Source organism: Tahibacter sp., from assembly GCF_035481375.1.
Lineage (GTDB): Bacteria > Pseudomonadota > Gammaproteobacteria > Xanthomonadales > Rhodanobacteraceae > Tahibacter.
Genome location: NZ_DATIGT010000216.1, coordinates 1 through 41,823, shown reverse-complemented (window position 1 = coordinate 41,823; position 41,823 = coordinate 1). Strand labels below are relative to the sequence as shown.

The window sequence follows — 41,823 nt, the reverse complement described above, 5'->3', positions numbered from 1 at the left end:
GCCCAAGCCGGTGCAGATGATCCCCGACGATTTCGACGTGTTCTCGCCGCCGACGCCGCCGGCGCCCGCCTCCGCTTTCGGCATTCCGGCGAGCGACGTGTCGATCGAGGATCTCAGCGAAAAGGCCGCGGTGCGCGAGGTGTTCTCCGAACTGCAGGCGCTCGGCAGCGATGTGCTCGCCGAGCCGATGGAGGAAGCGCGCCAGCGCCAGCGGGTGCTCGAACTCAACAAGAATCCGCTCGACCCGCTCGAGATGCTCGATGTCGGCCGCGTCGAGACCAGCGCGAGCGTGTCGCTCGATCACGGCCTGGAAATCGATTCGCTGTTCGTGCTGCCGGCCGCGCTGTCGGAAGACGGCACGCCGATCCAGCCGTCCGTCGCGATGCCGCCGCCGACGCCCCCGCCGGTTGCGGCACCGGTGCCCAGCGGACCGACGAGCGCGGCCGAGCGCATGATGGCCGACCTGCTCGGCTCGGGACCGCCGCTCGATCCGACGACGGCGATCACGCGCTTCGACGACCTCGTGCTCGGCGACGTCGCGCAGCCCGGCATGACGATGCCGGCCGCACCGATACCGGCGGCACCGATGCCGCCTGCGCAGGCCGCGGCGCGCAGCGCACCGATTCCGCCGGCCGCCATGCCGCCGGCACCGCCCGTCGCTTCGACTCCGACTCCGGCCGCTATCGCGCCGCGCGCCGCAGCGCCGACGCCCGCGCCGGCGCCGATGCCGAGCGCTGCGCCGGCCGTCGCCGCCGCGCCGGTCGCAGTGACATCGGTCGATCACGACGCCGCGGCGATCCTGCGCGCCGCATTCGCGCGCGGCTGCGGCATCGACATCAACCACATCAGCGAATTCACGCCGCAGGCGATGGAGATGCTCGGCCGCATCGTCGCAGCGATGACGGCCGGCACGATCCGTCTGATGCACGGCCGCTCGTCGACGAAGCACGAGATGCGCGCGAACGTGACGATCATCGCGACCGACGGCAACAATCCACTGAAATTCGCGCCGGACGGCGCCGCGGCGCTGACGCAGCTGCTCGGCCGCGGCTCGCCGGGCTTCATGCCGCCGCTGCGCGCGATCGACGATGCGTTCGACGATCTGTCGGCGCATCAGGTCGGCCTGCTCGCGGGGTCGCGCGCGGCGATGTACGACGTCGCGGCGATGCTCGGTCCGGAACGCTTTCTCGCGCGTGCCGGCGAAAAGAGCGGCCTGGAAACGGTGATGCCGGCCAAGCACAAGGCGCGGCTGTGGGACCTGTACGAGAGCGGCTATCAGGAAATGGTCGGCGAAGCGCGCGAGGAGTTCGAGAACCTGTTCCAGCGCGCGTTCGCGCGCGCCTACGAGCAAGAGATCGACCGCATCAATACGGGGAAGAGCCGGTGAATACCTATGTCGCTGGCAGCGGTGTCCGCATCGAATTCGCGACCCTGTCGGGCCAGGGCGGCCGCGAGTACAACGAAGACGCCTGCGGCTACTGGACCTCCGACGGAGGTGCGTGCTTCATCGTCTGCGACGGCGCCGGTGGCCACGGCGGCGGCGACGTCGCCTCGGAAACGGCCGTCCGCACGGTGCTGTCGGCGTATTCGCATTCGCCCGACCTCACGCAGCAGAACATCGAACGCATCATCACGCAGACCGACGTCGCGATCCGCTACGGGCAGCAGCTGGCGGGCGGCCTGCGCAAGATGAGCGCGACGGTCGCCGCGCTGTTCTTCGACGGTCCGGCGCAGAAGGCGCAATGGTCGAATCTCGGCGACACGCGCCTGTACCTGTTCCGCAAGCGCAGCTGCCGCCAGCTCACGAAGGACCACAGCGTCGTGCAGACCTTCGTCGACGCGGGCGTCATCAGCGAAAGCGAGATCCGCAACCACGCCAAGCGCAACCTGCTGTTCGCCGCGCTCGGCATGGGCGACGGCGTGCCGCCGGCGGCGCTCGAGACCGCGTTCGACGTCGACGACGGCGATGCGTTCCTGCTCTGCACGGACGGCTTCTGGGAAGTCGTGCTCGAGGCGGAAATGGTCGAGCACCTCACGCGCGCGGATTCGGCCGAGGAATGGCTGCTGCAGATGGAGCAGCTGATCCAGTTGCGCGGCACGCCGCTGCAGGACAATTACAGCGCGCTCGCGGTCTGGGTCGGTCGCCCGAACGAGATCACGATGCCGTGGCCCGACCAGACCAGCGTCGCGAACCTCGTCGCCGAGGCGAGCCCCGATCCGGTCTGAGCGTCTGCGACTGCGGTCGCCGACGCTTTCGTTTCGCCGTTGTCATCACCGCGTTTCGCCCGACGGACAAGCTCCCCCGACTCGTCCGCCGCCCTCAAACCCACCAGTGCCGCCAACGCCATGACTGCCAACCGCTCGCCTGCGTCGTCCTCCACACCCCTGTCTGCGAGCGCGCTCGTCCGCCTCGCCGGACTGCTCTGCTGCCTGCTGCTCCTGGGCGCGCTCGGCGCCTGTTCGTCGGCACCGAAGAAGCGCAATCCGGTCACGGTCGAAGTCGTCGTGACCGCCGACAGCAAGCTCAATCCCGACATCAACCTGCGCCCGTCGCCGGCCGTCGTCACGGTGCTGAAGCTCAAGCGCGCCGCGCCGTTCATGACCGCCGACTATTTCACGCTGGCCGACGAAACCAAGGGGGATCTCGACGGCGTGGTCGTCTTGAAAGATCCGTTCCCGGTGCAGCCCGGCGCGACGGTCAAGAAAAGCTATACGTTCGACGCCGACGAGGATGCGATCGGCGTGATGGTCGGCTTCCGCGACATGGAGAACAGCGTCTGGCGCGCCGCGCTCGACCTGCCGCCGCAGCGCAAGAAGTGGATCAAGCTTCCCGAGTTCCTCAAGAGCGGCAAGCCGACGGTCGAGTACAAGGTGAACCTGCAGGAACGCAAGGTGACGCTGGAAGGCCCGCCGCTGAAGAAGAAGTGATCGCCATGAGCCGACGCCGCACTGCCAGCCAGGGAAGGTGAGATGGATCCATACAAGAAAGTCGTCTGGGCCGAGGGCATGTTCCTGCGCCCGCAGCATTTCCAGCAGCAGGAACGCTATCTCGAATTCCATGCGCACCAGCGCAGCCTTGCGGCCGAGCCGTTTTTCTGGGGTTTTCGCGAGCTGCGCCTGGACGTCGCCGCGCTTGCGGTCGGCAAGCTCGCGATCCAGAACGCGGTCGGCCTGCTGCCCGACGGCACCTCGTTCGCGTTTCCGGTGCAGAGCGCCGCTCCCGAGCCGCTGCATTTCAACGAAGGCGTCGTCAACCAGACGGTCTATCTCGCGCTGCCGCTGAAGCGGCCCGGCACCGAGCACGTCGTGTTCGAGGACCATCCGGCCTCGCTCGCGCGCTACACGGTCAGCGATTCCGTCGTGCGCGACGAGAACTCGATCGCCGGCGAACCGGCCGACCTGCAGCTCGGCACGCCGCGCCTGCGCCTCGTGCTCGAAAAGGATCTGGCCGACGGCTGGCTCGGCGTCGGCGTCGCGCGCGTCGTCGAATGCCGCAGCGACCGGCAGCTGCTGCTCGACAGCGAATATATCCCGCCAGTCGTGTCCTGCTCGGCGTTCGCCTACCTGCTGTCGCTGCTCAACGAACTCCACGGCCTCGTGAATCAGCGCGCCGACGTGCTGGCCGACCGTCTGAGCCAGCCGGGCCGCGGCGGCGTGTCGGAAGTCGGCGAGTTCCTGCTGCTGCAGATGCTCAACCGCTACCAGCCGCTGATCGCGCACCTGATCAATCCGTCGGTGCTGCACCCGGAGCGCTTCTATGCGTCGCTGGTGCAGATCGCGGGCGAACTCGCGACCTTCATGGAAGCCTCGCGCCGGCCGACGACGTGGCCGCACTACGACCACGACGATCTCTACGGCTGCATCATGCCGCTGATGTTCCTGCTGCGCCGCGGCCTGTCGAGCGTGCTCGAACAGAACGCCGTGCAGATCGACCTGCAGATCCGCAACTACGGCGTGCGCGTCGGCCATGTCAGCGACACGGAATTGCTGCGCAACGCGCAGTTCATCCTCGCCGTGCATGCGGCCACGCCGCCGGAAACGCTGCGGTCGAACTTCCCTACCCAGGTCAAGATCGGGCCGGCCGACAAGATCCGCGATCTCGTGAACCTGCACTTGCCCGGCGTCGGCCTGCGCCTGCTGCCGGTCGCACCGCGCCAGATTCCGTATCACGCCGGCTATCACTACTTCGAAATGGATACTTCGGCAGACTTGTGGAAACAGCTGCAGAACACGGGCACTCTGGCGCTCCACGTCGCCGGCGAATTTCCCGACCTCGAACTCGAATGCTGGGCGGTGCGCCGCTGAGCGGCGCCCGCAGGCGGCGCGCTCGCCACGCGCCGCGCTGACATCCGGCTGGTACTGAACCCCTGACAGAACCGACCATGTCCAACCCTTCGTTCAACGCCGGCAACAATCGCACGTTCGTGATGCCGAGCCCCGGCGGCGCCGCGGCGCCGCTGTCGGCCGGCGCGCAGCCGGCGTGGCAGTCGCACGAACCGGAGATTCCGTCCGGCAACTCGCCGCTGATCGCGCTGGCCAATCCGATCCTCAATCTCGTCTACCAGATCCGCACGCTGGTGCACAACGCCGATCCGGAGAAGCTGCGCAACTACCTGGCCGACGAGATCCGCCGCTTCGATTCGGCGGCCAAGGCGCAGGGCATTCCGGCCGAGCACATCGTCGCGGCGCGCTACTGCCTGTGCACCGTGCTCGACGAAGCCGCGGCGCAGACGCCCTGGGGCGGCTCGGGCGCCTGGTCCAAGAATTCACTCCTGGTCACTTTCCACAACGAGACCTGGGGCGGCGAGAAGTTCTACCAGCTGCTCGCCAAGCTCGCACAGACGCCGGCGCAGTACATCGACGTGCTGGAGCTGATGTACTACTGCATCGCGCTGGGCTTCGAGGGGCGCTATCGCATCGTCTCCAACGGCCAGAGCCAGCTCGAAAACCTCAAGCGCCGGCTCGCCGACATCATCAAGACATCGCGCGGCGTGCCCGACCGCCCGCTGTCGATCCACTGGCAGGGCCATGCGGCCGAGCTGCCGAAAATCTGGGGCATGATCCCGGTCTGGGTGACCGCGATCGTCGCGGTGCTGCTCGGCGTCGGCTTCTACATGCTGCTCGCGTTCTGGCTCGCGGCGCGGTCGGACAAGAGCTTCATCGCGATCAGCAGCCTGAAGCTGCCGACGCCGCCGCCGGTCGTGCGCGACGCGCCGCCGCCGCTGCGCTTCTCGAAGTTCCTCGAAAAGGAAATCCGCGAAGGACTCGTGTCGGTCCGCGAAACCTCGGAACAGAGCACCGTGACGATCCGCGGCGACGGCCTGTTCGAATCCGGCAGCGCGACGATGCGGCCGCAGTTCCGCGACATCGTCGACCGCATCGCGGCGGCGATCGGCGAAGTGAAGGGCCGCGTGCTCGTCAGCGGCCATACCGACGACCGGCCGATCCGCAGCGTGCGCTTCCCGTCGAACTGGGAGCTGTCGCAGGAGCGCGCGCGCGCGATCGCGACGCAGATCGACGCGACCGTGCGCTCGCCCAGCCGCATCACCACCGAAGGCCGCGGCGAAGCCGATCCGATCGCCGACAATGCCACGCCGGCCGGACGCGCGCAGAACCGCCGCGTCGAAATCACGGTGTTCGCGTCGCCGGCCGAGCTGAACAAGGAGGTTCGCTAGTGTTGCGCCGTCTGTTCTCGCTGATCTTCAACCGCTACGTCTTCATCACGCTCGGGCTGATCGCGCTCGCGCTCGCGATCTGGTTCCTCGGCCCGCTGTTCGCGTTCGCGAACTACCGGCCGCTCGAACCGACCGTCGTGCGCATCTGGATCATCGTCGGCATCTTCGCGCTCGTGCTGCTGCGGCTGCTGATCCGCGTCTGGAAGAAGCAGCGCATGAACGCGCGGCTCATCGACGCGGTCATGGGCCTGCGCGAGAACAAGCCGGCGGCGCCGGACGATCCGTCGCGCGCGGCGATCGACGAACTTCGCGCGAACTTCGAGCGCGCGCTCGGCCAGCTCAAGAAGACGCGCTTCGGCGGCAAGAAGGAAGGCGGACTGCTCGCGCAGTTCGGCCAGAAATACCTCTACCAGATTCCGTGGTACGTCTTCATCGGCGCGCCCGGGTCGGGCAAGACGACGGCGTTGCTCAACAGCGGACTGCGTTTCCCGCTGGCCGAGGAAATGGGCAAGGAGAGCATTCGCGGCGTCGGCGGCACGCGCAGCTGCGACTGGTGGTTCGCCGACGAGACCGTGCTGCTCGACACCGCGGGCCGCTATACCACGCAGGAAAGCGATGCGGCGGCCGACAAGGCCGAGTGGGAAGGCTTCCTCAAACTGCTCAAGCGCTTCCGCCCGCGCCAGCCGCTCAACGGCGCGATCCTGACGATTTCGGTCGCCGATCTGCTGACCTCGAGCGAGGACGAGCGCGTGCGCCACGCGGCGCGCATCCGCGCGCGCCTCAACGAGCTGACCGAGAACCTCAACATCGCGTTCCCGATCTACGTGCTCGTGAGCAAGGTCGACCTGCTCGGCGGCTTCAACGAATACTTCGCGAACCTCAGCAAGGAAGAACGCGCGCAGGTCTGGGGCTTCACGCTGCCGCTGCAGCTGAGCGGCGAGGTGAATCGCGAAAAGCTCGGCAAGGACATGGAACAGGAGATGGACGCGCTCGCGCGGCGCCTGTTCGACAAGCTGCCCGAGCTCATGCTGACCGAGAACGACACGGCGCGGCGCGCGCGCGCCTACACGCTGCCGCAGCACTTCTCGAACCTGACGCCGCTCGTGCGGCAGCTGCTGCAGAACGTGTTCGCCGATTCGAAGTTCGCGCCGACCGCGATGCTGCGCGGCGTCTATTTCACGAGCGGTACGCAGGAAGGCACGCCGTTCGACCGCCTGCTCGGCAGCCTCAATCGCAGTCTCGGCTTCGACGGCCGCGTGTCGCTGCAGCAGACGCCCAAGAGCGGCAAGAGCTTTTTCCTGCGGGACCTGCTGCACAAGGTCATCTTCCCCGAAGCGCATCTGGCCGGCCGCAACCGCCGCGCGGAACGCCGCGAGCGCTGGCTCAGCATCGCCGGCCATCTCGGCGTGATCGGCCTGCTGACGCTGGCCGTGCTCGGCTGGGCCGTGAGCTACAAGCGCAACACCGGCTACATCGATTTCGTCGACTCGAAGACGTCGCTCGTCGACGGGCATCTCAAGGGTATCCAGAAAGGCGAAGGCGGCACGCTGCTCGAACTGCTGCCCGGCCTGAACGCGCTCGCGAAACTCGCCGACGGCCCGAACTTCACGGTCGGCGATCCGCCGGTCAACCTGACCTACGGCCTCTATCAAGGCACCAAGCTCGACGCGGCCGCACAGGCCTCGTACCGCAAGGCGATCGAAAGCGCGCTGCTGCCGCGCATCGTGCGGCGCCTCGAAGAGCTGCTGCGCACGACGCCGGAAGACAACCTCGAGCTGACCTACGAGACGCTCAAGGTCTATCTGATGCTCAGCGATCCCAAGCACTACGACGCAGCGACGGTCGAAGCGTTCCTGCGCCTGGACTGGGAACGCAGCCTGCCCGCCTCGGCGACGCAGGAGCAGCGCGACCAGTTGTTCGCGCATCTCTCGCGGCTGCTGTCGGCCGACTCCGTGGCCTCGCCGTTCCCGGTCGACCAGGAACTCGTCAAGCAGAAGCGCGAGCAGCTTGCGCGCTACTCGCTCGCGCAGCGCGCCTACAGCCGCCTGAAGAACCGCCTCAACAACGGCTCGCTCAGCGACTTCACGGTCGCCGAGGCCGGTGGTCCGCAGGCGACGCTCGTGTTCCGGCGCGCGAGCGGCCAGCCGCTGACCAAAGGTATCCCGGGCCTGTTCACGTTCCACGGCTATCACAACGTGTTCCTGCCCGAAGCCGAATCGGTGCTCGGCCTGCTCGAACTCGAGGAAGCCTGGGTGCTCGACCGCGTCGCGCAGCGCCCGCAGCAGCAGCTCGAAGCGCTGACCGAGGGCGCGCTGCAGCGCGACCTCAAGCGCCTCTATCTGCACGAGTACGTCGGGCTCTGGGAGGCTTATCTCGGCGACGTGCGGCTCATCGATTCCTCGTCGATGTCGCAGAGCATCGAGACCGCGCGCATCCTCTCGGCGCCCGACTCGCCGATCGCGCAGTTCCTGCGCGCGGTTGCGCGCGAGACGACGCTGATCAAGCCCGAGAACGCGAACGACCAGTCGCTGCTGAACCAGGCCAAGCGCCAGGTCAACACGGCCGCCGACGACCTGCGCCGCACGCTCGGTCCCTCGATGGTGCCGGCCGCCGCGCGCAAGGAAGAACGCCTCGAGCGCATCGTCGACGACCGCTTCGAACCGATCCGCCGTCTCGTGCGCACCGACAGCGGCGCACCGCAGATCGACAACGTCATGAAGCTCTTCAACGAGGTCTACATGAACATGTCGGGCACGCAGGCGGCGCTGGCGACGCGCACGACGCTGAGCGTGCCTTCGACCGAAGTGCTCACGCGCATCCGCGCCGAGGCGGCGCAGCTGCCGATGCCGCTGCGCGGCATGCTGGAAAACCTCGCCGAAAGCAGCAGCCGCCAGACCGACGGCAGCATCCGCAGCACGCTCGGCGGAGAACTCGACAGCTCGCTCGGCGAGTTCTGCCGGCGCGCGATCCAGGGCCGCTATCCGTTCGAGCGCTCGGCGACGCAGGAAGTCACGCTCGCGGATTTCTCGCGCATGTTCAGCCAGGGCGGCATGATGGATCAGTTCTTCCAGAGCCGCCTCGCACCGATGGCCGACGTGTCCGGCGCGACCTGGGTACTGCGCCAGCCCGGCGGCGGACAGGCTTCGCTCGCCGCGTTCCAGAAGGCCGCGCGCATCCGCGACGTGTTCTTCCCGTCCGGCGGCAAGGCCATGGACCTGTCGTTCGAATTCAAGGTGCTCGAAATGGACGCGACGATCGAGCAGATGACGCTCGACGTCGACGGACAGGTGTTCCGCTACGCGCACGGGCCGCAGGTGCCGCAGCGCGCGACCTGGCCGGGCCCGCGCGCGACGAACCAGGTGCGCATCGTCACCGCGAGCGCGCGCGACGGCGAGAAATACATGGTCAAGACCGGACCCTGGGCGCTGTTCCGCCTGTTCGACGAGGGCGAGATCCGTCCGGGCGCAGGCCCCGAGCGCTTCGTCGCGGCGCTCCTGATCCACGGCAAGCGCATCGTCCTCGAAGTGACCGCGAGCAGCGTGCAGAACCCGTTCCGGCTGCGCGAACTCGTCAGCTTCTCGTGTCCGGGCCGCATCTGATGGGTGGCGTCAACCTCGTCGGCGAGTTTGGTTTCTACGGCAAGATTCCTGCGCTCGGCGATTTCGTCACGCGCAGCCTGCCGCGCGAGCAGGTCGGCGTCGTCGACGAGTGGATGCAGGAAGGCTTGTTCGCGCTGCGCTCGATCTCCGAGAACTGGCTCGACAGCTATCTCGTCGCGCCCGTCTGGCAGTTCGTGCTGCCGACGGGCATCTGGGCCGCCGCTCCGCTGTGCGGCCTGCTGATGCCGAGCGTCGATCGCGTCGGCCGCTATTTCCCGCTGTTCGCCTGCGCGCCGCTGGCCGCGATGACGAACGGCGACGCCGGCACGCCGTGGCGCCGGATGTCGCGGCTCGCGCAGGATCTGCCGCGCGTGCTGCACGAACAGCTCGACGCCGAGACGTCGCTGCAGCTCGTGCAGGATCCAGCGCAGAACCTCGCCGAAGACTGGCGCGGCATCATCAGCCTCGCCGACTTCAATCCCGCAGGCAGTCGCTCGATCTGGTGGTCCGAACGCACGCACTACATGCCGCTGCGCGAATACCAGCACCGCGGCAGGCCGGATACGGAGCTGTTCCTGCGGCTGTTCGGGCACTGATTGAAAGTGCGCAGGTTGGCGGTGCGCCGCAGGCGCCCCCCGACGTCGAGGTGATCGCGCACGGCGAACGTCGGGCGAAGGAATCTTTTTTGCCGCCGTCGGACCGTCTCGCGGACCTTTCCTTCGGCACGCGGTCTTCGTGGCGTCGCGATCGTGATGTCGGGATTCGCCGGAGGCTCGCCCCAACCTGCGTGGCCCGCGCGCCTATCTCAAACGCTGCAACTCGTCCTCGATGTCCGCGAGCAGCGGCTCGACGGTTTCCTGTGCTTTTTCGCGCGCGTTGAGCGCGGTGAAGTCGACCGGCTGCGGCGGCGCGCTGAACAGCAGTTCGCCATTGCTCGGCCGGTAGGCGCTCAGGCTGAATTCCGCGCTGTAGAGCGTCGAGACGTTGCCGTAGTACTCGATGTCGGTCGTGCCGATCGGATTCGCGTCGAGATAGAACACCGCGTCGGCCTTGCGCGCGTAGGCCTGCGGTTCCGATTCGCGCGAGCGGCCGTTGGCCTGGATCACCCGAAACCCCTGATCGCGCGCGAGCGCGCCGATCGCGTCGCGTGCGGGCCCGGCGATGACGCTGTCGCCGCTGACGACGATTGCGATCGTCGGAGCGCGCCGCGCCGCGGCGCGCGTGACGTCCGCAGCCTGCAGCGGCGCCGCGACGACGAACATCGCCGCCATGGCGGTCGTGAAGTACCCGAGGCCGATCGTCCTTCGCTGCATGACTCCCTCCGAAAACCGCATCGCCCCCCGGCCTGCGCATCATAGGTAGCAACCGTTCGGCGGGAACGCGACCAATTGGCACTTTTTCCTTTCGCGCACGCGCACGGACCCGGATCGACAGGTGCCCGACCACCTCGATAGACTGGTCGGCCCGGCACGAGCCTGGCATCGCCCGGCAGGCTCACCGTGACCGACGACCCGACCTTCATCCCGCCGCCCGCGCATCGCATCCTGTTCGAATGCGTCGCCGGCAGCCGCGCCTACGGCACGGCGTCGGCCGACAGCGACGTCGACATCCGCGGCATCTTCGCGCTGCCGCGCGCGAGCTATATCGACCTCGCGCCGCCGCCGAACCAGATCGCCGACGCGCGCAACAACATTGTCTACTACAGCCTGCGCCGCACGATCGAACTGCTGAGTGCGGCCAATCCGAGCCTGCTCGAATTGCTGTTCATGCCGGACGACTGCGTGCGTGTCTGCGCGCCGGAAATGCGGGCACTGCTGCAGCGGCGTGCGCTGTTCGTGAGCCGGCGCTGCGCCGACACGCATGTCGGCTACGCGCTGAGCCAGATCAGGAAGGCGCGCGGTCAGAACAAATGGATCAACCAGCCGAAGCCGGAGCAGCCCCCGCGCAAGGAAGACTATTGCCACGTGATCCGCCGCGATCGTCTGCTCGCGGTCGACGCCGCGCCGTGCCGGCCGCAGCCGCTCGCGGCGAGTGGCCTGCGGCTCGACGAATGCCACGCGGCGCGGCTCGAACATGCGCGCGATGTCTATCGCCTGTATCACTACGGCGCCGGCGCACGCGGCGTGTTTCGCGGCGACGCGCTCGCGGTCGAGTCGATTCCCGCGGACGACGAGTCCGCGCATTTCGCCGGCCTGCTGCTCTACAACGAACAGGGCTGGAAGCAGGCCCTCGTCGATCACCAGAACTACTGGACCTGGCGGCGCGAGCGCAACGAGGCGCGCTGGCGCCAGCAGGAAGCCGGCGAACTCGATTTCGATGCGAAGAACCTCATGCACACGATCCGGCTGCTGCTCTCGGGCAAGGCCATTCTCGAGCGCGGCGCGCCGCTGGTCCGCGTCGACGGCGACACGCTGCACCTGCTGCGCGACATCCGCGCCGGATGTTTCCGCTACGAAGAAATCCTCGCGATGGCCGATACGATCGTCGCCGACTGCGAACGGCTCAGGCCGCACAGCGACCTGCCGGAAGAAACCGATGCCGCCGCAGCGAACGCGCTGCTGCACGAACTGACGCACGACTGGGAAAGCCGCAGATGATGACCCCGACGATTCTCGATGCGCTCGACACGATCGAGCGCGAACGCAACGTGCGCGTGCTGTTCGCCGCCGAATCGGGCAGCCGCGCCTGGGGCTTCGCCTCGCCCGACAGCGACTACGACGTGCGCTTCGTCTACTGCCATCCGCGCGACTGGTATCTGCGCATCACCGAACCGCGCGACGTCATCGAACGCATGCTGCCGAACGACCTCGACGTCAGCGGCTGGGACCTGCGCAAGGCGCTGCGGCTGTTTCTGCGCACGAATGTCGCGCTCTACGAATGGCTCGGTTCGCCGATCGTGTATCGCGAGAATTCCGTCTTCGCCGCACGGGCGCGCGCGCTGCTGCCGCAGTATTTCCAGCCCGCATCCGCGCTGCATCACTACCTCGGCACGGCGCGCACGACGTTTGCCGATCACCTCGACAGACCGGAAGTGCGCCTGAAGAAGGTGTTCTATTTCCTGCGTCCGATCCTGGCCTGTCGCTGGATCGAGCAGACCCGCGCGCAGCCGCCGACCGAGTTCTCGAAACTCGTGGCGGCCGACTGGGTGACGGCGCATGAACGCGAGGTCATCGCGGAACTGCTGCTGCGCAAGGAGCTCGCGTCCGAGCGCGATACCGAAGCGCTCGATTCCGGCCTGCAGCGCTGGATGCGCGATCAGCTCGCGCATTTCACGCAGATCGGGCCGTCGCTCGCACGCCGGGTCGATGCCGGTCCGGAAGCACTCGATGCGCTCATGGCGGAACTCGTCGACGCCTGAGCGGTCTTCACGCCGTCTCCCGCTGCGCTGCGCACACTGCGGCGACGTCCGCTGGAGACTCGCATGCAGCACAAGGCACTGCGTTTCGGCAAAGGTTTTCGCGTCGCGTTCGATCTGCGCAAGGTGCAGGCCGCCGAAATGGTCATACCGCCCGGGGGCAGCGAAGGCGGCCCTGACAATCGCCATCGCGGCGCGGACCAATGGCTGTTCGTCGTCGCCGGCACGGGGCTCGCCATCGTCGACGGCAAGCGCCAGCGGCTGAAGGCCGGCAGTCTCGTGGCCATCGAGCGCGGCGAGCGCCACGAGATCCGCAACACCGGCCGCGGTCTGCTCAAGACATTGAATTTCTATTCGCCGCCGGCCTACGACGCCGACGGCGAACCGCGGGCGCCGGCCCGGCCGGCGGACTGAGGCGCGGCTGCGGACCCTCGACTAAAGTCGCTTGCAATTAAATAGCGCGCTATCTAATATCGCGTTCCATGAAGACCCGCACCGCCAGACCGGATGCCGCCTCGCCCCTGCTGCTCGACCAGCAGCTCTGCTTCGCGCTGTATTCGGCCAACCTCGCCATGCACAAGGTCTACCGGCCGCTGCTGCGCGGACTCGGCCTGACCTATCCGCAGTACCTCGTCATGCTCGTGCTTTGGGAGCGCGACGCGCAGACGGTCTCGGCAATCGGCGAGCGGCTCTATCTCGATTCGGCGACGCTGACGCCGCTGCTCAAGCGCCTCGAAACCGCCGGGCTGCTGACGCGCACGCGCGCCGCCAGCGACGAGCGTCAGGTCGTCATCGAACTGACGACCGACGGCCGCAAGCTGAGGCAGAAGGCCCAGGCCGTGCCGCAGTCGGTGTTCTGCGCCGCCGAATGCACGAGCGGCGAGCTGCTCGGTATCAAGGCCGAACTCGAACGGCTGCGCGACAACCTTGCAAAGAACAGTCGAGAGTGAAGAGGAGTGAGAAAAGAGATATCAAGCATCAGTTGAATAGCACGCGATCAAATCGCTCGCTATAAGCCACTCATTTCTCACCGCTCCTCACCCTTCCTCCGCTTCACCCCCAACCCCCAACGAAGGAAACGCCCCCATGTCCATCGCCAACGTTCTCTACCGCGCCCAGGCCAAAGCCACCGGCGGCCGTGACGGCCAAGCCACCTCGAACGACAACGCCCTCGACGTGAAGCTGTCGACGCCGCGCGAACTCGGCGGCGCCGGCGGCAGCGGCACGAACCCCGAACAGCTGTTCGCCGCCGGCTACTCCGCCTGCTTCATCGGCGCACTGAAGTTCGTCGCAGGCCAGCAGAAGATCGCGCTGCCCGCAGACAGCAGCATCGAAGGCGTCGTCGGCATCGGCCAGATCCCGCAGGGCTTCGGCATCGAAGTCGAACTCAAGATCTCCCTGCCCGGCCTGCCGCGCGAACAGGCGCAGGCGCTCGTCGACAAGGCCCATCAGGTGTGCCCGTATTCGAATGCGACGCGCGGCAACATCGAGGTGACGCTGACGCTGGTGTGAAAGCAGGAAAGAGCGGAGAGGAGTGAGTGATCGAGGAAGCTCTCACTCACTTCTCTTCACTCGCTACCTGTCTCACCGCTGCAGCACGTAATGCGCAAGCGCCGCACGATCCGCAAACCCCAGATGCTCATACACGCGCTTCGCCCGCACGTTTGCGGCGCTCACGTGCAGGAACGGCTGCAGCCCGGCGGCGAAGATGTCGCGCGTCACGAGCGCGACGAGGCGTTGCGCATAGCCTTTGCCGAGATGGTCCGGATGCGTACAGACGCCGCTGATTTCGCGGTGGCCCGGCAGGTCCATGCGCTCGCCGGCCATCGCGGCGAGGCGGCCGTCGACATAGATGCCGAGGTAGCGGCCCATGCGCGGCGTTTCGCGGCGGAAGTAGCCCGGATAGACGAGCCCGGTCAGTGCGAGCATGTCGTCGAGGTGCGCGGCGCCCAGTTCGATCGCATCGGGACCGGGCGGCGCATCCGGCGCGGACGCGCAGATCATCTGGTCGATGACGCCGTGATCGTGCAGTTCCCAGCCGGGCACCTGCGGCGGAATCACGCCGACGAGGTAGTAGGTATCGCGTTCGCCGAGTCGCGCGGCGAGTGCTTCGCCGCAGGGCGCATCGGCATTGGCGACGCCGACGAAAGGCGCGACATCGGGGTGGTAGGCGGCAGCCATCGCATCGCTGTCGCCGAGCGCGGCATGCCGCGTGCGCAATGCGTGCCAGATCGGATTGTCGAGTACCGTCATCGCGAGTTGTCCTCATCCGCGCCGCCGACGCGCAGCAGCACCCAGGGAGTCTGCGCCCCGTCTGCGTTGCGGCGTTCGCGACGGCGCCGCGACCCGAGTTCGCGGCTGCGCGCGCGCGCGGCCATTTCCCGCTGGCGCTGCTGACTCGTTCGTTTGCGCATGGCGTCGTTGCTGGCGGTTCGTTCGTCGGGGCCGCGTATTCTGCCGCGCCCGACGCGCGGCGTCAGCGCGCCGCCGGCAGCAGCCGCGGCTGCTGCGCATACCACTCCGACGCCTTGAGCACGTGGAACTTGCGCTCGTTCTCGCGGAGTTCAAGCCCCAGCCCGAGCTTGGCCCAGCGCACGAACAGGTCGCCCTGCGCGCGTTTCTGCGCGAGACGCAGGCGCGCCTTGAGATCGAAGCGGTCGTTGCTCGCCGCAAGGTCCTCCACAACGATCGCCGAGTCGCGCACGACCGCGCGCGCCGACGCGTTGACCTCGCCCGCGTCGAGCAGTTTCAGCACCCAGCGCGGGTAGTCCTTGTGCCGCGTGAACAGCGCGAGCAGCAGGCTCGCATCCTGCAGCCGCACCGTCGCCGTGGAATCGATGCGCAGCGGCGAGCCCCACTGCAGACGGCCGCGGTCGAAGCGGATATCGGCCCACCAGCCGCCCTGCGTGGCGCGCTCGGGATCGCTGACCTTGACGTTGCGCAGGCCCAGGCGCGTGCCGTCCAGCACGAAGTCTTCCGCGGCGAGGTCGGCGCGCGCGAGCTGCGCGGCGACGTCGACATCGCCGCTGAATTCCAGATCGTTTGCCGCGAGCCGCGCCTGCCGGGCCTGCACCTGCAGACGTCCCTTGCCGGCCTTGCCGGCGGCATCGAGTTCGATGTCGCCGCTGAGCTGACCGCGGCCGCCGAGAAAGCGCAGCGCGTGACCGGGCAGATAGCGGTTCAGCGCGCGCAGGTCGGGCACGTCGGCGCGGTCGAACGCGAGACGCGCGTGCAGCGAATCGCGGAACGCGATGACGTGGCCGGTCGAGCGCAGTTCGAGCCGCAGATTCCTGCCGCGCACCATGGCCTTCTGCGGCGTGTCGACGGCCGCGACATCGAACTGCTGCACCGCGATGTCGACGCGCGGACGCAGTTCGCCGGCCTCGCTGTCGACGCGTCCGTCGGCGCGCGCGCGACCGGTGAAGCGCTGGCCGTGCACGTCGGCATGCAGCGCGACGTCGGGAATCGTCAGCGTGCTGCCGGCATCGATGCGGCCGTCCTTGAGCAGGATGTTCGCGACGATCTCGCCGGCGCCGGCCAGCGACAGCCAGCTCGCTTTCGCGAGCAGCGGACCGAACCAGTCCAGCGAATCGAAGCGCCAGTGCAGTGCGACTGAGCCGGATACGCGCGGCAGCAGCGGTGGCGCCTTGTCGTGCGGAATGATGTCGCGTCCTGCAATGACGAGATCGGCGGCGATCCGCCCGGTGCCGTCGGGCGGCGGCGGCAGATCGAGCGCGAACGCGATCGATTCGCCGATCTGCGCCTTCACACGTGCCTGCTGCGTCCACTGCCGGCCGCGCGAATCGCTCGCGTGCAGCGGCACGTCGATCGTCAGTGCGCCGCCCTGACGCAGCTCGCCGCGCTGCAGCGCGAGGTCGACCTGCACGCGGCCGCCTGCGCCCTTGTGCACCGCGCCACGCCAGCGCGGCTCTTCGTCCATGTGTACGAGGAATGCGGGAATGCCGCCGTCGAGCTTCAGGCCGATCTCCGCGAGCGCGAGCCGGTGCCAACCCGAGGCCTGCTCGCGCGTGTGCCGCGGCAGCGCGAACTCGGCCGCGAGCGTGCCGTCGCGCAGCCAGTCGACGTCTCCATGCTGCAGACGCAGCGTTTTCAACTGTGCGCGGGAAGGAAATATTTCCAACGCGCCGCCGCGCAGCTGCTTCCAGAGACCGAATTCCGCCGGCCCGTGCCCGGTCAGCGTGTGCGTACTCCAGCGGACTTCGCGCAGGCTGTCGGTCGCGATGCGCGGAAAATGCAGTACCCAGCCACCGGGACGCGGCTCGGGCGGCGCCAGTTCCTCGGCGAGATCGAGCGCACCCGAGACGTTGTGTGCCAGTACGCCGGGCACGCGCAATTCGCGCCGCAGCAGCGGCAGCAGTGCGATGCGCCCGGCGAGCTCGTCGGCCGACGCTTCCCAGCGAATCCGCCGCGCATGGCCGCGCAAGGTTGCGCGCCACAGCTTCACGTGGCCGGGATACAGGCTCAGCCCGCGCTCCCAGTGCAGCGTGAAGCGGTCCGGCTTGCGATTGATGACGCCCGGCGCGAATCCCGCGTTGAGAAAGATATTCGCAGCGAGCAGGTACAGCGCAAACAGCACGACCAGCATCCAGCCGATTCGACGCAAGGCTCTGGCCACGACGCGCACTCCGGCAGTTGGCCTGCCGAGGATGCCTCAAGCGCGCGCGGCTCCGGTAGCGGCGCCGTCAGATCGCGCCGGTACGGCGTCGGCGACGGCAGGGCGCGCCGGCGCTTGCGCCGCGCGCCGTGCCGTCGTGGCAGCGGACGCCGTTCATCGCCTCAACCCGGGGACATCACGAGCCGGACTCCGCCCGACGCGCAACGCCGGCAGCAACCTGCCTGCCTTCCTGCTGCGCCTTGTACACCGCGAGCAGCGCTTCATAACGCTGCTGGCCGACCGCCTGCGTGAACTGGCGCTTGACCTGCACGTACGACGCCTTGAATTCCGGATATGCCGCCGATGCGCCGAACAGCATCGCGACCTGACGCGTATTCAGGCCGGACTCGGCCGCGAGCACGTCAAGATTGATCGTGGTTTCTGCCATTGCCGAGGAACCGCACAGGGCCAGGGCAAGCGCTAAGTAACGGGCTTTCATGATGACCTCCACTCGGGCAAGTCGGACTGCGGGCCGACGCCGCGCGATCGTCGCGATCGCCTGCCGCCGCGGACTGCGCGCCGGCATGGTCATCTGATGCGATAAGAGGACGCGGTGTTGCGCGCGCGTCCGATAGCGGCAAGAAACGTACACTGCGTGCGTGACGTTCGGCAGAACTGCAACGCGCCTGGGCGAGGTTGCGGGAAATGCTGCGCAATTTGCGCAACGAGAGAATGACCAGGCGGAGTGTTTTAGGAACTGGAGAACAGCGCTTCGCGCAAGCCAGGACGCTTTCTCCAGTTCCTGGCCACTACGCTCTATTTCTTCGCTTCGCGTTCGCCTCGAACCAGCTTGCCTGCAGCGGCCGCGGCAGATAGCTGCCGGCACCGCGCTCGGCGCGCAGGTCGCCGTCGGTCCAGCACAGCCTGCCGGCGGCGATCGTGTGGCGCGCGAGACCCTGCACGGTGCGGCCTTCGAAGATGTTGAAATCGACGTTCTGATGATGCGTCTTCGCCGAGATCGTGCGCATGGCCTGCGGATCCCAGACGACGAGGTCGGCGTCGGCGCCCACTTCGACGGCGCCCTTGCGCGGATACAGGTTGAAGATGCGCGCCGCATTCGTAGACGTGACGGCAACGAATTCGTTCGGCGTCAGGCGGCCGCTGTTGACGCCGTAGTGCCAGAGCACGCCCATGCGGTCTTCGATGCCGCCGCAGCCGTTCGGGATCCGCGTGAAGTCGTCCTTGCCGGCGGCTTTCTGCGGCGCGCAGAACGTGCAGTGGTCGGTCGCGGTCGTGTGCAGGTGACCGGCCTGCAGCGCCTGCCACAGCGCTTCCTGGTGCTCTTTCGGCCGAAACGGCGGGCTCATGACGTGCGCGGCGGCGCGCGTGAAATCCGGATCGCGGTAGACCGAGTCGTCGATCAGCAGATGCCCGCCGAGCACTTCGCCGAACACGCGCTGGCCTTCGCCGCGCGCACGCGCGATTTCCTGCACGGCTTCGCGCGCCGACACGTGCACGATGTAGAGCGGCACGCCGATGACTTCGGCAATCCGGATCGCGCGATTGGCCGCTTCGCCTTCGACCGCACTCGGCCGCGACAGCGGATGCGACGACGGACCGGTCCTGCCTTCGGCCATGAGCTGCTTCTGCAGCTGGAACACGAGTTCGCCGTTTTCCGCATGCACGGTCGGCAGCGCGCCGAGTTCCAGTGCGCGGCGGAAACTGTTCACGAGGATTTCGTCGTCCGCCATGATGGCGCCCTTGTACGCCATGAAGTGCTTGAAGCTGGCGACGCCGTGTTCGTGCGCGAGGATGCCCATCTCGCGATGCACGGATTCGTCCCACCAGGTTACGGCGACATGGAACGCGTAGTCCGACGCGGCTTTCTCGGCCCAGCCGCGCCAGGCGCGGAACGCATCGAGCAGCGACTGCTTCGGATTCGGAATCACGAAGTCGATGATGCTGGTCGTGCCGCCGGCGAGACCCGCGGCCGTGCCCGAATAGAAGTCATCGCTCGCCACGGTGCCCATGAACGGCAGTTCCATGTGCGTGTGCGGATCGATGCCGCCCGGCATGACGAGCTGGCCGCCCGCATCGACGACGACGGCACCGGCCGGGGCTTCGAGATCGGCGCCAATCTGCACGATCGTTCCGTCGACGCAGAGCACGTCGGCGCGGTAGCTGTGAGTGGAATCGACGACGGTGCCGCCGCGGATGAGAAGAGTCATGATGGTCTCCGACAACTACCGAAAACCCTCCCCTTCAAGGGGAGGGTATGGGTGGAATGGGTTTCGCCGCGCCGTACCGACAATCGCGCTATCCCTGCGCGCCCGCGGGCGCCTGTTGCGCCACCTTCCCGCGCATCAGCACCGCATACACGAGCGCGGAAATGCCGAGTCCCGCAAACCACGCGTAGGTGTAGAGAACCTTGAAGAACCCCGGCACGCCGGCGAATGCCTGCGGAAACGCCGCATGCAGGAAGCCCGGCAGGTTCGGCAGCACGCCGGCCAGCAGCGCGACGATCGCGGCGACGTTCCAGCCGTTGCGATACGCGTACGCGCCGCGTTCGTCGAACAGATCCTTGAGGTTCAGGCGCGTGTCGCGCAACAGGTAGTAGTCGACGAGCATGATGCCGGCGACGGGCCCGAGCAGCGCGGAATAGCCGACGAGCCACGTGAAAATATAGCCTTGGGTGCTCTCGAGAATCTTCCACGGCATCGCGAGCAGCGCGATCGCGGCGGTGATGAGACCGCCGGTCCTGTAGGAGATGCGCCGCGGATTCAGGCTCGCGAAATCGTAGGCCGGGCCGACGAGATTCGCCGCGAGATTGCAGCACATGGTGTCGAGCGTCAGCACGAGCAGCGCGAGGCCGACGCCGATGCCGGTGAACCGGCTGGAGAGATCCACCGGATCCCAGATCGCCTTGCCGTAGATGACGACGGTCGCCGAGGTGACGATGACCGACATCAGTGCCAGCAGTCCCATCGGGACCGGCAGGCCGATGCTTTGCCCGATCACCTGATCGCGCTGCGAGCGCGCGAAGCGCGTGAAGTCGGGAATGTTCAGCGCGAGCGTCGCCCAGAAACCGACCATCGCGGTCAGCGACGGCCAGAACACGTTCCAGAACTGGCCCGCCTTCTCGCCGCCGTCGACGAACTTCGACGGCATCGACATCATGCTGCCGAAGCCGCCCGCATGCGTCAGCGCCCACCAGACGAGGAATACGCACATCACGATCTTGATCGGCGCGGACACGGTTTCGAGCCAGCGGATCGAGTCGGTGCCGTGCACGACGAAATAGAGCTGCAGCGCCCAGAACGCGAGGAAGCAGACGAGCTGACCGACGTTGATGCCGAGCAGCGGCAGCGGATCGGCGTGCAGCGCGTTGCCGGTCAGGATGTTCAGCAGCGTGTACATCGCCAGACCGCCGAACCAGGTCTGAATGCCATACCAGCCGCAGGCGACGATGGCGCGCAGCAGCGCCGGCAGCTTCGCGCCGTGCGTACCGAACGACGAGCGCACGAGCACCGCGTACGGAATGCCGTATTTCGTGCCGGCATGCCCGATCAGCAGCATCGGCACGAGCACGATCGCATTGCCGAGCAGCACCGTCGTCACCGCCTGCCACGGCGACATGCCCTGGTCGATGAGCCCCGCCGCGAGCGTGTACGACGGGATGCACATGACCATGCCGACCCAGAGTGCGGCGAAGTGATACCAGGCCCAGGTGCGTTGCGCCGGGGTCGTCGGCGCGAGGTCGGCGTTGTACAGCTCGCCTTGCGGGACGGCGGTATCGCTGGGGGACGCGGCGGTCATCGACGGCTCCGAGTAAGGCCCTCCCCTTCAAGGAGAGGGTTGGACGTTCAAGCCCTTCCCTTGAAGGAGAGGGCTCAGAAGAACGGGAGGGCTACACCGTCAAGCCGTCTCCTTGACGCTCGACGGATTGTTCGGATGCGTGGTCCAGTTCGCGTAGCCGCCCTCGTCGACGCGCTGCATCGTGATGCAGTTGTCGACCGGACACACATGCATGCAGAGATTGCAGCCGACGCATTCGCTGTCGACGACCTCGAAATGCCGCTTGCCGTCCTTTTCCTTGAGGATGGCCTGATGCGCCGTATCCTCGCAGGCAATGTGGCAGAGGCCGCATTTGATGCATTTGTCCTGGTCGATGCGCGCCTTGATGTCGTACTTGAGGTTCAGGAACTTCCAGTCCGTCACGTTCGGCACGGCGCGGCCGCGGAAGTCTTCGAGCGTGCGATAGCCCTTCTGGTCCATCCAGTTGGAAAGACCCGCGATCATGTCGTCAACGATGCGGAAACCGTAGTGCATCGCTGCGGTACAGACCTGTACGTTGCCGGCGCCGAGCGCCATGAATTCGGCCGCGTCGCGCCAGGTGCCGATGCCGCCGATCGCCGAGATCGGCAGGTTCGGCGTTTCGGTATCGCGCGCGATCTCGGCGACCATGTTCAACGCGATCGGCTTGACCGCCGGGCCGCAGTAGCCGCCGTGCGTGCCCTTGCCGTCGACGGTCGGCGTCGGCGCCATCAGATCGAGATCCACCGAGACGATCGAGTTGATCGTGTTGATCAGCGATACCGCGTCGGCACCGCCGCGGAAGGCGGCGCGCGCGGAATGGCGGATGTCGGTGATGTTCGGCGTGAGCTTCACGATGCAGGGCAGCCGCGAATGCTGCTTGACCCAGCGCGCGACCTGCTCGACGTACTCGGGTACCTGCCCGACGGCCGAGCCCATGCCGCGCTCGGACATGCCGTGCGGACAGCCGAAATTGAGTTCCACCGCGTCACAGCCGGTGTCCTCCACCATGGGAAGAATATATTTCCAGGACGCCTCGTCGCACGGCACCATCAGCGACACGATCATCGCGCGGTCGGGCCAGTCGCGCTTGACCTGGCGGATCTCGTCGAGGTTCACCTGCAGCGGCCGATCGGTGATCAGTTCGATGTTGTTGAGGCCGGCGATGCGCTGGCCGTTCCATTGCACGGCACCGTAGCGCGAACTCACGTTGACGACGTGCGGATCGAGGCCGAGCGTCTTCCAGACCACGCCGCCCCAGCCGGCCTCGAACGCGCGGATGACGTTATAGGCCTTGTCGGTAGGCGGGGCCGAAGCCAGCCAGAACGGATTCGGCGAACGCACGCCGACGAAGTTGTTGCGCAGGTCCGCCATCTCAGTTCTCCGCCTTGCCGTTGCCGCCGAGGCGGGCATGGATCGCACGCGCCGCACGCTTGCCGTCCTCGACGGCCTGCACGGTCAGATCGACCTTGCTGCCGACGCAGTCGCCGCCGGCCCAGACGCCGCGCACCGAGGTCTCGAATTCCGCGTTGACGACGATGCGGCCGTTCCGGGTCTCGATCACGGCGCTGCCGTCGCCGTTCGCGCGCGGCGCGAGCAGGGACTGGCCGATCGCCTTGAGCACGGTGTCGGCCGCGAGCATCAGGTAGTCGCCGCTGCCGGCGAGGCGGCCGGCCTCGTCGAGCTGCGTGTATTCGAATTCGATCGCGCTGACCGCGCCGTCGCCGAGAATGCGGCGCGGCTGCGCCCATTCGATCACGGTGACGCCCTGGGTCTTCGCGAACTCCTGCTCGGCCCAGGTCGCGCTCATGCTCGCGCTGCCGCGGCGATAGACCATGGTCACCGACTCGGCGCCGAGTTTCTTGCTTTGTATCGCCGCATCGATCGCCGTGTTGCCGCCGCCGATCACGACGACACGGCGGCCGACCGGCAGCTGTGTGAAATCGTCGCACTGGCGCAGATCGGCGATGAAATCGACCGCGTTGCGCACGCCGGCCAGCGCTTCCCCTTCGATGCCGAGCGCGTTGACGCCGGAAAGACCGAGACCCAGGAAGACCGCGTCGTAGTCGCGACGAAGATCGGCCAGATGCAGGTTCTCGCCGAGCGCGCGATTGCCTTCCCAGGCGATGCCGCCGACCGACAGCAGCCACTCGATCTCGCGCGCCGCGAATTCGAGCACCTTGTATTCGGCGATGCCGTATTCGTTGAGCCCGCCGGGCTTGGGCTTCGCGTCGAAGACCGTCACGTCATGGCCGGCGCGCGCGAGCGCGTGGGCGCAGGACAGCCCGGCCGGCCCCGCGCCGACGACCGCGGCGCGCTTGCCGCTGGCCGGGGCACGCTCGAACAGCGGCGTGTTCGTCTCGAACACCCAGTCTGTCGCGTAGCGCTGCAAGGCGCCTATCTGCACGGGTTGCGATTCGGCGGTATTCCGGACGCAGCTGCCTTCGCAGAGGATCTCGGTCGGACAGACCCGCGCGCACATGCCGCCGAGCACATTGGCGCCGAGGATGTCGGTCGCCGCACCGCGCAGGTTGTCGGTCGTGATGCGGCGGATGAAGCTCGGAATGTCGATGCCGGTCGGGCACGCTTGGATACACGGCGCGTCGTAGCAGTAGTAGCAGCGCTGCGCCGCGATCAGCGCGCTCTGTCGATCGAGCGGCGGCGCGACATCGTCGAAATTGCGCGCGAGCTGCTCGGACGACAGGCGTCCCGGAGCAATGTCGGCATGGTCTTTACGGCTCATTCGTTCTCCTGGGGGCGCCTGGGAGGGAATCGCGACGCCGCGCGTCGGCCGAAGCGAACGTCGGACGAGAGGCGCAGCCATCGGCGAAAAGGGTCGGGACGGAACCTGCAGGCGGCCCTTGCGCCTGCGCAACGCGCTCGGACGAGCGGACTCGCGTCCCACCCGCTTTTTGTAGTCGGATTGCCGCGCAGGCGCAAGCGGCGCTGCGGGAAAAGGAACTCGGAGCGCAATGGCGTGCGCGATGACGTAGGGCGCAATAACCGAAGGGCATTGCGCCATGTCCGTTGCCGCCTTGCCATTTCGATCGTCGGCGCAATACGCAGAGCCGGCGCAACGCATAAAAGTCGACGCAACGTGCTTCGCTTACTGCGCCCTACAAATAATCGAGGCGGTGTTCACCGGCGACGGTTTCCGGGCCGGTCCGATCGAGGGTCTCGCGGCTGCGCAGCACATGCTGCCGGATGCCGAGCTGCCGCATGTATTTCGCCGCGCGCCAGATGCGCACGCGGCCGCCGGCGAGCAGGCGCAAGTCGATGCTCCAGTCGCGCTGGTCCGCCAGCAGCCGCAGCGCCTCGCGCACCGCGCGCAGTCCGCCGCGTTCGCGTTCGGCATCGCGAAACGTGAAACACAGGCGACACGACGCCGAGCCGATACCGAGTTCGATCTCGGCAACGTCGGTCCACTCGATGAAATCGTCGGGCTGGCGCGTGTCACGGATGCCGTCGGCGTCCATCGTGACGACGGGACCGTCGTGCAGCCACGCGCGGATCAACCGCACTGATGCCGGCAGCAGGCCGAGCAGGAACAGTGCGGGACCGATGCCGATCAGGTACAGCATCGGGCTGCCGCTCGCGAACAGGACATAGGCCCAGAACCCGAGAAGGCCGGCGAGACTCAGGCACACGAGCGTAAGCAGCGTCAGCTTCACGCGCGAATACGGGATCTCGATGACATCGTCGAAGTCGGGCGAGTCGCTGGCCATCAGAGTTCCGAAAGCACGCAGCGCGAACGCGCGCGGGCGGAACGATTGCCTCGTTCCGACGCGGCAAGTCCGGACCGAATGGCGCAACCGCCGTCGAGCGTTTCGCGCACACGCCTCATCGCCGCGGTCGCGGCGCCGCGTCGGCGCCCAACCGCAACGAATTCGCCAGCTCGCGAATCGCAGCCCTGTCGATGTCGACCGCAGCGGTCGGCCCGGCGCAGCTCAGCGCGGCCCGGCGCCGCTCCTTCGACCATAGTCAGACCAGTACCCGCTGCCGCGGCTTCGCCGCCTCTAGAAACCCGGAGGCCGGCGTTCCGGATATCGCCTGACGGCGAAAGACTTCGCCGGCAATGGTTTCGTCGGCGTCCTTGTCGACAACGGCCGACTTCAGGCCGCGTGCCGAGAGTCGGACGACGAAATCGTTGCGGTCGATCGCGGCCGGCTCTGAAATTTCCCACTCCTCGAGCAGGCAGGTCACGTCGACGCCCGAGCGGTAGATCGTGGCTGACTTCCGCAAGTCACGCAGGTCGACTGCCGAACTCCATTCGCACTCATCGAATCCGACACGCACGTAGCGCCGGGAAACAACGGTGCGGCGCTCCTTGACGTCTTTCGTCGCCGGGACGCAATCGATCCATTTCTTGTTGACCGCGTCGATGAATCCCTCGGAACGCGTATGCGCGAACGGGTTGGTTTCGCTGCCGCCGACGGCCGTCGCGACGCACAGCACTGCAAGTGCGGCAACGCGCCGCATGACGGTAGAGCGCCGTTGCATCTCGTCACTCCGCCCGCTCGACCATCGCCTGCAGCAGCACGTTCGCGCCGGCCTCGATCCACTCCGGCGTCGCATCCTCGATCTCGTTGTGGCTGATGCCGCCGATGCATGGCACGAAGACCATCGACGTCGGCGCGACCTGTGCCAGATAGCACGCGTCGTGACCGGCGCCGGACACGATATCGCGATGCGAATAGCCGAGCCGCTGCGCGGCGGCGCGCACGGCCGCGACGCAGTCGGCGTCGAACGCGACCGGCGCGTAGTAGAAAATCTGTTCGAGCTTCGAGACTTCGACCTTCGCTTCGTCGGCCGCCGCGGCGATGCCGGCGCGAAGATCGGCATCCATCTGCGCGAGCACCGCGTCTTCCGGATGGCGCAGGTCGACCGTGAAGAACACGCGCCCCGGAATCACGTTGCGCGAGTTCGGATGGACCTGCAGCATGCCGACGGTCGCGCAGGCATAGGGCGCGTACTTGTGGCCGATCGCGTTGACGAGCTGCACGACTTTCGAAGCGCCGAGCAGCGCATCGCGGCGGCGCGGCATCGGCGTCGGACCGGCGTGCGATTCCTGCCCGGTCAGCACGACCTCGTACCAGCGTTGTCCCTGCGCCGCGTGCACGACGCCGATCGTTATGCCTTCGGTTTCGAGGATCGGCCCCTGCTCGATGTGTAGCTCGAACGCCGCATGGATCGGGCGTCCGCCGACCGGCAGATCGCCCGCGTAACCGATGCGCGCGAGTTCCTCGCCCATGGTCTTGCCATCGACGTCGGCGCGCGAGAGACCGTAGTCGAGCGTGAACACGCCGGCGAACACGCCCGAGGACACCATCGCCGGCGCGAAGCGCGAGCCTTCCTCGTTGGTCCAGATCACGACCTCGATCGGATGCCGCGTCGTGATGCCGTGATCGTTGAGCGTGCGGATGACTTCGAGCCCGCCGAGCACGCCGTAGATGCCGTCGAACTTGCCGCCCGTCGGCTGCGAATCCGCATGCGATCCCGTGATCACGGGCGGCAGGCTGTCGTCGCTGCCCGCGCGCCGCGCGAACACGTTGCCCATTTTGTCGACGCTGATCGTGCAGCCGGCCTGCTTCGCCCAGCGCACGAACAGGTCGCGCCCCTGCTTGTCGAGATCGGTCAGCGCGAGCCGGCAGACGCCGCCCTTCGGCGTCGCGCCGATCTGCGCCATTTCCATGAGGCTGGACCAGAGGCGGGGGCCGTTGATGCGAGGCAGGGCGATCGGGGCGGGATTGAGGGCGGCGTTCATGGGCTCGGATCAGGAAAGAGTTGAGAGGAGTGAGAAACGAGCGAAGGGGCAGGAAACGAGTAAAGAGGAGTGGGAAACGCGTGGCGCGATTTCGCTTTCTCCACTTTTCTCACCATTCTTCACTCCTTCCTGCTTCAGGTATGCGGCATCACGAACTGCGCGCCCGCACGAATGCTCGTCGGCCAGCGCGTGGTGACGGTCTTCATGCGCGTGTAGAAGCGCACGCCTTCCGGACCGTAGACGTGATGATCGCCGAACAGCGAGGCCTTCCAGCCGCCGAAGCTGTGGAAGGCCATCGGCACCGGGATCGGTACGTTGATGCCGACCATGCCGATCTGCACGCGCTGGGCGAAGTCGCGCGCGGCGTCGCCGTCGCGCGTGAACAGCGCGACGCCATTGCCGTATTCGTGCGCATTCACGAGATTCACGGCTTCGTCGTAGGTCGACACGCGCATCAGCGACAGCACCGGCCCGAAGATTTCCTCGCGATAGATGCGCATGTCGGGACGCACGTGGTCGAACAGGCAGCCGCCGAGGAAGAAGCCGTCTTCACAACCCTCGACCGTGTGGCCGCGGCCGTCGACGACGAGTTCGGCACCTTCTCCGACGCCGATGTCGACGTAGTCCTTGACCTTGTCGCGGTGCTGGCGCGTGATCAGCGGGCCCATGTCGTTGCCGTCGTCGTCGCCGCGGCCGATTTTCAGCGCGGCCACGCGCGGCGCGAGTTTCGCGACGAGCTTGTCGGCGGTTTCATCGCCGACCGCGACGGCCACGGAGATCGCCATGCAGCGCTCGCCGGCCGAACCGTAGCCCGCGCCGAGCAGCGCGTCGGCGGTCTGGTCGAGATCGGCGTCCGGCAGGATCACCATATGGTTTTTCGCGCCGCCGAGCGCCTGCACGCGCTTGCCGGCCGCGCAGCCGGTCGCATAGATGTAGCGCGCGATCGCCGTCGAACCGACGAAGCTCACGGCGGCAATGTCCGGATGCGCGAGGATCGCGTCGACGGCGACCTTGTCGCCCTGCACGATGTTGAACACGCCCGCGGGCAGGCCCGCTTCGGCGAGCCAGTCGGCGAGCAGCAGCGACGGCGACGGATCGCGCTCGGACGGCTTGAGCACGAAGCAGTTGCCGCAGGCTATCGCGATCGGAAACATCCACAAGGGAACCATCGCCGGAAAGTTGAACGGCGTGATGCCGGCGACGACGCCGAGCGGCTGACGCAGGCTGTGCGAGTCGACGGCGCTGCCGACGTTTTCGGTGACCTCGCCCTTGAGCAGCTGCGGGATGCCGCAGGCGAACTCGACGACTTCGATGCCGCGCTGCACTTCGCCGAGCGCGTCGCTGTGCGTCTTGCCGTGTTCGGCGGTGATGGCCGCGGCGAGTTCGTCGGCGCGCTGCTCGATGATCTCGCGCAGCTTGAACAGCACGCGCGCGCGCTTGAGCGGCGGCGTCTGCGACCAGGCCGGAAACGCGGCCTTCGCTGCCTGCACGGCCGCATCGACGTCCTGCGGCGTCGCGAGCGGCAGGCGGCCGGTCTGTTCGCCGGTCGCCGGGTTGTAGACCGCGCTCGTGCGCGCGCCGTCGGCGCTCGTGCGAGCGCCGGCGATGTAGTGCGGAATGATCACGGGTGCCAGCATGGATGTGCTCCTTGCGCGACCGCCGAAGGCCGGGGCCGCGCGATGGTGTCGCGAAAACGGTTCAGGCCACGGCGCGGATGCAGGCGCGGACGCCCTCGATCATCTGATGGAGCTCGCTGTCGGTCGTGATGACCGGCGGCGCCATCGCGATCGTATCGCCGGTGAAGCGCAGCAGCAGGCCGCGCTTCAGGCCTTCCTCGAACAGGCGCAGGCCGCGCATCCCGACCTGGCCGGGAATCGACGACAGCTCGACCGCGCCGGCCGCGCCGCAGTTGCGGATGTCGATGACGTTGGGCTCGCCCTTGAGCGAGTGCACGCCGTCCTCGATCTTGCGCGCGAGTTCGGCGAAGCGCTGCGGCACCGCGTCGGCATGCAGGATGTCGAGCGTCGCATGCGCCGCGGCGACCGCCAGCGCATGCGCGGAATAGGTATAGCCATGGAACAGTTCCACCATGTACTCGGGACCCTGCATGAACGCGCCGTAGACCGCGTCGGTCGCGATCACGCCGCCCATCGGCACGGTGCCGTTGTTGACGCACTTGGCGAAGGTGATGAGGTCGGGCGTCGCGCCGAAGGCCTGGGCGCCGAACCAGTCGCCCATGCGGCCGAAGCCGCAGATGACTTCGTCGAAGATGAGCAGGATGCCGTGCTTCGTGCAGATTTCGCGCAGGCGCGTGAGGTAGCCCTGCGGCGGCACGACGACGCCGACGGATCCCTGCATCGGCTCGACGATGACCGCGGCAATGGTCGAGGCATCGTGCAGCGCGACGAGGCGCTCGAGCTCGTCCGCGAGGTGCGCGCCCCAGGCCGGCTGGCCGCGCGAGAACGCCATTTCCTTGAGATTGTGCGTGTGCGGCAGATGGTCGACGCCGGGCAGCATCAGCGGCGCGAACATCTTGCGGTTGGCGACCATGCCGCCGGCGGAAATGCCCGCGATGCCGACGCCGTGATAGCCCTTCTCGCGGCCGATGATGCGCGTGCGCGACGCGTCGCCGCGCAGCCGGTGATAGGCGATCGCGATCTTGACTGCGGTGTCGACGGCTTCGGAACCGGAGTTGGTGAAGAACACGCGGTTGAGGTCGCCCGGCGCGACCTCGGCGATGCGCTCGGCGAGCCGGAACGTATCGGGACTCGCGACCTGGAACGCCGGAATGTAGTCGGCGCGATCGAGCTGCGCCTTGACGGCTTCGACGATGCGCGGATCGCGATGGCCGAGCGACGAACACCAGAGACCCGAGAGACAGTCGAAGAGCTTCTGGCCTTCCACCGTCGTGTAGTACGCGCCCTCGGCACCGACGAGCAGGCGGTCGAGCGGGCGATGCTGCTTGAAATAGCGGTTGTGCGTGAACGGCATCCAGTACGGATCGAGGTTCAGCTCGGCCTCGGAGGCTGCCGTTGCGGTCGCGGCGAGATTCATGCGGGTTCGGTCCTGAAAGTTGCGCGGGGCGAGCCGGATGGTGCCGCATCGGCACCGCTTCCGTCTGCGCGCCGCCGGGGTCGCGCGGATGCCGTGCCGCCGGAATGGCGATCGCGGTTCGACGCGGCGCTCCGTGCGGCTGCCGCGACGGTCGCAGGACCGCGCGGCGAGTATCGTGTGCGCCGCGGACTACCTGCCGCAGCGCTGCCGGCGAGACCGTTTCGCCGACCGGAGGCCGAGCGTTGCACTCCGTGCGGACGGATGCAAGCGGCGCCGCAGCGCCGCCGCACATGCTACGGTGCCGCTCCGTTTCCCTAGCCCAGCCCGCCATGGATCTGATCCTGCGCCACGCCGCGCTGCCCGACGGCCGCCGCGACCACGACATCGCCATCCGCGACGGCCGCATCGCCGCCGTCGAACCTGCTCTGGCCGCGACTGCGCCGCAGGAAATCGACGTCGGCCACCGCCTCGTCAGCCCGCCGTTCGTCGACGCACATTTCCACCTCGATGCCGCGCTGTCGCTCGGCCTGCCGCGACTGAACCGCTCGGGCACGCTGCTCGAAGGCATCGCGCTCTGGGGCGAGCTCAAGCCCGAACTGACCCACGCAGCCATCGTCGAGCGCGCGCTGGCCTACTGCGATATGGCCGTGAGCCAGGGCCTGCTCGCGATCCGCAGCCACGTCGACATCTGCGACGACCGCCTGCTCGCCGTCGACGCGCTGCTCGAAGTCAAGCGCCGCGTCGCACCGTACCTCGACCTGCAGCTCGTCGCGTTTCCGCAGGACGGCCTGCTGCGTTCGGCGACGGCGCACGACAACCTCGTGCGCGCGCTCGATCGCGGCGTCGAGGTGGTCGGCGGCATTCCGCATTTCGAACGCACCATGACCGACGGCGCCGAGTCGGTGCGGCAGCTCTGCGAAATCGCGGCGGCACGCGGCCTGCTCGTCGACATGCATTGCGACGAGTCGGACGATCCGCTGTCGCGCCACATCGAGACGCTCGCAGCCGAGACGCATCGCCTCGGCCTGCAGGGCCGTGTCGCCGGCTCGCACCTCACGTCGATGCATTCGATGGACAACTACTACGTGTCGAAGCTGCTGCCGCTGATGGCGCAGAGCGGCGTCGCCGCGATCGCCAATCCGCTGATCAACATCACCCTGCAGGGACGCCACGACACCTATCCGAAGCGCCGCGGCATGACGCGCGTGCCGGAGCTGCTCGCCGCCGGCGTGAACGTCGCGTTCGGCCACGACTGCGTGATGGACCCGTGGTATTCGTTCGGCAGCGCCGACATGCTCGAAGTCGCGCACATGGGCGTGCACGTCGCGCAGATGACGTCGCAGGACGCGATCCGCCAGGCCTTCGACGCGGTCACCGTCAACGCCGCGAAGATCCTGCACCTGGACGGCTACGGCCTCGACCCCGGCTGCCGCGCCGACCTCGTCGTGCTGCAGGCGGCCGATCCGTTCGAGGCGATACGCCTGAAAGCGGCGCGGCTCTACGTGCTGCGCGGCGGCCGCATCGTCGCGCGCAGCCCGGAGCGCGCCAGCGAACTCGACCTGCCGGGGCGGCCGGCACGCGTGACGCCCGAGTTCGTACCCGGCGCGATTGTCGGGTAAAGCGTCCCAGACGCACCGGCCGAATGCCGAAAAACCCTGCTTTCTTTCGAACTTACCCATTTTGGGCATTTAATTGCCCAAAATGGGCATGAACACCGAACAGCGCATCGGCCAGGCTGGTGCATGGCCACCGGAGGCCGTCCCGCATGTCGTCGCCCCCTGCCCCGCCGCCGAACGCCGACGCTCTGTTCGGCGAGGTCTACGACCGGCTCAAGCGCATGGCGCATCGCGAACTCGGGCGCGCCGGCGGCGGCACGGTCAGCACGACCGAACTCGTGCACGACCTTTACCTGCGCGTGAGCCGCGGCGACGAACTGGCGTTCTCCGACCCGGCGCAATTCTTTGCCTATGCGGCGCGCGCGATGCGGCACATCCTCGTGGATCGCGCGCGGCAGCGCCTGCGACTCAAGGCCGGCGGCGACCAGGTTCGCCTGTCGCTGACCGATCCGGCGGTCGAGGCGGTCACGCTCGGCCCGCAGCAGGCGCTTCAGCTCGACAGCGCGCTCGACGCGCTCGCGCGCGACGATGCGCGCGCGGCGCAGGTCGTGGAGCTTCACTACTTCGGCGGACTCACCCTGGACCGCGTCGCGGAGCTGCTCGGCGTCGTGCCGCGCACCGTCGATCGCGACTGGCGCTACGCGCGAGCATTCCTGCTCGCGCAGATGGAGTAAGGCGCATGTCGCCGGCGGCTGTCGAACGTCGTTTCCCCGCGGCATGAACTCCGACCGCGCCGACCGCACGACAACCAGCGCCTCGCAGCTGCGCGAGCTGTTCGAACGCTGCGCCGAACTCGACGCGATCGCGCGCGACGTATTTCTCAACGAACACGGCATCGGCGCAGAGACGCGACGCCTCATCGAATCGATGCTCGCGGCCGACGCCCGCGACGACGATGACGGCGTATTCGCGCATTCCGCGGCCGCCTGGGCGGACGAACTCGAGATGCCGGCCGGCGACGCGGACGCGCTGATCGGCAGCCACATCGGCGGTTTTCGATTGCTGACGGTGCTCGGCCAGGGCGGCTCGTCGGTCGTGTTCCGCGCCGAACGCCGCGTCGGCGCCGCGCTTCAGCCGGCCGCGCTCAAGCTGTTGCGCACCGGCCTGTTCTCGGCCGAAGCGCAGCGGCGCTTCCGGCGCGAGCAGGCGATCCTCGCGCAGCTGTCGCATCCGAACGTCGCGCACCTGATCGACGCGGGCATCAGCGAAGCAGGCATTCCCTACATCGCGATGGAACTCGTCGACGGCGTCGGCATCACGGAATACGCCGAGCGGCATGCGCTCGATCGCGCGGCGCGGCTGCGCCTGCTCGCGCAGCTCGGGCATGCGGTCGATGCGGCGCATCGGCTGCTGATCGTGCATCGCGACCTCAAGCCGTCGAACGTGCTCGTGACCGCCGACGGCCAGATCAAGGTGCTCGACTTCGGCATCGCGAAGCTGCTCGGCGATACCGAGGACGGCGAGACGCAGACCCAGCACATCGCACTGACGCCGGCCTACGCCGCCCCGGAACAGTTCCGCCGCGGCGCGGTGACGACGGCGATCGACGTTTATGCGCTCGGCGTCATCGCCTCCGAACTGCTGCTCGGTCTGCGTCTGGACGCGGACGGTGCGCTGCCGCGCGACACCGTGCAGGACGTCTCGGTGAAGCAGCGCTGGCGCGCGCTCGACACCGATCTCGTGACCGTGCTGCGCACGGCGCTCGCTGCGGACGCCCAGCGGCGCTACGCCTCGGCGCGGCATTTCGCCGACGACATCGAGCGCTTCCTGCGCAACGAACCGATCGCGGCGCGCGCACCGTCGCGGATGTATCGCGCACGCAAGTTCATCATGCGGCATCGCGTCGGCGTCGCCGCGGCGGTCGTGTTCGTCGCGGCGCTGATCGGCGCGCTCGGCGTCGCGCTGTGGCAGATGCGCATCGCACGGCAGGAAGCGCGGCGCGCGAACAGTGTCAGTGCGTTCGTCGAAGGCCTGTTCGCGCCGCTGCGCGACGGCATCGCCGAGGGCCGCCAGCCGTCGCTGACGGAACTCCTCGGCAAGGGCGTCGCACGCATCGACGAGACGCCGGGACTCGGTGCGGTGGAAAAAGTGGACCTGCTCCTGCTGTTCGGTCGCGTCTACGACTATCTCAACGAACGCGAACAGCTGCGGACGTTGAACGAGCGCGCGAGCGCGCTCGCCGATGCCGAACTCGGCCGCGGCCATCCGCTGGCCATGGAGGCCGCCGTGAGCCGCGGCCTTGCGCTGCTGCGGCAGGCCGACTACACGAACGCCAGACCCGTGCTGCTCGACGCCGAGCGGCGCCTGCGCGCGGCCGGCCTCGCGAACGATTCGTGGATACGGCTGAACGACGGGCTCGCGCTGCTGGCCAACGACAGCGGCGATCCGCAGGCGGCGCTGGCGCACGAGCGCGTTGCGCTGCAGGCACGCATCGCGCTGTACGGCGACGACGGCGACGAGGCGGCCGGCGGCTATGCCAATCTCGGTTTCGCGCTGGAAGGCGTCGGCGATTTCGAACAGGCGATCGCCGCGTATCAGCGCGTGTACGCAGCACGTGTCGCGCGCGGCGGCGCGCAGTCCGCACGCAGCGCGGGCGCGCTGACCGGACTCGGCTCGGCCGAACTCATGGCCGGCCGGCTCGCCGACGCACAGCAGCATCTGCGCGACGCGATGCGCGTGTTTGCGAGCCTCGGCGGCAAGCCGCGCGCGGCGCACGTGCAAGGCGCGCAGCAGGCGTGCACGGCGGAACTCGCGCTCGGTTCGGCGCAGGCCGCGGCGGTCTGCGCGGATGCGGTCGATGTCGCGCGGCGTGCGGAAAATCCCGCCGGCAACAGCGTTGCCCGCGCGCTGCGCCTGCAGGGCCAGCAACGGCTGCTCGCCGGCGACATCGATGCGGCGCGCCGCGCGCTCGATGAATCGCAGTCGCTGTTCGCCGCCGATGCACCGGCCAACTGGAAAGGCCGCACCGACGTCGCACTCGGCGAAGTGCTGTTGCGCGGCGGTGATGCCGACGCCGCGATCGCTGCGCTGACGCGCGGCATCGAACGCCTTGGCCGCGGCTATCCGCCGTACCTGCGCCGCTACGCGCTGGCGCACATCGCACTGGCCTGCACGCAGGCCGCATCGGCACCGCCGGACTGCGGACGCGCGCTGGCCGACGCGCAGGCGGCGCTCGCCGACGATCGCCATGCGTTCAACCCGCTGTCGTTGCCGGCGCACGTTGCGGTCGCGCGCGGCGAACTCGCCCAGGGCGGAACCGGTGTCGACGCCGCAGCGAAACGCCTGCGCGCCGCGCTCGACGAAGCGCGCCGGCAGCGTCTCGACGCAGCGGATCCGCGCGTGATCGAAGCGCAGCTGTGGCTCGCGCAGGCCGACGCCGCGGCGGGTCGTTGCGAAGCTGCACAGACCGATGCCGGCGCCGCGAAGCAGCTCGTACGCGAGCGTGGACTGGCGAGCCATCCGCTCGTGAAGGAAGCGTTCGAGATGCCTCCCACGTGTGCGACCACTACCCGCCGTTAGCGGCGCCGCACTTCAGGCTCGGCGAGAAAGCGTCTGCGACAACTCAGCATGCCTTGCGACACCGCGTCGTAGCGTTCGGGCGGAACATCGTCGGGCAGTCGGTTTGCGACGCGATCGAGATCGCCGGCGTGCGTTCGGCACGATCCGCCGTCAGCGCGCCCGCCGCCGGCATCGAGCAGCACCGGGACCTTGAACGGATCGCCCGCGCCGAGCGCGATCGACGACACGCTGTACCCGGACTTGAACACCGTGGTCGCCTGCGCGTTCGGGTCGGCTCCATGCCGCAGCAGCAGTTGCACGAGTTCAGGACCGTCCTCGCTGCGCATGGCCGCATGCATCAGCGGCGTGTAGCCGTGCCCGTCGAGCGCGTTGGCGGCTGCAGCATCCATCGTCCGCAGCCGGATCGCGACGCGGTCCGCATCGCCGCGCTTGATCGCCGAAGTGAGTGGGTTGCCCGTCATGTCCGCGTTCCGCGCGTGTGTCGGAGGGCGACGATACACGCCGCCATCGGATTTTCGCCGGCGCCAATGAAAAAGCCCCGCATCGCTGCGGGGCTTTCGAATTTCCGGGCCGATGCGCCGCGACGCGGCGCATCGTTGCCGGGGGCGTGGATCAGAAATCCATGCCGCCCATGCCGCCCATGCCACCGCCGTGATCGTGACCGCCGGCGGCCGGCGCGTCCTTCTTCGGCGCTTCGGCGACCATGGCTTCGGTCGTGATCATCAGGCCGGCGATCGACGCGGCGTTCTGCAGTGCCGAACGCGTGACCTTGGTCGGATCCAGGATGCCGAACGCGATCATGTCGCCGTATTCGCCGTTCGCGGCGTTGTAGCCGAAGTTGCCGGTGCCTTCCTTGACGCGATTCAGGACGACCGACGGCTCTTCGCCGCAGTTCGAGACGATCTCGCGCAGCGGGGCTTCCATCGCGCGCTTGGCGATGTTGATGCCGTGCGCCTGGTCTTCGTTGTCGCCCTTGACCGCACCGATGGCCTGCAGCGCGCGGATCAGCGCGACGCCGCCGCCCGGGACCACGCCTTCCTCGACCGCCGCGCGCGTGGCGTGCAGCGCGTCTTCGACGCGGGCCTTCTTTTCCTTCATTTCCACTTCGGTCGCGGCGCCGACCTTGATCACCGCAACGCCGCCGGCCAGCTTGGCCACGCGTTCCTGCAGCTTCTCGCGGTCGTAGTCGGAGCTGGTTTCTTCGATCTGGGCCTTGATCTGCTTGATGCGGGCCTGGATCGCGTCACCGTCGCCGGCGCCGTCGATGATGGTCGAGTTTTCCTTCGACACGACGATCTTCTTCGCGCGGCCGAGATCCTTGATCGTGGCCTTTTCGAGCTGCAGGCCGACTTCTTCGGAGATCACGGTGCCGCCGGTCAGGACCGCCATGTCTTCGAGCATCGCCTTGCGACGGTCGCCGAAGCCCGGTGCCTTCACGGCGCAGACCTTGACGATGCCGCGGATCGTATTGACGACGAGGGTCGCCAGCGCTTCGCCCTCGACTTCCTCGGCGACGATCAGCAGCGGCTTGCCGGCCTTGGCGACGCCTTCGAGCACGGGCAGCAGCTCGCGCACGTTGGAGATCTTCTTGTCGTGCAGCAGGATGTACGGGTCATCCAGTTCCGCCTGCATCGACTGCTGGTTGTTGATGAAGTACGGCGACAGGTAGCCGCGGTCGAACTGCATGCCTTCGACGACGTCGAGTTCGTTCTCGAGGCCCGAGCCTTCTTCAACCGTGATCACGCCTTCCTTGCCGACCTTCTTCATCGCTTCGGCGATGATGTCGCCGATGTTGGCGTCGGAGTTGGCCGAGATCGTGCCGACCTGGGCGATCGCCTTGTCGTCGGCCGTCGGCTTGGACAGCGACTTGAGTTCGGCGACGGCCGCCGTCACGGCCTTGTCGATGCCGCGCTTGAGGTCCATCGGGTTCATGCCGGCCGCGACGGCCTTCATGCCTTCGCGGATCAGCGCTTGGGCGAGCACGGTCGCGGTCGTGGTGCCGTCGCCGGCGACGTCGGAGGTCTTGGAAGCGACTTCCTTGACCATCTGCGCGCCCATGTTCTCGAACTTGTCGGCGAGCTCGATTTCCTTGGCGACGGAGACGCCGTCCTTGGTGATCGTCGGAGCGCCGAAGCTCTTCTCGAGCACGACGTTGCGGCCCTTCGGGCCCAGCGTGGCCTTCACGGCATTGGCGAGGATATTGACGCCGCGGACCATGCGGGCGCGCGCGTCTTCACTGAAACGGATTTCTTTGGCTGCCATGGGAGAGACTCCAGAAAAGTAGTGTGTAGAAGTGAGAAATTAGAGAAAGCGCTGCGGCGGGCTGCGGAGAGGCGGGTCGGCCTTCGCGCCGGGGCCGGGGCGATCTCAGGCTTCGATGACCGCGAGCAGGTCTTCTTCGCGCATGACGAGGAGTTCTTCGCCGTCGATCTTCACTTCGGTACCGCTGTACTTGCCGAACAGGACTTTGTCGCCGGCCTTGACCGCGATCGGGCGGACCTTGCCGTCCTCCAGGATCTTGCCGCTGCCGGCAGCGATGACTTCGCCGCGGACCGGCTTTTCGGTGGCGCTGTCGGGGATGACGATGCCGCCGGCGGACTTGGTCTCGGCTTCCAGGCGCTTGATGATGACGCGGTCGTGCAGGGGACGAAGCTTCATGTTTGCTCCCTCAAAGGTTACAAGGAATTGATTGGTAAAGGATTGCGGCGGCTTGTTAGCACTCGACGCCGGTGAGTGCCAATTTTAGCCGCTGATCGTGACAAGGCAATGCCCTGTCGGGTGGCCGACACATTGGGAGCAGTCCGGCGGTTTCAAGGGGCGGAGGACTTCCGGGCCGCCGAAACCACGCCCGTACTCGGAAGTCGTGGGCTTCACGGCGCCGCTCGCGCTATCGTGCGCGCCCCTGCCTGCCGCGGCCGCCGCCATGTCCGCCTTGATCGTCTACTGCACCGTGCCCGACCAGGACGTCGCCGACCGCATTGCCCGCGCGCTCGTCGGTGAAGGTCTCGCGGCCTGCGTGAACCGCCTGCCCGGCGTGGTTTCGACCTACCGCTGGCAGGGCGAAACGCACGTCGACGCCGAGCTGCTGCTCTTGATCAAGACCACGCGCGCGCGCTTCGAGGCGCTGCGTCAGCGCATCGTGGCGCTGCACCCGTATGAACTCCCGGAGGTGATCGCGGTCGATGTCGCCCTGGGGCACGAGCCGTACCTGGCCTGGGTGGCCGAGACCACGGCGTTCAAGCACTGACCGATCGCAACCGCAACACCGCAGGGACCGCGCCGCCGCCCGGTCCTGCTTTCCGCAGATTCGTTCCCGATCAACCGCTTGCTGGAGCCGCAATGAGTCGTTTCGCCCGCTTTGCCCTGCTCGTCGCCGGCCTGACCGGCCTCGGCCCGGCCCTCGCGCAATCCGAGACGGACCTGCTGCGCGTCGAAGAAGCGTTCGCGCTGACCGCCACGGCTGCCGACCGCGGCACGGTCAGGCTCGAATGGAAGATCGCCGACGGCTATTACCTGTATCGCTCGCGCATCAAGACCGGCAAGCCGGCCGACGGCGTCACGCTCGGCGAGCTGCAGCTGCCGCCGGGCGAGCCCAAGCACGACGAGTTCCTCGGCGACGTCGAGGTCTATCACGGCAAAGCCGTCGCGACCCAGCCGCTGACCGCGAACGGCGACACCGCGGAATTCAGTGTCAGCATCCAGGGCTGTCACGAGCGGGAGCCCAAGATCTGCTACCCGCCGCACGCGACCAAGGTCAGTCTGAAACTGCCCGCGGCCGAGGCCGCACCGGCGGCCAATCCGCTCGCGGCCGCGCAGCCCGCTCCTGCCGGCGGCGATCTGAAATCGGCGCTGAGCCATATCGGCAAGCCGGCCGCCGACGCGCCGATGGATGTCGGCACGAACGACCCGGCCGCGCCCGGCGAGGAAGCGCTGCCGCTGCCGCCCGAACAGGCCTTCGTGTTCGAAACCATCGCGACGAGCCCGACCGAACTGCTCGCGCGCTGGACCATGCCCAAGGGCTACTACCTGTATCGCGACAAGTCGAAGCTCAGCGTGCCCGCGGGCGATGTCGCGCTCGGCAGGCCGCGCTGGCCGGCCGGCGTGCTGCACAAGGACGAGAAGTTCGGCGAGGTCACGGTCTTCTTCAATCAGGTCGAGCTGCCGGTCCTGCTGCAGCGCGAGCACGGCGATGCACAGAAGGTCAGGCTGACCGCCGAGTTTCAGGGCTGCGAGGAAAACGGCATCTGCTATCCGGTCATGACGCGCACGATCGACGTCGATCTGCCGGCAGCGACGCCGGAACAGCTGAAAGCGGCGAGCGCGGCATTCAAGGCCGAAAAGGATGCACCGGCCGCTGCCGAACCCTCCGATCGGTCGGAAGAACAGGTGCTCGCCGCACAGCTGTCGGGCGACCGTCTGTTCGCGCTGCTCTCGTTCTTCGGCTTCGGCCTGCTGCTCGCGTTCACGCCCTGCGTGTTCCCGATGCTGCCGATCCTGTCGGGCATCATCGCCGGCGCCGGCGACGTTTCGACGCGCCGCGCATTCGTACTGTCGGCGGTCTACGTGCTCGCCTCGACCGTGGTGTTCACGATCGCCGGCGTCATCGCCGGCCTCGTCGGCGCGAACCTGCAGGCCGCGTTCCAGCAGCCGTGGATCCTGACCGCGTTTGCGCTGCTGTTCGTGCTGCTGTCCCTGTCGATGTTCGGCTTCTATGAGTTGCAGTTGCCGGCGGCACTGCAGAACCGCATTGCGAGCGTGAGCAATCGCCAGCAGGGCGGCTCGCTGACCGGTGTCGCGATCATGGGCGTGCTGTCGGCGCTGATCGTCGGTCCCTGCGTCGCGCCGCCGCTCGCAGCGGCCGTGCTCTACATCAGCCAGACGCGCGACCCGCTGTTCGGCGGGCTCGCGCTGTTCGTGCTGTCGCTTGGCATGGGCGCGCCGCTCGTGGTCGCCGGCACGGCGGCGGGCAAGCTGCTGCCGCGTGCCGGTGCCTGGATGGACTCGGTCAAGGCGGTCTTCGGCGTGAGCTTCCTCGCGCTCGCGATCTGGATGCTGTCGAGATTCCTCGATCCGGTCTGGGTCATGCTGATGGCCGGCACGCTCGCCGTTGCCTGCGGCATCTACCTCGGCGCGCTCGAACGCCTGCCGGACAACGCATCGGGCTGGCGCACGCTGTGGAAGGCGCTCGGCGTGATCCTGCTGGTGATCGGCGCCGCGCAGCTGATCGGCGCGCTGGCGGGTTCGCGCGATGTGCTGCAGCCGCTCAAGGGTCTCGGCGGCGGCGCGGCGGCCAAGGAGGACCATCTGCCGTTCAAGACGATCAAGAGCGTCGAAGACCTGCAGCGCAGCCTCGGCGAGGGCAAGCCGGTCATGCTCGATTTCTATGCGGACTGGTGCGTGGCCTGCAAGGAAATGGAAAAGTTCACGTTTACCAAACCTGAAGTCCATGCGGCGCTCGAAGGCTATACGCTGCTCAAGGCCGACGTGACCGCGAACGACGAGACCGACCAGGCGCTGCTCAAGCACTTCGGCCTGTTCGGCCCGCCGGCGACGATCTTCTTCGGCGCCGACGGCAAGGAGCGCCGCGCGCAGCGGCTCATCGGCTTCGAATCCGCCGACACGTTCGCCGCGCGCGTCGCGAAGGCCGGTCGCTGATGGGCTGGAAGCAGACCGCCGCGATCGGCGTGCTCGCGCTCGCCGCGGGCGTGGCCGGCCTCGTCGTCGGCAGCATCGTCACGGGCAAGGGCGCGCCTCGCGGCATCACGGATCTGCTGAGCCGCAGCGAGACTACCCGCTGGCTCGCCGAAGCGTGGATCGAAGCGGCGCGCCCGCAGGCGCCAGCCGGCGTGACCGTCGCGCGCAAGGGCGATCCCGCGCCGGCCGTGGCGCTGCTCGACCGCGACGGCAAGTCGGCGACGCTCGCGCAGTGGCCCGACCGGCTCGTCGTGGTCAACTTCTGGGCGACCTGGTGCGGCCCCTGCCGCAAGGAAATGCCGGAACTCGACCGCTTCCAACGCAAGCACGCGGCGAACGGCGTGCAGGTCGTCGGCGTCGCGCTCGACGGCCTCGGCGACGTCGAGGCGTTCCTGCGCGACACGCCGGTCGAGTACCCGATCCTGCTGAGCCCGAACCTCGCGGCCAATCCATCGCTGCCGTTCGGCAACACCTACGGCGCGCTGCCCTACAGCGTGCTGCTCGGCCGCGACGGCCGCATCCTCGACACGCGACTCGGCGAAGTCAGCGAAGCCGTGCTCGAGGGCTGGATCGCGCCGCACCGCTGAGATCTGCGGGCCGACCGCGCGGCGTCCGCACGCGCCCGGCGGTTGCGACCCGCGACCGTGTGGCGGAACATGCCGGCCCCGCCCATCCGAGCCTGCCCGCGCGTGAGCAATCTGCCGCCCTGCCCCGAATGCCATTCCGTCTACACCTATGAAGACGGCGGCCACTTCGTCTGCCCCGAATGCGCTCACGAGTGGAATCCCGCGACCGCCGCGGCCGAGAGCGACGGCACCCGCGTGATCCGCGACGCCTACGGCACGCCGCTCGCCGACGGCGATACGATCACCGTGATCAAGGATCTGAAGGTGCGCGGTTCGTCGTCGGTCGTGAAAGTCGGCACGAAGGTCAAGGGCATACGCCTGACCGACGGCGATCACGACATCGACTGCAAGATCGACGGCTTCGGCGCGATGCAGCTGAAATCGGCCTACGTCAAGAAAGCCTGAGGCTCGAGCCCCGGCGTGTCGCGAAAAATAAAACATCGGCGAACATCGCCGAACTGGACAAGATTGGCAGCCAAGCGCAGACTTGCGC

General features: G+C 67.8%; 36 protein-coding genes. 19 read left to right on the top strand and 17 right to left on the bottom strand.

Translation table 11 applies throughout. From position 1 onward, the window contains the following. The 7 genes from tagH to tagF all read left to right on the top strand — a co-directional run. Nucleotides 1-1,387: type VI secretion system-associated FHA domain protein TagH (gene tagH, locus VLF18_RS14265; protein ID WP_325280301.1), on the top strand; the 1,387-nt coding region annotated here is incomplete at its 5' end. Then, on the top strand, nt 1,384-2,226 hold the full coding sequence (locus VLF18_RS14260; protein ID WP_325280300.1) for a PP2C family serine/threonine-protein phosphatase: 843 nt from the start codon (nt 1,384-1,386) through the stop codon (nt 2,224-2,226). The genes tagH and VLF18_RS14260, both read left to right, overlap by 4 nt. A gap of 120 nt (nt 2,227-2,346) precedes the next feature. Beyond that, nucleotides 2,347-2,928: a type VI secretion system lipoprotein TssJ gene (tssJ, locus tag VLF18_RS14255; protein ID WP_325280299.1), complete on the top strand. Its 582-nt coding sequence runs from the start codon at nt 2,347-2,349 to the stop codon at nt 2,926-2,928. Between the two features lie 42 nt (nt 2,929-2,970). Further along, nucleotides 2,971-4,305: a type VI secretion system baseplate subunit TssK gene (tssK, locus tag VLF18_RS14250; protein ID WP_325280298.1), complete on the top strand. Its 1,335-nt coding sequence runs from the start codon at nt 2,971-2,973 to the stop codon at nt 4,303-4,305. A 77-nt stretch (nt 4,306-4,382) separates the two neighbouring features. Beyond that, nucleotides 4,383-5,675, top strand: a complete 1,293-nt coding sequence (locus VLF18_RS14245; RefSeq protein ID WP_325280297.1) for a DotU family type VI secretion system protein — start codon at nt 4,383-4,385, stop codon at nt 5,673-5,675. Continuing rightward, nucleotides 5,675-9,274 carry a type VI secretion system membrane subunit TssM gene (tssM, locus tag VLF18_RS14240; RefSeq protein ID WP_325280296.1) on the top strand — a complete coding sequence of 1,200 codons (3,600 nt, stop codon included), beginning with the start codon at nt 5,675-5,677 and terminating at the stop codon, nt 9,272-9,274. The genes VLF18_RS14245 and tssM overlap by 1 nt, the downstream gene beginning before the upstream one ends. Beyond that, entirely contained in the window at nt 9,274-9,870 is a 597-nt protein-coding gene (tagF, locus tag VLF18_RS14235) for a type VI secretion system-associated protein TagF (RefSeq protein WP_325280295.1), read from the top strand. The genes tssM and tagF overlap by 1 nt, the downstream gene beginning before the upstream one ends. Before the next feature lie 204 nt (nt 9,871-10,074). Here tagF and VLF18_RS14230 read toward each other — a convergent pair whose 3' ends face one another. Next, the gene (locus VLF18_RS14230) at nt 10,075-10,587 is read right to left on the bottom strand and encodes a hypothetical protein (RefSeq protein WP_325280294.1); all 513 of its coding nucleotides are present in this window, start codon (nt 10,585-10,587) and stop codon (nt 10,075-10,077) included. A gap of 186 nt (nt 10,588-10,773) precedes the next feature. On the opposite strand from VLF18_RS14230, the gene VLF18_RS14225 reads away from it, so the two are divergent. The 5 genes from VLF18_RS14225 (at nt 10,774) to VLF18_RS14205 (ending at nt 14,141) form a co-directional block, all read left to right on the top strand. After that, the gene (locus tag VLF18_RS14225) at nt 10,774-11,871 is read left to right on the top strand and encodes a nucleotidyltransferase domain-containing protein (protein ID WP_325280293.1); all 1,098 of its coding nucleotides are present in this window, start codon (nt 10,774-10,776) and stop codon (nt 11,869-11,871) included. Next, nucleotides 11,871-12,632 carry a nucleotidyltransferase domain-containing protein gene (locus tag VLF18_RS14220; RefSeq protein ID WP_325280292.1) on the top strand — a complete coding sequence of 254 codons (762 nt, stop codon included), beginning with the start codon at nt 11,871-11,873 and terminating at the stop codon, nt 12,630-12,632. Before VLF18_RS14225 ends, VLF18_RS14220 begins: the two co-directional genes overlap by 1 nt. Nucleotides 12,633-12,695: 63 nt before the next feature. Continuing rightward, nucleotides 12,696-13,043 (top strand): cupin domain-containing protein, encoded by a 348-nt coding sequence (locus tag VLF18_RS14215; RefSeq protein ID WP_325280291.1) that lies wholly within the window; start codon nt 12,696-12,698, stop codon nt 13,041-13,043. Nucleotides 13,044-13,111: 68 nt separating this feature from the next. Next, nucleotides 13,112-13,579, top strand: a complete 468-nt coding sequence (locus tag VLF18_RS14210) for a MarR family transcriptional regulator (RefSeq protein WP_325280290.1) — start codon at nt 13,112-13,114, stop codon at nt 13,577-13,579. Nucleotides 13,580-13,715: 136 nt separating this feature from the next. Beyond that, entirely contained in the window at nt 13,716-14,141 is a 426-nt protein-coding gene (locus VLF18_RS14205) for an organic hydroperoxide resistance protein (RefSeq protein ID WP_325280289.1), read from the top strand. 72 nt (nt 14,142-14,213) lie between these two features. Here VLF18_RS14205 and VLF18_RS14200 read toward each other — a convergent pair whose 3' ends face one another. The 13 genes from VLF18_RS14200 to VLF18_RS14140 form a co-directional block, all read right to left on the bottom strand. Then, nucleotides 14,214-14,882, bottom strand: a complete 669-nt coding sequence (locus tag VLF18_RS14200) for a GNAT family N-acetyltransferase (RefSeq protein ID WP_325280288.1) — start codon at nt 14,880-14,882, stop codon at nt 14,214-14,216. Then, nucleotides 14,879-15,043, bottom strand: coding sequence for a hypothetical protein (locus VLF18_RS14195; RefSeq protein WP_325280287.1), 165 nt, complete (start codon nt 15,041-15,043; stop codon nt 14,879-14,881). The genes VLF18_RS14200 and VLF18_RS14195 overlap by 4 nt, the downstream gene beginning before the upstream one ends. Nucleotides 15,044-15,105: 62 nt before the next feature. Further along, entirely contained in the window at nt 15,106-17,265 is a 2,160-nt protein-coding gene (locus tag VLF18_RS14190) for a hypothetical protein (RefSeq protein ID WP_325280286.1), read from the bottom strand. A gap of 175 nt (nt 17,266-17,440) precedes the next feature. Next, entirely contained in the window at nt 17,441-17,743 is a 303-nt protein-coding gene (locus VLF18_RS14185) for a hypothetical protein (protein ID WP_325280285.1), read from the bottom strand. 310 nt (nt 17,744-18,053) lie between these two features. Continuing rightward, nucleotides 18,054-19,472, bottom strand: coding sequence for a dihydropyrimidinase (hydA, locus tag VLF18_RS14180; protein WP_325280284.1), 1,419 nt, complete (start codon nt 19,470-19,472; stop codon nt 18,054-18,056). A gap of 88 nt (nt 19,473-19,560) precedes the next feature. Next, a complete protein-coding gene (locus VLF18_RS14175; protein ID WP_325280283.1) occupies nt 19,561-21,060 on the bottom strand; it encodes an NCS1 family nucleobase:cation symporter-1 in 1,500 nt (499 codons plus the stop codon). Between the two features lie 99 nt (nt 21,061-21,159). Beyond that, nucleotides 21,160-22,431, bottom strand: coding sequence for an NAD-dependent dihydropyrimidine dehydrogenase subunit PreA (preA, locus tag VLF18_RS14170; RefSeq protein WP_325280282.1), 1,272 nt, complete (start codon nt 22,429-22,431; stop codon nt 21,160-21,162). A gap of 1 nt (nt 22,432) precedes the next feature. Next, complete coding sequence (locus VLF18_RS14165; RefSeq protein WP_325280281.1) at nt 22,433-23,800, bottom strand: NAD(P)-dependent oxidoreductase; 1,368 nt, start codon at nt 23,798-23,800, stop codon at nt 22,433-22,435. A 373-nt stretch (nt 23,801-24,173) separates the two neighbouring features. Beyond that, the gene (locus VLF18_RS14160) at nt 24,174-24,782 is read right to left on the bottom strand and encodes a hypothetical protein (protein ID WP_325280280.1); all 609 of its coding nucleotides are present in this window, start codon (nt 24,780-24,782) and stop codon (nt 24,174-24,176) included. A gap of 256 nt (nt 24,783-25,038) precedes the next feature. Then, nucleotides 25,039-25,536, bottom strand: coding sequence for a hypothetical protein (locus tag VLF18_RS14155; protein WP_325280279.1), 498 nt, complete (start codon nt 25,534-25,536; stop codon nt 25,039-25,041). Between the two features lie 25 nt (nt 25,537-25,561). Then, nucleotides 25,562-26,821, bottom strand: a complete 1,260-nt coding sequence (locus VLF18_RS14150) for a Zn-dependent hydrolase (protein ID WP_325280278.1) — start codon at nt 26,819-26,821, stop codon at nt 25,562-25,564. A 134-nt stretch (nt 26,822-26,955) separates the two neighbouring features. Then, nucleotides 26,956-28,458 carry a CoA-acylating methylmalonate-semialdehyde dehydrogenase gene (locus VLF18_RS14145; RefSeq protein WP_325280277.1) on the bottom strand — a complete coding sequence of 501 codons (1,503 nt, stop codon included), beginning with the start codon at nt 28,456-28,458 and terminating at the stop codon, nt 26,956-26,958. A gap of 61 nt (nt 28,459-28,519) precedes the next feature. Beyond that, nucleotides 28,520-29,875 (bottom strand): aspartate aminotransferase family protein, encoded by a 1,356-nt coding sequence (locus VLF18_RS14140; RefSeq protein WP_325280276.1) that lies wholly within the window; start codon nt 29,873-29,875, stop codon nt 28,520-28,522. A gap of 329 nt (nt 29,876-30,204) precedes the next feature. Here VLF18_RS14140 and VLF18_RS14135 point away from each other — a divergent pair, with 329 nt between their 5' ends. The 3 genes from VLF18_RS14135 (at nt 30,205) to VLF18_RS14125 (ending at nt 35,010) form a co-directional block, all read left to right on the top strand. After that, nucleotides 30,205-31,494, top strand: coding sequence for an amidohydrolase family protein (locus VLF18_RS14135; protein WP_325280275.1), 1,290 nt, complete (start codon nt 30,205-30,207; stop codon nt 31,492-31,494). Between the two features lie 146 nt (nt 31,495-31,640). Continuing rightward, nucleotides 31,641-32,165 carry an ECF-type sigma factor gene (locus tag VLF18_RS14130; protein WP_325280274.1) on the top strand — a complete coding sequence of 175 codons (525 nt, stop codon included), beginning with the start codon at nt 31,641-31,643 and terminating at the stop codon, nt 32,163-32,165. Between the two features lie 43 nt (nt 32,166-32,208). Next, the gene (locus tag VLF18_RS14125) at nt 32,209-35,010 is read left to right on the top strand and encodes a serine/threonine-protein kinase (RefSeq protein WP_325280273.1); all 2,802 of its coding nucleotides are present in this window, start codon (nt 32,209-32,211) and stop codon (nt 35,008-35,010) included. On the opposite strand, the gene VLF18_RS14120 is transcribed toward VLF18_RS14125, so the two are convergent. The 3 genes from VLF18_RS14120 to groES form a co-directional block, all read right to left on the bottom strand. After that, complete coding sequence (locus tag VLF18_RS14120) at nt 35,007-35,657, bottom strand: ankyrin repeat domain-containing protein (protein WP_325280272.1); 651 nt, start codon at nt 35,655-35,657, stop codon at nt 35,007-35,009. The genes VLF18_RS14125 and VLF18_RS14120 overlap by 4 nt on opposite strands. After that, nucleotides 35,623-37,272: a chaperonin GroEL gene (groL, locus tag VLF18_RS14115; RefSeq protein ID WP_325280271.1), complete on the bottom strand. Its 1,650-nt coding sequence runs from the start codon at nt 37,270-37,272 to the stop codon at nt 35,623-35,625. The genes VLF18_RS14120 and groL overlap by 35 nt, the downstream gene beginning before the upstream one ends. A gap of 105 nt (nt 37,273-37,377) precedes the next feature. Beyond that, nucleotides 37,378-37,668 carry a co-chaperone GroES gene (groES, locus tag VLF18_RS14110; protein ID WP_325280270.1) on the bottom strand — a complete coding sequence of 97 codons (291 nt, stop codon included), beginning with the start codon at nt 37,666-37,668 and terminating at the stop codon, nt 37,378-37,380. A gap of 265 nt (nt 37,669-37,933) precedes the next feature. Here groES and cutA point away from each other — a divergent pair, with 265 nt between their 5' ends. From cutA to VLF18_RS14090, 4 genes are all read left to right on the top strand, one after another. Continuing rightward, a complete protein-coding gene (gene cutA / locus VLF18_RS14105; RefSeq protein WP_325280269.1) occupies nt 37,934-38,257 on the top strand; it encodes a divalent-cation tolerance protein CutA in 324 nt (107 codons plus the stop codon). Nucleotides 38,258-38,349: 92 nt separating this feature from the next. Then, complete coding sequence (gene dsbD, locus VLF18_RS14100; protein WP_325280268.1) at nt 38,350-40,665, top strand: protein-disulfide reductase DsbD; 2,316 nt, start codon at nt 38,350-38,352, stop codon at nt 40,663-40,665. Next, nucleotides 40,665-41,291 (top strand): TlpA disulfide reductase family protein, encoded by a 627-nt coding sequence (locus VLF18_RS14095; protein ID WP_325280267.1) that lies wholly within the window; start codon nt 40,665-40,667, stop codon nt 41,289-41,291. Before dsbD ends, VLF18_RS14095 begins: the two co-directional genes overlap by 1 nt. 102 nt (nt 41,292-41,393) lie before the next feature. Next, the gene (locus VLF18_RS14090; RefSeq protein WP_325280266.1) at nt 41,394-41,735 is read left to right on the top strand and encodes a zinc ribbon domain-containing protein YjdM; all 342 of its coding nucleotides are present in this window, start codon (nt 41,394-41,396) and stop codon (nt 41,733-41,735) included. The last annotated feature ends 88 nt before the right edge of the window (nt 41,736-41,823 follow it).

Coding starts and splice junctions, on each gene's coding strand:
- tssJ (WP_325280299.1), top strand. CDS start 2,347: ATGACTGCCAACCGCTCGCCTGCGTCGTCCTCCACACCCCTGTCTGCG.
- tssK (WP_325280298.1), top strand. CDS start 2,971: ATGGATCCATACAAGAAAGTCGTCTGGGCCGAGGGCATGTTCCTGCGC.
- VLF18_RS14245 (WP_325280297.1), top strand. CDS start 4,383: ATGTCCAACCCTTCGTTCAACGCCGGCAACAATCGCACGTTCGTGATG.
- tagF (WP_325280295.1), top strand. CDS start 9,274: ATGGGTGGCGTCAACCTCGTCGGCGAGTTTGGTTTCTACGGCAAGATT.
- VLF18_RS14230 (WP_325280294.1), bottom strand. CDS start 10,587: ATGCAGCGAAGGACGATCGGCCTCGGGTACTTCACGACCGCCATGGCG.
- VLF18_RS14220 (WP_325280292.1), top strand. CDS start 11,871: ATGACCCCGACGATTCTCGATGCGCTCGACACGATCGAGCGCGAACGC.
- VLF18_RS14215 (WP_325280291.1), top strand. CDS start 12,696: ATGCAGCACAAGGCACTGCGTTTCGGCAAAGGTTTTCGCGTCGCGTTC.
- VLF18_RS14210 (WP_325280290.1), top strand. CDS start 13,112: ATGAAGACCCGCACCGCCAGACCGGATGCCGCCTCGCCCCTGCTGCTC.
- VLF18_RS14205 (WP_325280289.1), top strand. CDS start 13,716: ATGTCCATCGCCAACGTTCTCTACCGCGCCCAGGCCAAAGCCACCGGC.
- VLF18_RS14200 (WP_325280288.1), bottom strand. CDS start 14,882: ATGACGGTACTCGACAATCCGATCTGGCACGCATTGCGCACGCGGCAT.
- VLF18_RS14195 (WP_325280287.1), bottom strand. CDS start 15,043: ATGCGCAAACGAACGAGTCAGCAGCGCCAGCGGGAAATGGCCGCGCGC.
- VLF18_RS14185 (WP_325280285.1), bottom strand. CDS start 17,743: ATGAAAGCCCGTTACTTAGCGCTTGCCCTGGCCCTGTGCGGTTCCTCG.
- hydA (WP_325280284.1), bottom strand. CDS start 19,472: ATGACTCTTCTCATCCGCGGCGGCACCGTCGTCGATTCCACTCACAGC.
- VLF18_RS14175 (WP_325280283.1), bottom strand. CDS start 21,060: ATGACCGCCGCGTCCCCCAGCGATACCGCCGTCCCGCAAGGCGAGCTG.
- preA (WP_325280282.1), bottom strand. CDS start 22,431: ATGGCGGACCTGCGCAACAACTTCGTCGGCGTGCGTTCGCCGAATCCG.
- VLF18_RS14165 (WP_325280281.1), bottom strand. CDS start 23,800: ATGAGCCGTAAAGACCATGCCGACATTGCTCCGGGACGCCTGTCGTCC.
- VLF18_RS14160 (WP_325280280.1), bottom strand. CDS start 24,782: ATGGCCAGCGACTCGCCCGACTTCGACGATGTCATCGAGATCCCGTAT.
- VLF18_RS14155 (WP_325280279.1), bottom strand. CDS start 25,536: ATGCGGCGCGTTGCCGCACTTGCAGTGCTGTGCGTCGCGACGGCCGTC.
- VLF18_RS14150 (WP_325280278.1), bottom strand. CDS start 26,821: ATGAACGCCGCCCTCAATCCCGCCCCGATCGCCCTGCCTCGCATCAAC.
- VLF18_RS14145 (WP_325280277.1), bottom strand. CDS start 28,458: ATGCTGGCACCCGTGATCATTCCGCACTACATCGCCGGCGCTCGCACG.
- VLF18_RS14140 (WP_325280276.1), bottom strand. CDS start 29,875: ATGAATCTCGCCGCGACCGCAACGGCAGCCTCCGAGGCCGAGCTGAAC.
- VLF18_RS14135 (WP_325280275.1), top strand. CDS start 30,205: ATGGATCTGATCCTGCGCCACGCCGCGCTGCCCGACGGCCGCCGCGAC.
- VLF18_RS14130 (WP_325280274.1), top strand. CDS start 31,641: ATGTCGTCGCCCCCTGCCCCGCCGCCGAACGCCGACGCTCTGTTCGGC.
- VLF18_RS14125 (WP_325280273.1), top strand. CDS start 32,209: ATGAACTCCGACCGCGCCGACCGCACGACAACCAGCGCCTCGCAGCTG.
- groL (WP_325280271.1), bottom strand. CDS start 37,272: ATGGCAGCCAAAGAAATCCGTTTCAGTGAAGACGCGCGCGCCCGCATG.
- groES (WP_325280270.1), bottom strand. CDS start 37,668: ATGAAGCTTCGTCCCCTGCACGACCGCGTCATCATCAAGCGCCTGGAA.
- cutA (WP_325280269.1), top strand. CDS start 37,934: ATGTCCGCCTTGATCGTCTACTGCACCGTGCCCGACCAGGACGTCGCC.
- dsbD (WP_325280268.1), top strand. CDS start 38,350: ATGAGTCGTTTCGCCCGCTTTGCCCTGCTCGTCGCCGGCCTGACCGGC.
- VLF18_RS14095 (WP_325280267.1), top strand. CDS start 40,665: ATGGGCTGGAAGCAGACCGCCGCGATCGGCGTGCTCGCGCTCGCCGCG.